Below are 56,931 nucleotides of genomic sequence, written 5' to 3'. Positions count from 1 at the left end.
CGCGTCGCCGCGTATGCGCCGGGCGATACGGTCAATCTGGCCGACAATCAATACGCTGCCCCGCGCTATCGCGGCCCCGGTGAATTGCAGGCCGGCGCCAATTGGGAAGACTGCTTGCCCCTGCCGCCGCTGCGTCCTGGATATCGCCCGCAAACCCTGGAGTTTCGCGCCGAGCGTTTACAGGGTAGTTTCTCCGACTGATCCCCTACTTCTTTTTGCACAAGGACCGCGCCATGCCCGTTGCGTTGATTACCGGTTGCTCCAGCGGCATTGGCCGCGCCCTCGCCGACGTGTTCAAAGGTGCCGGATACGAAGTCTGGGCCAGCGCCCGCAAGGCTGAAGACGTGGCTGCTCTGGCCGCCGCCGGTTTCACCGCCGTGCAACTGGACGTCAACGACGGCGTGGCCCTTGAACAGCTGAGCGAGCGCATCAATCAGCAACATGGCGGCCTCGATGTGCTGATCAACAACGCCGGTTATGGCGCCATGGGGCCGCTGCTCGACGGCGGTGTACCGGCGATGCAGCGGCAGTTCGAAACCAATGTGTTTGCGATTGTCGGTGTGACCCGCGCACTGTTTCCGGTGCTGCGTCGGGCCAAAGGGATCGTGGTGAACATCGGCAGCGTTTCCGGGGTATTGGTCACGCCGTTTGCCGGCGCGTACTGCGCCTCGAAAGCAGCGGTGCATGCGTTGAGCGATGCGTTGCGCATGGAGTTGGCGCCGTTTGGCGTCCGCGTGATGGAAGTGCAGCCGGGTGCGATCGAATCCAGTTTCGCCAAGAATGCCGGGCATGAGGCGGAGCAGTTGATCACTGAACAATCACCTTGGTTTCCGCTGCGTGAAGGCATTCGTGCGCGGGCCAAGGCCTCTCAGGACAAACCGACGCCGGCCAAGGAGTTTGCGATGGGTTTGCTCAAGGCTGTGCAGCAAAGCAAACCACCGCGACTGATTCGCCTGGGCAACGGCAGCCGGGCGTTGCCGTTGTTGGCGGGGTTGCTGCCTAAAGGGTTGTTGGAGGCGGGGTTGATGAAGCGGTTTGGGTTGCGCGGGCAACTCTGAGACCGTGTCGCCCCCTTCGCGAGCAAGCCCACAGGGAAATGCATTTCAAATGTGGGAGCGAGCCTGCTCGCGAAGTCGCCGGAACAGACGCTGCAAAATTTCAGGAATCAAACATGACCGACTACACCGAATACTTCGACGAAGTAATCCAGGCCCACATCGCCATCGAGCAATGGCTGGCCGAGGACCAGGACGAGTCCGCACTTGAATGCCTGCTCACGCGTTTTTCGCCACAGTTTTCCATGATCTCGCCATTGGGCCGGGTGCTGGATTTCGCTGCGTTGAACGAGTTGTTTCTGCTGGCGGGCGGAAGGAAGCTCGGCTTCAGGATTGAGCTCAGCGATTTACAGGGTATCGCGCTGTACGACGGTGGCGCGGTGGTGAGTTATCGCGAGCAGCAGACCGATGCGACGGGGCTGCACTCGGATCGGCGATCAACGGTGGTGTTTGAGAAACAGGCCGGTGGCAAGGTGGTTTGGTGGCATTTGCATGAGACGTTTTGCAAGGGCTGAGCCTTTGTCTTATGCCTGATGGACCGAGTCGCGGCCTTCGCGAGCAAGCCCGCTCCCACATTAGATCTCCAATGAACAAAGAATATGTGTATGACCGAGATCAATGTGGGAGCGGGCTTGCTCGCGAAGGCCGTGACTCGGTCTACCGGCTAGTTAACGACGACGGTACACGTAATCCCCGCCGCCAACAGCACCCCTTCCGGCACTTCATCAATGTGAATTCGCACCGGCACTCGCTGTGCCAGCCGCACCCAGTTGAACGTCGGGTTCACGTCCGCAATCAGCTCGCGACTCTCCGGGTTATCCCGGTCGTAGATGCCGCGAGAAATACTCTCCACATGCCCCTTCAGCACTTCGCCGCTCATCAACTGCATGTCGGCCTTATCGCCCACGCGCACGTGCGGCAACTTGGTTTCTTCGAAGAAGCCATACACCCAGAACGAGTTCATATCGACTACGGCCATTTTCGCTTCGCCGATGCGCGCGTAGTCGCCGCGGTGCACGTTGAGGTTGGTGACGTAGCCGTCCACCGCTGCGCGGACCTCGGTGCGTTTGAGGTTCAGTTCAGCCGCTTCCAGTTGTGCCTGGGCATGCTGGTAATCAGCCAGGGCCGAGTCGGCGATGTTGTTTGCGTCGTCGCGGTTTTCCCTGGAGATCACCAGCGCGTCCATGTCGGCGCGGCGATGGGCGTTGACCTTGCGCATCTCCCACGTCGACCTGCGTGAGGCCACCATCGACTGCGCCTGCTTGACCGCGATGCGGTAGTGCTCGGGGTCGATGCGCATCAGCAAATCGCCCTTCTTCACCTGTTGGTTGTCACGTACCGGCACCTCGACCACTTCCCCGGTAACGTCAGCGGCGACGTTGATGATGTCGGCGCGCACCCGACCGTCGCGGGTCCACGGCGTGTCCATGTAATGCACCCAGAGGGTCCGGCCGATCCATATCGCGAGGGCCAGCACCAGCAGGGTGGCGAGCAGGCTGAAAAGCTTTTTCATCAGGGCCTTCTTCAGAGATAGAGAGTCAGTGATAGAGAGTCAACGGTAGACAGTCAGCGCCAGGGCGCCGAACAGACAGGTAAACAGACTCAGGCGCAGCAGCGCCGGGTGCCAGAAAAAGCGGTACAGGTCGAACCCGGACAGAAACCGGTCCAGCACCCAGGCCAGCGCCGCGGCGATGAAAAACATCAGCGTCATGGTCGGCATGTACACGCCGTGGAAGGCGATTTCACGCGGCATGTTCAAGTCCTTGAGGCGAGGTGTTCGCATACGTGGCGAGCGGTGACTGCGGGTCGAGCAGAGAAGTACGAATGAAGTGCAAATAACTCTTCACCCGACGCAAAGCAGACGTGTCGAAGTGCGGCGCGAACGGTTCATCGGTGGCCTGCACACGACTGATTGCATGGTCGACCGCGATCAATCCGCGCTCCAGATTGCTCTGGCTCGGTTGCAGGAACAGCCGCACCAGCGAACGGCCCATCACGCGGATCGCCTGGCGCCATGGCTGGGATTCGGCGTAGGCCGGATGCACCGGCAGAATCGCCTGCTCCTTACGCAACTCGATGATCGCGTGGCCGACCTCCAGTACCACGAACATCCAGCACAGCAAGTCCCGCTGCACCTGCGGCTGACCCGCTGCGAGACCATAGGCCTGATGCAGCAAATCCCGGGTACGGCTTTCGAAACTCGAAGCCAGGCCCTTGAGTTTGCCGCTGATCGCGCACACCACTTGCCCACGCAAATCCTGCTCGAGCCGGCGCCACAACCAGCGGCTGTTCGGCGGCAGAATGATCGCCCCCGCCGCCGCGCACACCAGCATGCCGAGCACCATGGCGATGTAGTCGTTGATGAACGCGTAAGGGTTGTAGACGGTGAGGTTGTCCGGCACCGAACCGGTGCTGAAGAAGATCAGCAAGCCGAGGCCGACACCGGCGTATTGCGGCCGCGAAGTGAGGAACGAACCGAGCACGATTACCGGTGCGAGCATCACGCACAGCAATGGAAAACCGTCGATCCACGGGAAGATGAAAAACATCTCGACGAAGCCGACCAGTGCCCCGAGGAAGGTCCCGCAAGCCATCTGAAACGCCATGCGTTTAGGGTTTGGCGTCGCGGCGGAAAGGCCGACGGTGGCAGCGGCGATCAAGGTCATCGTCGCCCCGCTCGGCCATGCCGTGGCCACCCAGTAACTGCCCAGCACCACCAGAATGAATGCTGCACGAATCCCCGACGCGGCCGAGGCCATCCAGTTGGTTTGCGGGGTGAACGGCTCGTCCCATTGCTCCCGTGCATGGCTGTGATCGGCCAGCGAGGCGTGGGTCTGTGCATAACTGTGCAGCTCGTCGACGAAGCGATAGAGCAGTTCGTAAGCGGTGTGGAAATCGAGCTGCTCGGCATCGCTCGGATCGCTCTCCTGAAAGGTCGCCCGTAAGCTGCGAACCCGTGCGGGCAGGTTTTCCTTATAGGTGGACAACGCGCTGGTCAGGCGGGCGGCGTCGGGGCTGGTCAAGGCGCGACCGCTGAAGCCGTCGAGCAATTCCGCCAGGTCCTGCAACCCCGGTTTGTTCGCCGCCACCACGTGGTCAGCGCCGCTGCTGCGCAAGCGTTCGAGCAATTGGTGCAACGCGTTGAACCGTGTGGTGATGCCCATGAATTCGCTGTTCAAGCGACTCAGTCGTCCGTTGCGTCGACGCATGTGCGGGTCTTCGAACACGGTGACGCTGCGCAGCCCTTCCAGCCCGACGGCCTCGGCGATAAAGCGCACGTTACTGGCTTCGAACGCCTCCCGTTTGCTGCGACCGCGCAGGCCATCGGTGACGAACAACGCAAACACACCGAAGCGCTGATACAAGGCGTTGCGCATCGCCGCGCTGGCGGTTTGCGGCAGGATCGCGGCACTGACCACGGTGGCGCAGAGAATCCCCAGGGATATCTCCAACACCCGCCAGACCGCCGCCATGAACGCGCCGTCCGGATGGGCCAATGCGGGCAGACCGACCATCGCGGCGGTGTACCCGGCGAGCACGAAGCCGTAGGCGCGAAAGTTGCGATACCGCGCGGCGCCGGCCGAACAGATGCCGACCCAAATCGCCAGCGAACCGAGGAACAGTTCGGTGTTCTGGGCGAACAAGGCAATCAACGTCACCATCACCGCCGACCCGGCCAAAGTGCCCAGAAAGCGATAAAAACTCTTGGCGAACACCTGACCGCTTTGCGGTTGCATGACGATGAACACGGTGATCATCGCCGTGCGCGGTTGCGGCAACTCCAGGCGCATCGCCAGCCACAGGGTCAGGAACGCGGCGAACAGCACTTTGAAAATGTAGACCCAGGTCACGCCGTCGCTGCGTGCCCAGTCGAAGAAACCCCGGCGCCATTCGAGGGAATACAGCCAGCGCAGAGGTGCGGGCAAAGGAGTCATGGAATTCTGCTCACTGAAATTAAGTCCAGACTTAGAACCTGTGGGAGCGGGCTTGCTCGCGAAGGCGGTGTGTCAGTCAGCATTGATGTCGCCTGACACTCCGCCTTCGCGAGCAAGCCCGCTCCCACAGGTACGGTGTTCAATTCGAGAGGCTCTTAAGCAGGGCCGGGGTTTTCGGAACGGCGGTCTGGCTGTCTGTTGGCACATCGTCCCCCGCACCAAGCCCACCACCCAACGCCGTCACCAGCTCGGCATGAGCACTAAGGCGCGCCGCCTGAACCTGCTGCTGGACTTGCTGCTGCTTGAACAACAAGGTCTGGGCGTTGAGCACATTGAGGTAATCGGTGAGGCCGCGCTGGTAGGCGATCATCGCGATGTCGTAGGTTTTCTGTGCAGTGGCCACGGACTCGGCGGCGAAGGTTTGCTGCTTGTCCATGGACTCGCGACGGATCAACTGGTCGGAGATGTTCTTCAGCGCGTTGACCAGCGTCTGGTTGTACCTGGCTACGGCGATGTCATACCCGGCCGAAGCTTCGCCCAGTTCCGAACGCAAGCGCCCGCCGTCGAAGATCGGCAGCGAGATCGCCGGGCCGACGCTGTAATTGAGTTTCTTGCCGGTCAAAAACCCCAGCGCCCCACCGCCAGTGGCCATGTAGCCGAGGCTGCCGACCAGATCGACATTTGGGTAGAAACCGGCGTGGGCCACATCGATGCCCCGCGCCTGGGCCGCGACTTGCCAGCGACTGGCGACCACGTCCGGGCGTTGACCGAGTAATTGCGCGGGCAGCGCCGACGGCAGTTTCAGCGGCGCGGCCAACGACAGCGTGGGTCGTTGCAATTGCGCGCCCTCGCCCGGACCTTTCCCCGCGAGGGCAGTAAGCTGGTTACGGCTCAGGGCGATTTCTTCGTCCAGCGCGTCGATCTGGCGATGGGTTTCCGGCAGCGGCGTTTCAGCCTGGCTGACTTCGAAATGGGTGCCGATGCCGCCATTCAGACGCTTTTGCGCGAGGTCGAGAATCTGCTGCTGTTGGTTCAGGGTCGCCTCGACAATGTCCCGCTGCGCGTAATGCAACGACAGTTCGACGTAGGCGCGCACGATGTTGTTCTGCAATTCGAGCTGGGCCAGACGCGCTTCGGCGGCGCTCATGTGTGCCATGTCCACGGCGCGCTCGGTGGCGTTACTTTCGCGGCCCCAGAGGTCGAGGGCATAGCTGAAACCTAGCGCGGCGTTGTTGTCCCAGGTTGTCGTATTGGCCAGCTCGCCCGGCCCGTAGAACTGATCGGTGGGCCAGTTGTGGCGCTTGAGCGTGGATTTGCCATTGATCTGCAACGACTCGGCGGACTCGGCGATGCCGGCCATGGACTTGGCCTGTCGCACTCGCGCGGCGGCCATGGCCATGGTCGGGCTGCCTTGCACGGCAAGGTCGATCCAGCGGTTCAGTTGCGGGTCGCCATAGGCCTGCCACCATTGGGCGGTGGGCCAGTGAGCGTCCTGCGCGGCACTCTGAATAGCTTCGTCGGTGGCCAGTGAGTTGGCCTCCAGTGCCTTGCCCTGCGGGGCAATTCTTCCGGTGCCGATGCAGCCGCTGATTGCGAGGGATAAAGCCAAAACACTGAGCGTCTGAAGCGCTCTGCTGATGCGACGCGGCACTGCTGAAATTCCTGAAAGAAGGGGCGTGCGAGGTCCTGTAGGAGCGAGCGGGCGGCGTTCCGACTTGCCCGCGAAGGCGGCGTATCAGTCGACATCATTGGTGACTGTCAGACCGTCTTCGCGGGCAAGTCGGAACGCCGCCCGCTCGCGCCTACAAAGGATCGGCGCAATTCTAGGGGGCGCCCTGAATGGCGATAAGCTGGGAATCCTGTGAATCTTTGTTACCGTTAGCGCGATAATCCCTTGGTCCATCTTTAGTCGCCTGTAAAAAAACAGAAACTTCGTGTCACAATTTGCCATTCGCCAAGAGAGCACCCCATGGACACTTTGCAAAACATGCGCGCCTTCAGTTACGTGGCCGAGGCCGGCAGCTTCACCGCCGCCGCCGTGCAACTGGACACCACCACGGCCAACGTCTCGCGCGCGGTCTCCAACCTGGAAGCCCACCTGCAAACCCGCCTGCTCAATCGCACCACCCGCCGCATCGCCCTGACCGAGGCCGGCAAGCGCTATCTGTTGCGCTGCGAGCAGATCCTGGCCTACGTCGAAGAAGCCGAAGCCGAGGCCAGCGACGCCCACGCGCGCCCGGCCGGGCAGCTCAAAGTGCACACCATGACCGGCATCGGTCAGCACTTCGTGATTGACGCCATCGCCCGCTATCGCAAAACCCACCCCGACGTCACCTTCGACCTGACCATGGCCAACCGCGTGCCGGACCTGCTCAACGAGGGCTACGACGTGTCCATCGTGTTGGCCAGCGAACTGCCGGACTCGGGCTTTGTCTCCCAGCGTTTGGGCATCACCTACAGCATCGTCTGCGCCTCGCCGGCTTATGTGAAAGCCAACGGCTGCGCGCACAAGCCCAGCGACTTGCTCAACCACGCGTGCCTGCGCCTGGTGAGCCCGGTGATCCCGCTGGAGAAATGGACCTTCGACGGTCCCGAAGGCCAGGAAATGGTCACCATCAACAGCTCGCCGTTTTTGGTGAACTCGGCTGATGCAATGAAGACAGCAATCATCAGCGGCATGGGCGTCGGCGTGTTGCCGGTGTACGCGGCGATTGAAGGACTGCGCAACGGCACGCTGGTGCGGGTGATGCCGAACTACCGGTCGCAGGAATTGAATCTGTATGCGATCTATCCGTCGCGGCAGTATCTGGATGCGAAGATCAAGACGTGGGTCGAGTATTTGCGTGGGTCGTTGCCGGAGATATTGGCGGCGCATCAGGCGGAATTGGTGGCCTATGAATTGAGTGGGAGTTTGGGTGGGGTTAGGGTGGCGAACTGATTTCACGGTCCTACAGACGCGGCGATTTTGGGGAATGCTTCCGACGAGTTCTGTCGGTTGTTGGGTCGGACGGGAAATGGGTAGGCTTTGTGGGTCGCTGGCATTTCAGCGATCGGGTCTGGAAAACCCGAAGAAGGATCACAGCACATGACATAATGCGGCGCTTTTTCAGCACCGCGATCTAAGTTATGGCGGCTGTGCGTGGGAGACCTTCGGGTCTGCCGGGTTTGATCCTTTCTCGGTTTTTCCAGTCCGCGTACAGCTGCCACCCTTTCGTCTGGAAAACGAAAAGTGGCAGCTCCTCGACTCTAAGGATCTTTGCCAATGATTAAAGAAACTCCGAATCCCCCGGAAACCGACGACGTTTCCCCCTACGAATCCCTCGATTCCAAAAAACTCAACGACGCAGCCGAGCGCGCGTTGGATCACTACCTCAACCCCGCTGCTCTCAAATCCCCTGCTACCCGCAAACCCAGCACGATGTTTTTGATTGCGCCGGATATCAAAGACGAAGACCTGTTGGCCCATACCTGCGAGTCGTTGGCCCAGGCCAGTGTGATGGCGAGTGATTTCGCGGACTATCTGGAAGGCCCGCACCGGCACAAGGCGATGGCCATTCAACAGATCGTCATGCTGGCCGAACTGGCAGCAAACCGGATGCTGGACAACGTCGCCATACCAAAACCTTCGCCACACAGCTGATTACCTGTAGGAGCGAGCGGTGCGGCGATCCGACTTGCCCGCGAAGGCGGTGTGTCATTCAACATTAATGTCGTCTGACACCCCGCCATCACGAGCAGGCTCACTCCCACAGGGGAATGGGGTACATCAGCAAGTGACTGGTCGGCTGTCAGGCCGCCTTCGCAGGCAAGCCAGCGCCCACAATTGAATCTTGTACATCAGCAAGATATTGGTCGGCTGTCAGGCCGCCTTCGCGGGCAAGCCTCGCGCCTACAGGTACATCCGGCAATCCGCGGACTCGCACAACATCGGGGAAGAATGTTAGCGTGCTTGGCATTCACCAAGCCCCGACGAGCCCTCCTTCCATGAAAAAGACCGTCCTCGCCTTCAGCCGCGTCACCCCGGAAATGGTCGAACGCCTCAAGCAAGACTTCGACGTCATCGTCCCCAACCCGAAAAACGGCGACATCAACGCCCAATTCAACGAAGCCCTGCCCCACGCCCACGGCCTGATCGGTGTCGGTCGCAAACTCGGCCGCGCGCAGCTGGAAAACGCCGCCAGACTCGAAGTGGTCTCCAGCGTCTCGGTCGGCTACGACAACTACGACGTCGCTTACTTCAACGAACGCGGGATCATGCTGACCAACACGCCGGATGTCCTCACCGAAAGCACCGCCGACTTGGCCTTCGCCCTGCTCATGAGCAGCGCCCGCCGCGTCGCCGAACTCGATGCCTGGACCAAGGCCGGCCAATGGCAAGCCACCGTCGGCGCCCCGCTGTTCGGCTGCGATATACACGGCAAAACCCTGGGCATCGTCGGCATGGGCAACATCGGCGCGGCCATTGCCCGTCGCGGTCGCCTGGGCTTCAACATGCCAGTCATCTACAGCGGCAACAGCCGCAAGACCGGGCTGGAACAAGAACTCGGCGCTCAATTTCGCAGCCTTGACGAACTGCTGGCCGAAGCCGATTTCGTCTGCCTGGTCGTCCCGCTCAGCGAAAAAACCAGGCACCTGATCAGCCACCGCGAACTGGCACTGATGAAGCCAAGCGCCATCCTGGTCAACATCGCCCGAGGCCCGGTCGTCGATGAACCCGCGCTGATCGAAGCGCTGCAAAACAACCGCATTCGCGGCGCAGGCCTGGACGTCTACGAGAAAGAACCGCTGGCCGAGTCGCCGTTGTTCCAATTGAAAAACGCGGTGACATTGCCACACATCGGCTCCGCCACCCATGAAACCCGCGAGGCCATGGCCAACCGCGCGCTGGCTAACTTGCGCAGCGCACTGCTGGGCGAGCGGCCGCAAGATCTGGTCAACCCGCACGTCTGGAAAGGCTAACTAAAAACGGGCAGAAACTTATAAAGTTTCTGCCCGCTACTTACACAACTTGCAACCCAGTCAGCCAACTAAAAAAAATCAAGCGCTATACACTCCGCACTACTTATCCGACCTAAGGAAAACAGTGATGGAGCATTATTAACCTTGAACAGCCTAACCACCGACAACATCATCAGATACAGCAAAATTACACTGATGGCCTATATCAGTTTTTTTGGCCTGCTGGTGATGTACAGCAACTTCACCGATTATTCATCCAACTATGAATACGTTGGCCATGTTTTGAGCATGGACACCACCCGGGGAAACATTAATCTAAATTACCGGGCAATCACATCGCCCATGCTCCACCACAGGATCTACTGGTTTATTATCACCCTAGAAGTTATCTATACGGCTTTTTGCCTGGTAGGTGCCTATCACCTTTACCGAAACATAAACGCACCTGCCGAATTATTTCATGAGGCCAAAAAGTTTTCACTCATCGGACTGATGATCGCCATATTTGTCTATTACGTCTGCCTGCAAGTGATCGGTGTCGAGTGGTTCAACATGGATGAATCACAAGTGTGGAACGCCAAGGATTGGGCCCGGCATATTGTCGACTTCATATTTCCGTTGTTGATCTTCGTTGCCCTCAGAACCGAGCGCTGAAAGCGCTCGGCCTCAGCGCTTTCAAGCAAGCTTGCCATTGCCTTGCACCATCGGCGCCTTTGGCTTGCGGAACACCAACACGTTACCCAACATCACCAACACCAACCCCACCAATGCCGGCGCGGTCCATTGATAGCCTTCGGCAAATGCCGAGACATTGAGCGCCACGACCGGGAACAGCACGGTGCAATAGGCCGCACGTTCCGGGCCCATACGCCCAACGAGCGTCAAGTAAGCGGTGAATCCGATGACCGAACCCGGAATCACCAGGTACAGTAACGAGCCGATATAGCGCGTATTCCATTCCATGTCGAAGGGAATGCCTTTGACCATACACCACACCGACAACATCGCGGCGCCGTACGCCATGCCCCAGGCGTTGGTGGTCAGCGGCTTCAAACCGGCCTTTTGTTGCAGGCTCGAGAGCATGTTGCCGGCCGAGAAACACAAGGTGCCGAGCAACGCCAGGCCCAAGCCGAGCAAGGTTTCCGGGCTGGCGGTATGACCGGCCAGCTCTGGCCAGAACAACAGACCCAGTCCGAGCAAGCCCAACGCGCCGCCCATCAATACGTTACGGGCGATTTTCTGGCTGAAGAATACGCGTGCATTGAGCGCGTTCCACAGGGTGGCGGTGGAAAACACCACGGCGACCAGACCGCTGGGAATCCACTGACTGGCTGTCAGGAAACACATGAAGTTGACGCAGAACAGGCACAACCCTTGTGCCAGACAAATCAAATGCCCGCGACGGTTCATCACTTGCAGGCGTCGGCTGAGCAGCAACAGGACGAACAGCACCAGCGCAGCCAGGCCGAAGCGATAGACGATCGACACGGGAATGGCCACCACGCCCAGCTGCCATTTCAAGGCAATCCAGGTGGTGCCCCAGATCAGCACGGTCAGCAAGTACAGCGACAGGTTCATGGCTAGGCTCCTCAATAGGAGTTCAGTGTCCTGCGCCAATCCTTTTCGCACTTGCATAAACTTGCGCTTTTGTCGGCCGACGGGCTGGCAGGCCGATGTCTACGGAGTAGGATGCGAAGCGTTGGAGAGAAAACGATCATGCCCGCACTGGAAACCCTGCAAGTCTTTCAAGCCCTCAACCGCTCGCCCAATGCTCGCCTCGAGCACAGCGCCGAGCTCGGTGACGGCATGGCTGCAGCCTTGTGGAGCAACCATCACGACGCACAAGACTACGCGGCGCCTAGCCATCACACGTTGTCGTGCTACATCGCTGGCGGCACCGGCACCTTCCGTCGCGACCAGCCCGACACCAAGGGCGGTCCGGACAAGCTGTGCATTCTGCCCGCCGAGCATCAATCGGGCTGGGTGATCAACGGCGACATTCGCCTGGCCCATGTGTATTTCAGCCCCGAACAATTCGCCCTCGGCTGCGTCACGCTGCTGGACCGCGAACCTCGCGAACTGCAGTTACGCGAAGCCACCTTCCTTGACGATCCGGCACAAGCCCGACGCTTTCGACAGATGCTCACCCTCAACTGGGACGAACCCGGCGAACGCCTGCTCACCAGCAGCCTGGCCCATGAAATGCTCAACCACGTGTTGCTCGGCCAGGTCGGCATGCGCGAAGGGTTGAGGCTAAAAGGCGGTTTGGCGGCGCATCAGCGGCGGCAGTTGGTCGACTTCATCGATAATCAATTGGCCGAGGCCATCAGCCTTGGGCAATTGGCGGCGTTGTGTGCGCTGTCGGAATACCATTTTGCGCGGATGTTTCGTGAGAGCTTTGGCTTGCCGCCGCATCAGTATGTGTTGGCGCGGCGATTGAGTCGGGCGCGGGAGTTGCTGCGTACGACGTCGCAGCCGCTGGGGGAGATTGCGCTGGCGTGTGGGTTTGCCAGTGCGAGTCATTTCACCAATCGGTTTCGGCAGGTTTTGGGGGGGACGCCTGGGGAGTATCGGCAGGCATTTCGCTAGAGTTCACTTGAGCCATAAATAGTTTTGTTATTACAAGATGTTATTAACGCCCACTCAAACCTGTCAGATCTGACAGTAGATAAACAACGACCAAAGGCAGATCATTTTTAACTCTATCTATGGAGTGATAAAAATGTCTTCAGTCGAACTTACCCAAATTGACACCCAACTTCTAGAAAAAGGCCCTTCTGCATCCGGCACCGTGGAAGCGAAGATAGATCATCGTCCGGACTTCGCAAGTACCCGCGTTATCTTCAGGCGCATTGAAAAAGATTACATTCAAATCATAGGATTAATGGGTAGCAGCAGACACTGGGAATTTATCGTCAAGGACAACGTCACCCTCGGGGAATATGATATTAAGGATCCGAAAATCAACAATGTCGTGTACGTTCAACAAATTGCACATGACCCCGAGTTCGACCACGTCTTTTTGTCCGAAAGTGGAAAAGTGACAATCACCGAGCTTGATTTTCCGAAGGGAATTCTTAAATTCAACTTTGACGTCATTTTATGGCAAGCAAATTATCCCGGCCCGAGGACTCAAGCGAGCGGTACGGTTGATGTTTCGGGCATGCAACAAACATCACCTGCATCCCGCTCCTAAGTAGTGATAGACACCCTTGTCGCTAAGCGACAAGGGTTATACGAGTTTTCAAATTACCCGCACCAGACATCAGAACTCCAACGTACTCGACAACGAAATCTGCCGCGAATCCCCCATCGACACAAAGAACCGGCTCGCCGCCGAGGTGTAGTAGGTACGGTCAAACAGGTTCTTCACGTTGAGCTGAAACTTGACCTTCTGTCCTTCGACCTTGGTGTCGTAAGTCGCGAAGGCATCGCCCACGGTGTAGCTCGGCAGGTCGAAATCATTCACGGCGTTACCCGCCCGCTCGCCGACATAACGTGCCCCCGCGCCGACGCGCAATTGATCGCCGCCGATGATGGTGCCGAAGTCGTAGACCGCCGACAGCGAGCCACTGTTCTTCGCGACGTTTTGCAGTTTTTTGCCTTTGTAGTCCGGGTCTTCGGTGACTTCGGCGTCGGTGTAGGCATAGCTGCCGATCATGCTCCAACGGTCGCTGAGCTGGCCGGTCAAATCCACTTCCAGACCCCGGGAGCGCACTTCGCCGGCGGCGCTGTAAATCGTCACCGGGCCTTCGGAATTGGCCACCAGCACGTTGCGTTTCTTGATGTCGAATAGGGCGACGTTACCGGTCACGCGCCCCGGCATATCGAGCTTGGCCCCGATTTCCCAGGACTTGGCCTCTTCCGGCGCGACGCTGCCATCGAGCACGGTGCTGCTGCCGCTTAGCGGTGCGATGGTCGAGTTGGGTTTGAACGATTCGGTGTAGCTGCCGTAGAACGACAGCTCATCGGTGAAGCGATAGACCAGACCGGCGCGCGGCACCCACTTCTGGCCGTTGCTGTCGGTGTTGGCCTTGAACGGCACGCCTTTGCCGGCGTATTGGTCGTATTCCTGGAAGCGTGCGCCCGCGACGAAAATCCATTGATCGGTGAGGTGGATCGAGTCCTGCAGGAAGATCGAATCGCTGCGCAGCTCATCGGTCTGCGCGCTGTCTGCCGGGCTGACGGTGGTGCCGGCGACTTCGCGGCCATAGACCGGGTTGACGTAGCTGAAGGTGCTCAGGCTTTTCTGGCGGATCAGGTCTTCGCGGTAGATCTTGCGGTATTCGTCATCGACGCCGAACACCAGGTCATGTTGCAGGCCCAGCAGGTTGACGTTACCTTCGAGGCTGGCGGTGGTGAATCGGTCGGTGCTGATGGCGTTCTGGGTGCCGTCCATGCTGCGGGTCAGCGTGCCCCGTCGGGTGTCGATGGCGGTGACGCGCACTTGACTGGCGTCATAGGTTTCACGGTTCCAGCTGTAACCGAAGTGGGCGTTCCAGTTGTCGTTGAGCTCGTGATCGGCCTCGAAGTGGTACAGGTCCGAGCGGCCTTCCATGTTGTTGAACGGCTCGTCCAGGCGTTCATTGCGCGAGATGTCCAACGGGTGGTTGGAGCGCGGATCGATGATCGTGCCACGGTCGAACGGGGTCAGGAATTCGCGGTGTTCATAGGAGAACAACAGCTTGGTGCTTTCGCCGAACCAGGCCAGCGACGGCGCCACCAGCGTCTCGCGGTGGGTGCCGAAATTGCGCCAGTAATCTTCATCTTCGTGGTCCAGCACCATGCGGTAAGCGAGGCCGGAAGTACCGAGCGCGCCGGTGCTGTCGAGGCCGACGCCGCTGCCGTTTTTACCGTCGCCGTAGGTCGAACCGCGCAGCGTCAGGGCGTTGTATTGCTCAAGTTCGGGTTTCTTGCTGACCATGTTGACCACGCCGCCCGGGTCCTGGATGCCGTAAAGCAGCGAGGCCGGGCCCTTGAGCACTTCGACTCGGTCCACGGTCGCATTCATCCCTCGGCCCTGCACGATCGGCATGCCGTCGCGCATGATCGAGCCGTTACGGTTGTCGCCGAAACCGCGGGTCATCACCGAATCCTGAGTGCTCGCCAGCGTGTTGCCCTGGGTGATGCCGCTGACGTTGGCCAGCGCGTCATCCAGATTGCGCGGTGCCTGATCGCGAATGACCTGGGCCGGGATGACGTTGACGGTCTGCGGGATTTCCTGGAGCAAGGCCGACGAGCGCATCACCGAACTGGAGGGTGGCGGCTGATAGCTCATGGATTGATCGGCCACCGAGTTGATGGTGGTCGTGCCAAGATTTAACGTGCCGGCGGTGGGCACCGGCTCAAGCACCAGGGTGTGGGCGTCGCTACGGCGGAAGGTGAAACCCGAACCGCTGAGCAAACGCTGCAGGGCTTGCTCGGCGCTCAACTGGCCATTGATCGCCGGGGCGGTGAGACCGTACGGCGCTTCATCGGTGTAGACCACGCTGATGCCAGTGACCCGACTGAAGTCGCTCAAGGCCTGGGGCAGCGGCTTGGCAGCGATGGCGAAGCTGAACTGCGTAAGCTGCTGCGTGCCGGCAGCCTCAGCGGCCGATGCGACGTTTGATGGCAGCAACGATAACGCCGACATGCTCAGTGCAGAAGCACCCAACCACTGTTTGACCGAACCCGACTTTGCCCTGGATTTCATTGCTCAATGACCTGTGTAGAACCTACGGGATGCGAATGACTCGCAGTTTCAGTCACTACACGGATGGGGGTCGGGTTTACCTCACCATAATTTTGAAAATAATTTTTTTGCGGAAGGGATGTGGTGGTTGGACTGACGCCTTCGCGGGCAAGCCTCGCTCCTACGGGTTTTGCGCGATCCTTGTAGGAGCGAGGCTTGCCCGCGAAGAGGCTGGTAGCCTCACCGCAAAATAATCAGATGCCCCAAAACGCTGGTCTGCTCAAACCCCAACACCCCCTGCAACGAACTCAACACCGCCTCTGGATCCTTGCTCGGAAAACTGCCACTCACTCGCCGCGCCGCCAGTTCATCGTTGAGCAGCACAATCCGCCCCGGGTAATAACGCCCCAAGTCCTGCACCACATCGGCCAGCGTGGCTTTGTAGTAATTGAGCCACCCTTGACGCCAGGCCAACTGCGCTTCGCTGTCGACCGCATGCAGCTTTTGCGCCGAGCCTTCGCCATACGCCACTTGTTGGCCGGCGGTCAGAATCTGCTGCTCGGCGTGCTTGTCCGCAGTCACGCCGACCCGCCCAGACAGCACCGTAACCTGCGCGCCATGGGGTTGCAGGCGCACTTCGAACTGCGTGCCCAGCACCCGCGCCTGGCCCATTTCAGCGTCGACCACAAACGGATCGCCCGTGTGGGTCACGCTGAAAAACCCGGCACCGCGACGCAGCTGAACATGACGCTCACCGCGACTGAAATCCACGGCGATGGCGCTGTCGGCATCCAGCGTGACTTGCGACTGATCGGCCAGCGTCACGGTGCGAATTTCCCCCGGCGCAGACACATAGTCCGCCCCCAGATCATCGACCCAGCGCGTCGGCTGCCAACCCGCGCCGAGGCCGATCATCAGCACCAGACACGCGGCCATGGCCAGCGCACCCGACCAGCGCCGCACACTGGAGCGTCGGGATTGGTTCATGGCATTGAGGTAACCCTGCAAGGCGAACGCATCTTCATCGGCCAACGTTCGCGCTGGCGCTTCGCTCAATTCCCACAGCACTTGCGCCTGGGCGTAAGCCTCGGCATGGGCGGGATCGGCCTGCAACCAGCGACTGAAGGTGAGTTGATCGCCGTTGCTGGGCTGGTCGTGCAACAAGCTCAGCCAGGCGAGCGCGGCCTGCTCCTGAGCGGGCGTCGGGGTGACGCGGTCGAGTTGATTCACAGTGCTTTCCCTGGCGTGCGCGTTGGCGATTCCCGCAGGCTGGCCTTGCAGGCATCGAGGGCGCGCATCATATGTTTTTCCACGGCGCTTTGGGACAGGCCCATGGCTTTGGCGATCTCAGCGTATTTGCGGCCGTGGATGCGGTTGAGCAGAAAGATTTGCCGGGTGCGTTCAGGCAACGCGCGCAACGCCGCTTCGACGTGACGCAGATCATTACCCGCCTCCAGCGCGGCTTGTGGTTCGCTGCCCTGGCTGTCCGGTTGATCCGGCATCCAGCCTTCGTGGACCCGCACCCGCGTGCCTTCACTGCGCAAATGGTCGATGGCGATGTTGCCGGCGCAACGCAGCAGGTAAGTGCTCAGTTCTTCGACTTGCACCAGTGGCCGCCGCCAGAATCGCAGGAACAAATCCTGCACCAGATCGGCGGCGGTTGCTCGGCAGCCGACACGCCGGCTCACCAGCGCTTCCATCTGCGAACGCTGGGACAGGAACACCTGAAGGAAATGCGCACGGGCGCCGCGATGTTCGTCGTCGTGTGATTCCGGCGGACTGGTGATCATCTGATCAGCACTGCGCAAACGCGGCGACGGGGCTGACCAGCAGACCCAATCCGGCAAGTGATAGCGCCAGGCGCGGGCGATACGGCATCATCAACACCAGCAGCAAAGCGCTGAGCATCAACACCGCAAACCATTCCACCAACCCGAGGCCCCAACCGGTTTTCGACACTGCCGCCCATAAAGAAACCGCCAGCAACAACCAGCCGCTCAGCTTGAACGTTTTGCGCCGCCGGGCCGACGATTTGCACCCCAGCAAATCGGCATGATGCCGATCCATCGATAAACACAGCGCGGTGAAACCGCCGTAACACAGCAGCAAGGCCAACAACATTCAGTTCACCTTCTGCTCAAGCGTGATCGGTCGAGCACGTTCTTTAGCAACGCGAACGGTCTGCCCGGCGCACTGCATTTTCCACGCAGCCCAGGCCAGGAACACGCCACTGCCCAGGCACGTCAAATCGAACCCGGCGAGCGTCCAGTCACCCTGCGCCAACGTCACGCCCAAGTGGTTCGGCGTGGTCAGTGCGTTCAATAGCGGCACGCCGCAGAACAGCACCGCGGCCAACGCCAACTGCTCTACCCACGCCGCGCGGCCACGACGCACCACCGCATGAATCACGCTCAAGCCCCAGACGATGAAGAAGCTGTTCACTTCCCAATCCGCCCTTGTGGACATCTCGACTGGCAGCAACCGATTGGCCCAGAAGAACGCCGCCACCGCGACCACCAGCCCGGACATGCTGGCAATGTTCAGCACTTCCACCAGCCGCAGCTCGAAGGGCATCACCGCTCTTTTCGCATGTTTGAGCTGGCGTTTGCCGAGCCAGATCACCAGCCCGGTGCCGATCATCGCCGTGCTCGCCAAACCGCAAATGAAGTACAGCCAGCGCAGCACGGGGCTCGCAAAATGTCCCATATGCAAGCCGTAGAAACTGCCGGCGATGGCCATCGGCACCGGTTGCTGCGGCGTGGCGCTGAGTTGTTGGCCGGTCACGCCGTTGAAGGTCACCGCGCTGCTGGCGTCATAAATCACGCGGTCCGCATCGTCCCTTGAGACGACAATCGAGGCATTCGCATCCCCCGGATTGTTCACTGTCAGACGTTCTGCCCGACCGCCCGACCACTGCGCGCGCGCCCGCTCCAACAGCGGCGCCATCGGGGCGAGTTCAGCCGGTTTGCCGGCCAGTTCGGGCGTGCCGGAGGCCGGGAACACCTCCGCGTAAAACGTGCGGGCATCGCCCTTGTACGAGGCCAGGATGCTCGCCGGCATCACCATCGCCATGAAAATCACCAGGCTGCTGTAAGTGATCATCAGGTGAAACGGCAACACCAGAACGCCCACCGCGTTGTGCCCGTCCAGCCAGGAACGCTGGCCTTTGCGGGGGCGGAAGGTGAAGAAGTCCTTGAAGATTTTCTTGTGGGTGATGATCCCGGTGATCAGGCCGATGAACATCACCATGGCCGCGATGGTGGACAACCAGCGACCCCACGGATAAGGCATTTGCAGCTGGAAGTGGAAGCGATAGAAGAAGTCGCCACCCATGGATTCACGGCCCTGCACTTCGCTGCCGGTTTGTGCGTCGAGGCGTTTTTCGGTGAATTGCCCGCGCTCGCCGGGTTTGGCCGGCGACTGCTGCCAGCGCACCGACAGGCCCGGCTCTCGGGCACTCGGCAAATCGATCAGCCAGCGCGAGGCACCCGCTGCGTGTTGTTGAAGGTAGTTTTGCGCCAGGGTCAAACTAACTTCGGAGGTCACTGAACGCGCCGGTATCTCGGGCTGCATCCAGTGACTGATCTCGTCCTTGAAATAGGCAAGCGTGCCCGTCAGGAAAATCGCGAACAACAACCAGCCAAAGGTCAACCCGGCCCAGGTGTGCAACCAGGCCATCGCCTGACGAAAACCCTCTTTCATGCGTGGCCCATCCAATACGCCAGGCCGGACGCCGCTGCCAGCACTAGGCCCGGCACGATCAACCCGAACCAGGCCTGCCACGCACTGCGACAGGCAAAACACCAGAGCACCGCGACCAGATAGACCAGAAACGAGGTCATCATCCCGGTCACCACCGCTTCGGCGCGGGCCATCGGCAACCATAAGCTCAGGCTGACACTGGCCAGCGCCGCAACGATATAGCCGCCCAACACCGCGGCCAGCACGCGAGAAGTGACGGCCAATCGATAAGAAACGGGGAGCGTGCTGATTTTGCCTTTCATGTTTCGACCTTGAAACCGGGTGAGGCCGCGTGAAGGTCACGGGGCCAGCAAGCGCGCAATATTAATGATAAATATTCTCATACGCAAAACAGATCCGATTGCCGGGGGCATTACACACCCTTACAATGCGAACAATTCTTGTTCTCTAACGTATCCGTTTGTGTCGGAGTGGTTCTGTTGCAGCCCGCCAATCCCGTCGAAGTCCTCTATCACGCCCACCACTACTGGCTCACCGGCTGGTTGCGGCGCAGGCTTGGCTGCCCGGATAGCGCGGCAGACCTGGCCCAGGACACGTTCATTCGCGTGCTCACCGCGCGGGAAACCCCGCAGATCATCGAGCCGCGAGCGTTCCTGACGACGATCGCCAAACGCGTGCTGTTCAACCATTACCGTCGTCAGGATCTGGAACGTGCCTACGCTGAAGCATTGGCGCAAATGCCTGAGGTGTACGCGCCCTCCGAGGAAGAACGGGCAATCATCCTGCAAACACTGATGGAGCTGGATCAGTTGCTGGACGGTTTGCCGCGACGGGTCAAACGCGCCTTTTTGCTCGCACAGGTCGATGGCCTGACTTATCCACAGATCGCCGCCGAACTGGGGATTTCCATCGCCACGGTCAAACGCCATCTGAGTAAAGCAGCCATGCGCTGCTACTTCGCACTATGAACGGCACTTCGGACTTTTCTTCACAGGTCGCCGAGCAGGCGGTGCACTGGCTGATGGAAATGCAGCAAGGCCCGCTGAGCCCGCGCCAGCAACAAGCCTGGCAGCAATGGCACGATGCGCACAGCGAGCATCAACGGGCGTGGGAACACATCCAGCGGGTCAATCAGCGACTTCGCGGTTTGTCTTCACCGCTGGCCCACGCGGCGCTCAATGCACCGAAGTCCGGCAGCCGACGTCAGGCGCTGAAACTGCTGCTGATTCTTGGCGCCGGTTCTGCGCTCACCTGGGGCCTGCGCGAACGCAACGTGCTGCCGCCGTTGCTTGCTGATTACCGCAGCCCCATCGGCCAGCGGTGCAAGGTGTCGCTCGGCGCAGGCAATCAGTTGCAGCTCAACACCGCGAGTTCGGCGGATGTGCGGGTGGACGGTCAGCAACGGCTGATCCGTTTGCTGGAGGGTGAACTGCTGCTGACCGTCACGCAAGCGTTTCAGGTGCAGACCGCGCAGGGTGTTTTGACCACGCAAGGTGGGCGATTGAACGTCCGGCAGTTTGCTGATCGCACGCAGGTGGCGGTGTTCGAGGGCAGCGTCGAATTGACGCCGGACGGTGGAACTCCAGTGGTTTTGCCAGCCGCCCGGCAATTGGGTTTCGGCCTGCAAGGCGTGGGCAAACCGCTGCCGCTGGACGCCAACAGCGGCGCCTGGGCCGACGGCATGCTGGTGGCCGCGCACATGCGCCTCGGGGATTTTCTCGACGAGCTCGGGCGTTATCGTCGCGGGCAGCTTAAGTGCGATGCGAAGGTGGCGGATTTGTTGATCTCCGGGACGTATCCACTGGACGACAGCGAGCGGATTCTAGATCTGCTGGAAATCAGTTTGCCGGTGAGGGTGAAGCGGTTTACCCGGTACTGGGTGACCGTTGAAGCGAAGGCGTAAACCAAGGCGAAACACAATCCCCTCGCCACAAAATCAATCCACGCAAAAAAATTTTCACCCAACGTGAGCCGTTTTTCAGATCTGGCGTGACAGAGAAGGAAAGCCCCCTTGATTCCACCTTCTCAGGATCGTCGTCCATGCACCCCACCCGCCTCACTCCGCTGGCCCGCACCCTGCGCCAACTCTTGCTGGGCGCCAGCCTGAGCTTCGGCGTGCTGCCGCTCGCACTCGCCGCCGATGCCAAGCCGTACCACATCGCACCGTCCTCGCTGGAAAACGCCCTCAACCAGTTCGGCCGTGAAGCCGGCGTGTTGATTACCTTTGGTTCGCAAGTCACCAGCGGTGTGCAGAGTCGTGGCCTGGAAGGCAACTTCACCCCTTCGCAGGGTTTGAACGTTTTGCTCGAAGGCACCGGCCTGCAAGCTCGCGCCGAGGGCGACAATGCCTTCAGCCTGCAACTGGCGGGCGACACCGCGCTAGAACTGGACACCTCGAAAGTGGTCGGCGACTGGCTTGGCGATGCGGCGCAAATCAACGTCTTCGAGCACCCCGGTGCACGTGATGTGATCCGTCGCGAGGAGTTCGAGCGCCAGGGCGCGACCCAGGCCAAGGACGTGCTCAACCGCATCCCCGGCGTGAACGCGCCGGACAACAACGGCACCGGCAGCCATGACATGGCGCTGAACTTCGGCATCCGTGGCCTCAATCCGCGCCTGGCTTCCCGCTCGACCGTGTTGATGGACGGCATCCCGGTGCCCTTCGCCCCTTATGGCCAGCCGCAGCTGTCATTCGCCCCGGTGAGCATCGGCAACATGGACGCGGTGGATGTGGTGCGCGGCGGCGGTGCCGTTCGCTACGGCCCGCAGAACGTCGGCGGCGTGGTCAATTTCGTGACCCGTGCGATTCCCGATGAGCCGACCGTGAAAGGAGGTTTCCAGACCGAAACCAGCCCCTCCTCCAGCCACGACGGTTTTAAAACCACCGGCAACTTGCTGGCCGGCGGCACCGCAGAAAACGGCCTGGGCGGTGCGCTGTTGTACTCCGGGACCCGCGGCGGCGACTGGCGTGAACACAGCGACACCGAAATCGACGACTTGATTCTCAAGGGCAAGTATCAGCTCGATGACGCCAACAGCTTCAACGCGATGGCTCAGTATTACGAAGGCAAGGCCGACATGCCCGGCGGTCTGAACGTCGCCGATTACGACGCTGACCCGTACCAGTCGACCCGCCCGAAAGACCAGTTCTGGGGCCGCCGGACAATGTTCAACTTCGGCTATCGCTATCAGGAAGATCGTCGCGAATTCACTGCCAACACCTTCTTCACCAAGACCTTGCGCAGTGGTTATCTGAATCAGGGCACGTTCCTGTCGCTGTCGCCGCGCGAGTATTGGGTGCGCGGCCTGGAAACCCGTTTTGCCCAAGGCTTTGACCTCGGCCCGACCAGCCATGAAGTCGGCATCGGCTATCGCTACATCAACGAAGCCGGCCACGAACTGCGCTACCGCGAGCCGATCGCCAACAATACCTTCCCGACCACCAACAGCCGCAATGACCGCGACACCCGTGGCGGCACCGAGGCCAATGCATTCTTCGTCGACGACCGGATCGACATCGGCAAATGGACGATCACGCCGGGCATTCGCTACGAGATGATCGATTCGCAGCAGACCAACAACCTGACGAACGTGAAGTACAAGGGCGACTACAACACCGCGCTGCCGGCATTGAACGTGCTCTATCACGTGACGGACACCTGGAACCTCTACGCCAACACCGAAGGCTCGTTCGGCAGCGTGCAGTACAGCCAGATGCCAAACCGGGTGACCAGCGGCGAAGTCAAACCGGAGAAGGCGCGGACCTGGGAGTTGGGCACCCGTTACGACAACGGTGCGCTGAGAGCGGAAATCGGCGCGTTCCTGATCAACTTCGACAACCAGTACGAAAGCAATCAGACCAACGATTCGGTGATCGCCCGGGGTGAGACGCGCCATCAAGGCATTGAAAGCAGCATCAATTATTCGCTGGATGATTTGAGCCCATCGCTGGCTGGCTTCGATGTGTACGCCACTTACGCCTATGTGGACGCGACTATCCGAGAGGATGGACCGAACAAAGGCAATCGTGTGCCGTTCTCCTCGAAACACAAAGGCACTCTCGGGGTGGGCTACACCGAAGGCGCGTGGAAGCTGAACCTGGACAGCAGTTACCAGAGCAACCAGTTTGCCGACAACGCCAACACCTCGGCCGAAAGCGCTGATGGCAGCACGGGCAAGATTCCCGGGTACATGCTGTTCAGCAGCCGCGCGGCATATGACTTCGGGCCGAAATTGCAGGATTTGAATGTGGCGGTGGGGGTGAAGAATATTTTCAATCACCAGTACTTCACCCGGTCGTTCGATGACAACAACAAGGGCAAGTATGTGGGGGAACCGCGGACGGTTTATGTGCAAACGTCGGTGGCGTTCTGATCTGAAGCCGCACACCCTCTTCGCGACCGAACTCGCCCTCCTTTGTAGGAGCGAGGCTTGCCCGCGAAGGCGATTGAATGAGCGACATATGCGCTGGATTTCCGGGCCTCTTCGCGGGCAAGCCTCGCTCCTACAAGGAATTGCGGCGCTGCCATAATCGGCGCAAACAAGAACGGGCCTGCATAAGCAGGCCCGTTGTCATTGGAAAGGTAAAAAGTGAATCAGGCTTCAGCCGTTTTGTGCAGCCTGTTCGTTCTCGAGAAACTCGTCTTCCAGCAGCGCATCGGCAGCGACTCTTTCGAACGGCACCACAGCGGCACGTGGTTTGCCCCGCAGTTTGCCGAACAGATGCTCAAGCGCGTGTTCAAGTTTTTCCGCCGCACCGTCGATTGCTTGCTCCAGGGTGTCGGCTTTATGAGTGACAGAAATCGGTTGGTGGCCTTTTGGCCGCGCTTCCAGCTGGCAGCGCATGTCATGGGGACCTGGCTTGTCGCCGTTCTCGTCCCGCAGATGAACCTCGACGCGTGTCAGGTCCTCTTCATAACGTTCAAGCGTGCTCTCAATGGTAGTACGTACCCACTCCTCCAGTCGGATGCTGCTTTGAATATGGTTATCGCTGTTGACTTGGATTTGCATAGTTCATCCCTTATTTCAGCTAGCTTGCGAGAGGCGCATCGGCTGGCCCTTGGGCGTCATCACCGTGACCTCTTACTTACACAATCGGTCTGCGCGCAGAACATTTCAACCCCTAAAAAAAGATAAATATGGATTCGCAAAAAAAGTCGGACAACGGCAAAAAGCGCTGTTAAGGTCGGGAGTTGGGTCGACTCGCTTCTTTGTCACAAATGCTCACATCTGCCGCTCCGCCAGTGGGTGCAGACTCCGGAAAATCCCCGCCTCCTCTACCAGCCAGTCATGCACCGCCCGCACGCCCGGATGGCTCAGTGCGCCGGGCGCATAGAGCAGCACGTAACGCTTGTGATTGGGCACCGCCAAACCGAACGGCACGATCAACGTCCCCCGCTCCAGCTCATCGTTGAGCAACGTTCGCCGCGCAATCGCTACACCCATGCCGGCAATCGCCGCTTCTATGGTCAGGTGATTGCGATTGAAGGTATGCCCGCGCCGCACGTCGGCCCCCTCGAAGCCAATGGCATTGAGGTAAAACTCCCATTCCGCGTACTCGTAACTGCCGCGCCAGGCGGTGATGTCGTGCAGCAGTGGAAAGTGCACCAGGTCCGCCGGACCGTGCAGCGGTGGTCGGCCGCGCAGCAGGCTCGGGGCGCAGACCGGGAAGATCTGCTCGTCGAGCAAGGCGGTGGATAACAATCCGGGATAACTGCCGTCATTCAGGTCGATCGCCAGGTCGAAATCACCCTCGTGCAACGGCACGCTGCTGTCCTCGGCCACTAGGCGCAATTGAATGTCCGGAAAGCGCTGCTGCAATCGCGGCAGACGTGGGGTCAGCCACTTGCTCAGGAACGATGGAATCGAACGCACCCGCAGAATCCCGCTGATCATTCCCGCGTCCAGTCGTCGCAATTCCGCATCGATGCTGCCGTAAGCCTCGTTGACCGTAATGGCCAGTCGCTGGCCTTCGGCGCTCAATTCCACGCCGCGAGCACGGCGGTGAAACAAGCGAAAGCCCAGTCGCTCTTCCAGTTGGCGGATTTGCTGACTGACCGCACCCGGCGTGATGTGCAGCTCTTCGGCGCAACGGGTGAACGACAAGTGCCGCGCGGCACAGGAAAACACGTGCAGCCAGACGTAAGTCTGGGCATGCAATTGGCGACTCATTGTTTAGTCCTGCTAAAGGCTGTCTTAGGAAGTTTCGTTGGTCACGTAGGACCGAGGTAGGCAGTATCGCCGACATTGCGCTTGTCCTACAAAAATGGCAGCGATTTCTCTTCCATTGCTTGTATAGGCTTTAGCATGGCTATCAGTGTTTTCGATCTCTTCAAAGTCGGCATCGGTCCGTCCAGTTCCCACACCGTCGGCCCGATGCGCGCCGCGGCGACCTTTGCCCAGGCACTGATTGACCAGGGTTTGCTCGATGCCGTACGTCGGGTAGAAATCCGCCTCTACGGTTCCCTCTCGGCCACCGGCGTCGGCCACGCCACCGATCGAGCTTGCGTCATGGGCCTGATGGGCGAATGGCCGGACAGCATTGATCCGACCACCATCGACAGCCGCATCCAGACCCTGCGCGAAAACGGCGAATTGTCTCTGGCCGGCAAAAAGACCATCGCCTTCAACTGGCAAAGCGATCTCCTGCTGCTCGACGAGAGTTTGCCTTACCACCCTAATGCCATGTCCCTGACAGCCTTCGGTGAAACCGGTGAACTGTCGGAGCAAACGTACTACTCGATTGGCGGCGGTTTCATCATCGAAGCGGCGCAAGCCGAGTCCGGCATCGCGCCGACCAGCGATGTGGTGCTGCCCTACGATTTTTCCAGTGCCGCCGAACTGCTCAAGCTCTGCAACCAGCACGGCCTGCGCGTTTCCGAGTTGATGATGGCCAACGAATTGGCCTGGCGCAGCGAAGCCGAAATCCGTCAGGGTCTGTTGCACATCTGGTCGGTGATGCGCGAGTGCGTCGAGCAAGGCCTGCGTCACGAGGGCATCCTGCCCGGCGGGCTGAATGTTCCGCGGCGTGCGGCGAAACTGCACCGCAGCCTGTTGGAAATCGGCAAGCCGAATGTCATCACGTCCACCTTGTCGGCCATGGAGTGGGTCAACCTGTTTGCCCTCGCCGTGAACGAAGAAAACGCAGCGGGCGGGCGCATGGTGACGGCGCCGACCAACGGTGCGGCAGGAATCATTCCGGCGGTGCTGCACTACTACATGAAATTCAACCCGGACGCGTCGGACGATGACGTTGTCGCGTTCTTTTTGGGCGCCGCGGCCGTAGGCATTCTCTGCAAGAAAAACGCGTCTATCTCCGGCGCCGAAGTCGGCTGCCAGGGTGAAGTCGGCTCCGCCTGCGCCATGGCCGCTGCCGGTCTGGCCGACATCCTCGGCGCCACGCCCGAGCAACTGGAAAACGCTGCCGAAATCGGCCTGGAACACAACCTCGGCCTGACCTGCGACCCGGTCGGCGGCCTGGTGCAAGTGCCGTGCATCGAACGTAATGCGATTGCTGCCGTGAAGGCGATCAACGCCACGCAAATGGCCCTGCGCGGCGACGGCAATCACTTCATTTCCCTGGACCGGGTGATCCGCACCATGCGCGATACCGGCGCCGACATGCACGACAAATACAAAGAGACTTCACGGGGCGGCTTGGCGGTGAGCTGGGTGGAGTGCTGAGGAGCGCTCCTTGACCGTCTGTAACACGTGAGCCCGAGCAAGAACAATAACGAGGCCAAACGATGACCGATGTACGTACACCTGCTGCCGATAATCCTGCTGTAGAACTCAAACGCGACACAGCAACAGTCACCAAGGGCTGGAGCAACACGACACCACCTGGATGCTCGGCCTCTACGGCACGGCGATTGGCGCCGGCACGCTGTTCCTGCCAATCAACGCCGGCGTGGGCGGTTTCTGGCCGCTGCTGATCCTGACACCTTGAGCAGCTTCATGGAGCATCAATTGCACATCGCCCCGCCACCGCGAGCGATTCTGTCGCTGGTGCTGATCCTCGGTCTGATGGCAATCGTACGTTGTGGCCAGGGCGTCATCGTCAAATGCATGAGCGTGCTGGTTTACCCGTTCGTCGCAGCGTTGCTGCTGCTCGGTTTCAGTCTGATCCCGAACTGGAACGGTGCGTTCTTCGCCACCGCCAGCGAAGGCATGCCGTTACCGCTGTTCTTCAAGACGTTGTGGCTGGCAATCCCGGTCATGGTGTTCTCGTTCAACCATTCGCCGATCATTTCCGCCTTCGCCGTTGACCAGAAACAGCGCTACGGCGAGCACGCCGAGCGCAAAAGCAGCGGCATTTTCGCCATCGCCCACGCCATGATGGTGGTGACGGTAATGTTCTTCTGCATCAGCTGCGTACTGGCCTTGTCCCCGGCCGATCTGGCGTCGGCGAAGGCACAGAACATCTCGATCCTGTCGTACCTGGCCAACCACTTCCAGACCCCGGTCATCGCCTACGCCGCGCCGCTGATTGCACTGGTGGCGATCACCAAATCCTTCCTCGGCCATTACATCGGCGCCAGTGAAGGCTTTCAGGGCCTGATCGTGAAAAGCCTGCGCGGTCGTGGCCGAGTGATGTCGGCGGGCTGGCTAAACCGCCTCACCGCGCTGTTCATGATCCTCAGCTGCTGGGCCGTGGCGACTTTCAATCCGAGCATCCTGCGCATGATCGAAACCCTCGGCGGGCCGATCATTGCGTGCCTGTTGTTCCTGATGCCGATGTACGCCATCCGCCGCGTGCCGGCCTTGCGCCAGTACTCGGGCCAGGCGTCGAACGTGTTCGTGGTGCTGATCGGTTTGATTGCACTGTCTGCGATCATCTACTCATTCATGCCCTGAATCGGGCAGGCAAAAAGAAGGCGAGCCATAGGGTCCGCCTCTTTTTTGCCACGATCATTGTTCGACCATTTTTTCGGCACGTCCCTTGCTACATCACCGGCGAGGCAAAAGGACTTTTGAAAACCTCAGCGAGCGGCTTGCCGATGGTCTGGTCATGCGAACCAACCCGATCATGGCCGGTCAACAACTGCACGTTCAATCAGGCGGTGACGCATCATGGACAACCCTTTTCAGCTCATTACCGATGCCTTTGCAGCGGACTATCAGATCAACCTGAGCATTCAAGGTCTGGACGGCAGCATCATGCTGACCCTCTCCAACAGCGGCCATGTGGTTGCCAAGCGGATGATCAGCGCCGAACAGCGCAATGACCCCAAGCGCCTCAAACGCCTGGTCCAAAGCATTCAGTTCGGCATCGCCATCGAACAGGGCCACAGCGCCGTGGCCATCCTCGAAGCCATGACCGATGGCGACAATCGCAATCCGCCGCCACCCCAAGTCAAAGCCCGGCCCCGCCCGACCATGGGGCTTTAAATCTCGCCCTTCTCCACTTCGGGATGTTCACCGGAACCCGCACCGATCTTGCGTTGCGGGTTCTCGATCTTCACCGAAGGAAATTGCGACGAAGCGTAACGCACCACCAGAATCGCAAACGCCAGCAGCAGAATCCCGCCGCACAGGTAGATGATGCCGAGGTCCGGCGGATTGTGGTGCGAGACGTTGGAAATCAGCAGCCGCGTCAGCGCCGTGATCGCCACGTAGATCAGAAAGCGCACCGGCATGTGGTTGGTCTTGAAGTAAATCCCGACCATCGCCCCCAGTTCCAGGTAGATGAACAGCAGCAAGATGTCATCGATCTTGATGTCCCCTTCTTCGATCATCCCCAAAAATTCCATCACCGCCGCCCAGGCGGTTACCGCACCGATGGCGAACAGCGCCAGGTAATGGAAGGTCTCGACGAACAGGTTGCCCAGGGACTCGGCCAGTTGGTGCACGTTCTGCCGCAGGTTCTCGGCCCAGTTGATTTTCACGATGATTCTTCCTTAGCTCGGTACGAGCGGATGATGCGGGTTTGACGTGACGGTTGTTCTGCATGCAGAAAAAAGGCCAGTAGCTGTTTGGTGAGATGGCGATGGGCTGCTATTGGACACTTTATAGTGTTTGGACGGACGCCTTCGCGGGCAAGCCTCGCTCCTACAGATCACGCCATCCCGTAGGAGCGAGGCTTGCCCGCGAATGGAGCGACACGGTTTAACTGACAAACCCTGATTTCGGTCTACATTGAAAAGCCACTACCCAAAGCGCAGGGATTCGCTTATCCTTTTCGCTGTATATAAATACAGTGGTCGAAACAGACAACTATCGTGAAGGCATGTGAGGTGGTGAATGGCCGTCGAAGTGGTATACCGCAGCAGCCGAGATCTGGAGCGCTTGTTCATGGATAAAGCCGAAGCTGACCGTCATGACAAAATGCTCGAACTGGCTGAATTGCTGGCTGAAGTGTTGCAAAAAGCCGTTCCGTCCCTGACCGAACAGCAAGTGGAAGAAGCCGGGATCTACATGGCGAAGAATCGCGATGTATTTGCCAAGGCATTCAAGAGCCAGCCGGATGCTTTGTCCGAACTGCTGAATGCGCCGGCTGAGGTGGTTGAAAAGGCTGAACCGGTAGAAGTGGCTGAAGCCGCTGAGCCGACCAAGCCAGCCAAAGCTGCCAAGACGCCGAAGTAAGTAGTGCCCGAATTGAATAGGCCCTGAGTCGAATGGCTCAGGGCCTTTTTCATGTTTGGAGTAAAGGTATGTCTCAGCGGTAAAGCACTTTCTCCGCCAACTCGTCCGCCACCCGTGCAGGGGAACGTTTTTCCGCCTGGGCATGGGCGAAGACTTCGGTCAGCCGCGAGGCGATTTTCGACAGATGTGCGGTGATGGTCGTGAGTTCTTCGCCACGGTGTTTGAGTGAAACGTAGATCAGCCCGCCGGAATTGATCACGTAATCCGGCGCATACAGAATCCCGCGCCGCTCCAGTTGATCGGCGACTTCCAAGTGGGTCAGCTGATTGTTCGCAGAACCTGCCACCGCCGAGCAGCGCAGTTGCGTCACGCTGTGGCTGTTGAGTACACCACCGAGGCCGCAGGGCGCGAGAATGTCGCACGGCGTACTGAGCAGCGCGTCGTTGGCAATCGGGTGAGCGCCCAGTTGTTCCATCGCCAATTGCACCTTGCCATGATCGATGTCGCTGACCAGCAGTTCGGCGCCGGCGGCGTGCAGCTGTTCGGCCAAGGCATAACCGACGTTGCCCAGACCCTGGATGGCCACTCGCAGGCCTTCGAGGTTATCACTGCCCAGACGGGCCATGGCGGTGGCGCGAATGCCGGTGAACACACCCATCGCTGCGTGAGGTGCAGGGTCGCCCGCTGAAGTGGTGCTGGTGACGTGTTGGGTCTCTTGGGCGATGCAATCCATGTCTGCCACCGAAGTGCCGCTGTCGATCGCGGTGATGTAGCGCCCGTCGAGCTGGTTGATGCAGCGTCCAAAGGCTTCGAACAGCGCGGCGCGGTTTTCCACATGGACCGGTCGCACAATCACAGCAACCCCGCCGCCCTGGGCCAGGCCGGCCAGCGCGGCCTTGTAACTCATGCCTTGAGCCAGGCGAATGGCATCCTCGACGGCGGACTCGTCGCTGGGATAGGCAAGGTAACGACATCCCCCCAGGGCAGGCCCCAGACGGCTGTTATGGATGGCAATGACCGCCTTCAACCCAGTGACCGAGTCGACGCTCAGATGCAGCGATTCAAGGCGAGTGCTTTGCATGAGAGCGAACATCGTCGGGCTCCCGAATCACTTCTTGGTAGTCGCCAGTATAGGCTTGCGCCCAAAATTTGCAGAAGCGCGCCGGAATAAGCAGCGCAGCCAAGCAGGCTTTCGGACATAACCTGAAACCGCATGTGTGCAGCACTGGACGAACGCCGCAGACGAGGCTAAAACGAGGCATTGCCGGGAGATTTTGATGACGCCGCGCCAACATTTTTTTGACTGCCTGCAACGATCACCGCCCGCGCTGTTCGAGGCGGCGCTGTGGATGGCGGCCGAGCACGACAAGGAGGTGGATCCCGAAAAGGTATTGGCAGACTTCCAAGACCTGCAACAACGGGTCAGCTATGGCTTGCCGATGCTGCCGGTGAGCGAATTGGCCCAGCCGCTGTTGCGGCGGATGAATGACCTGGGGTTCGCCCAGGACGACTTCACACCCCTGCGTCCGCAAGTGGCACTGCTCAATAAGGTGCTGGAACTCAGGCGCGGCCAGCCGCTGTCCCTTGGGCTGATAGCGCTGGAATTGGCCAAACGCCTGGAGATCCCCATGGTCGGAGTCAATTTCCCCGGGCACTTCCTGCTGCGGGTACCGGGCGCCGATCATCTGCTGGACCCTTGCGGCGGGCGCCGCTTGTACCCCAACGATTACCGTGAATTGCTGCAACGCCAGTACGGCCCGAACATGAAACTCAACGCCGAGCATTTGCTGACCGCCGAACCAGCGCAGATGCTGCAACGGCTGTCACGCAACCTGCGCCAGTTGCACGTTTCCCACGATGACTACATCGGCGCCTTGATCGACGCCGAACGCGTGCTGGAACTGGGCAACGCCAACGCCGCCGATTACCTCGCCCGGGCCAGCCTCTATCAACGGCTGGACTGCCCGAACGCCGAACGCTTCGACCTGGAGCATGCGCTGCTGCTCAGCGACGACCCGATCCAGCGGATTCGCCTGACTGAACGGCTGGGGCATCTCCCGCCAAACTCCATCGTCCATTGATCACTGCTCCTTGTAGGAGCGAGCGATGCGGCGACCCGACTTGCCCGCGAACCAGGCGCCTCGGTCTATCAGAAATACCGCGTTATCGTTCTTCGCGGGCAAGTCGGGTCGCCGCATCGCTCGCTCCTACAGGGTTGAGTGTGGGCCGTTAAGGGGTATCTGGCTGGTTGGCCGGGTGGGCCTTGATGAAGGCTGAATGCGTAGCCGCCAACGCTGCCACTCGACGAATCCGTGGAAACGGCTCCAGTGAAATGTTGAAACGCTCGGCTGCGTACAGTTGGGGTATCAGATAGACATCCGCCAGGCCTGGCTGTGGCCCAAAGCAATAACCCTCATCCCCAATCAACTGCTCAATCGTCGCCAGCCCCTGGCTGATCCAGTGGCCGATCCACTCCACCACCTGCGGTTCATCGTGGCCCAATTGCCGCAGCTTGTTGAGCACGCTGACGTTGTGCAGCGGATGCACGTCGCAGCCAATCACCGCCGCAACGCCACGCTCATGAGCGCGCGCGGTAAGGTCCTTGGACAGCAGCGGCACCTGTGGATAACGTTCCTCCAGGTACTCGATGATGGCCGGTGACTGAATCAGCAACTCGCCTTCATCGGTGCGCAAGGCCGGCACCCGGCCTTGCGGGTTGATGGCCAGATACGGCGCTTGCCGATGCTCGCCACCTTGCGGTGCGATCAGGTTGACCGGCAGCGCCTGATAATCCAGGCCCTTCAGCGCCAACGCGATGCGCACCCGGTAAGAGGACGTCGAACGGTAGTAGGTATAGAGCTCCATGACCCAATCCTCTTAGCGCGCCGCGATCACTTTGCCACGGCATTCGCCGAAACCGATGGAGGCAAAACCGTCGCGGCTGCAACGGGCGCGCAGGATGATTTCGTCGCCGTCTTCAAGGAATTTACGCACCTCGCCCGACGCCAGCTCAATCGGCTTTTTCCCGCCCTCGGTGATTTCCAGCAAGCTGCCGAACTGACCGTTTTCCGGCCCCGACAACGTCCCCGAACCGAACAGATCACCGGCCTGCAACTGGCAGCCGTTGACGCTGTGGTGCGCGACCATTTGCGCCACGGTCCAGTACATGTGTTTGGTGTTGCTGAGGGTCAGACGATGGGCCGGCAGTTTTTGCTCGCGCAGGCCTTCGGTTAGCAACAGTACTTCCAGCTCGATATCGAACGCACCAGCGGCTTGATCACGCTTGTCGAACAGGTACGGCAGCGGCTGTGGGTCGCCTTCGGGGCGCGACGGTTGAGCACGACGGAACGGCTCCAGCGCTTCGGCTGTCACGACCCATGGCGAGATGCTGGTGATAAAACTCTTCGACAGGAACGGCCCCAGCGGCTGGTATTCCCAGGCCTGGATGTCGCGCGCCGACCAGTCGTTGAGCAGGCAGAAACCGGCGATGTGATCGGCAGCGTCGCCAATGGCGATCGAGTCGCCCATCTCGTTGCCCTGACCGATCCAGATGCCCAGTTCCAGTTCGTAATCCAGACGTGCGCACGGGCCAAACGTCGGCTCGGTCTGACCGGCCGGCAAGGTCTGGCCTTTCGGGCGGCGAACGTCAGTGCCGGACGGGCGAATGGTCGAGGCACGGCCGTGGTAGCCGATCGGTACGTATTTGTAGTTCGGCAGCAATGGGTTGTCCGGGCGGAACAGCTTACCGACGTTCTGCGCGTGCTCGATGCCGACGTAGAAGTCGGTGTAATCGTTGATTTTCGCCGGCAGGTGCATTTCGCAATTCGTCGCCAATGGCAGCAGTTTTGCGCCTTGGGCTTCGATCTTGCCGTGCAGGGTGCTGCCTTCAGCGAACAGTTCCAGCAGACGTTCGCGCAGTGCAACGCGAGCCTCGCGGCCCAGCTCGAAGAACGCATTCAGCTGACCGCCACGGGTGGCTTCAACTGCGGTTTTTGCGACGCCGTCGAACAGGCCCGCGTCCAGTGCGGCTTCCAGATCAAAAATGTGTTCGCCGATGGCCACACCGCTGCGCGGGGCCGAGCCATTGACGCTGAACACGCCCAGCGGCAGGTTTTGCAGCGGGAAATCAGCATGGCCGTTGGCGGAAGAAACCCAGCTGCGAGTGATGGAAGTCTGAGTCATGGGTTATCTCCGGGTCGGGTCGAAAGTGGCGGGCAGAGTGGCCCAGCAGGCATCGTAATTGTTTTGCAGTTGCGGGCAATCCAGTGCGAAACGGCTCGGGCGCAGCACTTGGCTGGTCTCGAACATGAACGCCATGGTGTTGTCGATTTTCGCTGGCGCGAGTTCGGCGTTGATCGCCTTGGTGCAGGTTTCGCCGTCCGGGCCATGCGCGCTCATGCAGCTGTGCAACGACGCGCCGCCAGGTACGAAGCCTTCGGCCTTGGCGTCGTACTCGCCCTTGATCAGGCCCATGAATTCGTTCATCAGGTTGCGGTGGAACCATGGCGGACGGAAGGTTCTCTCGGCCACCATCCAGCGCGGTGGGAAGATCACGAAGTCCAGATTGGCCAGACCGTGGACGCTGGTCGGCGACGTCAGGACGGTGAAAATCGACGGATCCGGATGGTCGAAACTGACCGTGCCGATGGTGTTGAAACGGCGCAGGTCATATTTGTACGGCACGTTATTGCCGTGCCAGGCGACCACGTTCAGCGGCGAATGGTCGAGCTCGCAGCCCCACAACTGGCCAAGGAATTTCTGCACCAGGGTGGTCGGTTGCTTGAGGTTTTCGTAATGCGCAACGGGCGTCAGGAAATCCCGGGCATTGGCCAGACCGTTACTGCCGATCGGCCCCAGGTCTGGCAGGCGCAGCGGCGCGCCGTGGTTTTCGGCGATGTAACCGCGAGCTTGCGGGTCGAGCAATTCGACACGGAATTTCAGACCGCGCGGCAGCACGGCGATTTCCAGCGGTTCCAGTTCCAGCACACCCAGTTCGGTGGCGATGCGCAGGCGACCCTGCTCAGGCACCAGCAACAGTTCACCGTCGGCATTGAAGAACACGCGCTCCATGGAACGGTTGGCGCGGTAGCTGTAGATGCTGATCCCGGCCGGTTTGTCTGCGCCCGAGTTGGCGGCCATGCTCACCAGCCCATCGATGAAATCGGTCGGCTCGGTCGGAATGTCCAACGGGTTCCAACGCAGGCGATTGGGGGTCACTTCACCCAACGGACCACCGGCCAGTTGCCGATCCAGTTTGACGAACGCCGGGTGATTGGCCGACGGCTGAATCCGGTACATCCAGGTGCGCCGCGCTTCGCTGCGGGCCATGGTGAACGCGGTGCCGGAGAACAGTTCGGTGTACAGGCCGTAAGGGGCTTTTTGCGGGGAGTTCTGGCCGACAGGCAGTGCGCCGGGCAACGCTTCGCTGCTGAATTCGTTGCCGAAGCCTGACTGATAAGCCAGCGCTGGCGCCGTTGAATCGAGGTTCATGGAGCCTCCTGAACAGGGAGTAGGCAATGGCCTTTCGCTCTGCTGCAGAGGTCTCGGCACGCCGGGGTTATTTTTATCGTAATTCGATTACGCATAACGTAATTTGATTGGTATTGACCGTCAAGCTATAAAGACGCCCATTCGTCCCGGGATCAGACCGCCTTCATGGAAACGCCGCGCAACAACGATAAACAGAAAGTCCGCTCGGCCGAGGTCGGTACTGACATCCTCAAGGCCTTGGCCGAGTTGTCGCCTTCGACCTCGTTGTCGCGCCTGGCCGAACACGTGCAAATGCCGGCGAGCAAGGTTCATCGTTATTTGCAGGCGCTGATCGCCAGTGGTTTTGCCGAGCAGAACACGGCCACCAACCACTACGGCCTGGGCCGTGAAGCCTTGCGCGTCGGCCTTGCCGCACTCAACAGTATGGACGTGCTGAAAGTAGCCGCCCTGCCCTTGGCCGAGTTGCGCGATGAACTGAACGAAACCTGCTTTTTGGCGGTATGGGGCAATCAGGGCGCGACCGTGGTGCATATCGAACCGGCCGTGCGCGCGGTGACGGTGGTGACGCAGTTGGGTTCGGTGCTGCCGTTGCTTAGCTCGTCCACCGGCCTGGTGTTTGGCGCATTTCTACCGAAGCGGGAAACCGTGGACTTGCGCGATCAGGAGCTGCAAAACGCTACCGACCACGTTCTGGCGAACGATCAAGCTTATATGGCCTTATGCGAACAGATCCGCGAACGCGGTCTGCATCATGTGCATGGGTTGCTGATGCCCGGGGTAGACGCCTTGTCGGCACCGGTGTTCAACGCCGTGGGGAATGTAGCGGCGGTCTTGACCATCGTCGGCCCGACCTCATTGTTTCACGCCGACGAAAACGGCCCGGCGGCGCAGCGGTTAATGGCTGCGACGCGGGCCGTCAGTTGGCGGATGGGGTATCAGGCCGCCGAAGTCAGTCGTTGAACCAGGCGCGATACCTGCGTTTAGCCATTGCCCTTACCTGATAGTGGTTTTGCTCGTGATGCTCTCTGGGTTGTCGAGAACCTCCTGAATGACTTCCAGCGCCCGCTCATGCAATCGAGGCTGCCCGGATATATAGGCAAACAGTTTTTCCACGGTATACACATCCCCAAGCAAACCGATCACGTCTTTCTGCAATTTGGTGACCTTCGACAGTCCATAAGTTGCCTTGCTCAGTGAGGCCAACTCAATCACCGCCTTGACGTAATGCTGCCGGGCCTTGGTCCTATTGCCCTCGGTATAAGCATGCACACCTTGCACCAGATTCTGAGTAAACAAGGTGACGCTCAATGCGATACCGACGGGGGCATAGACAATGGCGATAATACTCACCGCCGAAACGACGGCGTTGTACACCAGGCCGGTGATGATCTCTTCAAGGCTTTGCGTTTTCTCGTCGACGTCAGAGATGACCTTGGTCACCACGTCGTAGTAGCCCCCGTACAAATCCGTGACCCGACTGTTACGCTCCAGTGTTGGCGCCTTGGTAAAGTTGGCGACCTGTTCGAGATCTGTCAGGTAAGTACCGACCTCCGGCTGGTATTTCGCAAATGACCGATCATAGAAGTAATCACCGAGGCCGCGGGTTTTCACCGCACTCACGAAGTCTTTGAAAGGCCGCAGCTCGCATCCGTCCGGTGCATCCGGGGTGTACAGATATTCTTCGATCTTACCCGCAACGTGCAGCCTGAACACGAACGCCCCGACTATCAGACGCCCCTTGAGATGGAGTTTGAACAAGGCACTGTGTCGCACATCATCAGGCGATTCGCCCACGGGCCAGTCCGGTTGTGGAGAGTCAAACGCCGCGAAAACTTTCATCAACTCATCGAAGTGTTCCCGAACCAAACGCCCTGTGAATAGCGCCTGCAGGATTGCCACGCGCATCTGGCGTTGCATGATCGCGCCGTATAGCTGCTGCTTGAAAAAACCTTTAGATCGGTCGATGTGCGTTGAACGCAACATGTCGATGTACTTTTCACCTGGGCGCAGCGTTCGCGACCAAGCGGCAACTTCGTGAATGGAGAGTTTGGTGATAGGGGGATGGTCAGTCGCCTCTGTGAAACGCGGGACACCGTCTCGGACGGCATTGTCAGAGTAAAAATGCACCTCGTCAGCAATCAGTCGGGTCAGTGTTACCTGCTGACCCTGTGCGTATTCCACGAAAATCCGGTCAGGATTGATATCGACTTTTTCGCCTCTGGACAGGAGAACTTCTTCAATCTGCTGTTTTATCAACTGATGGCAAAAACGTTCATAACTGATAAACCCGCCTTCACGCACTTCAATGGTTTTCAATGCCCGGAGTTCACAATTCATCCGGGTGAAGTACTGACGCTCCTGCTGTGTAGCGGTCCGATAGCCATAGGGAGTGTGGCCTTCTTCCTGAGCCACGAGCCAGGCGCGATGGTTGTAAACAACGGTATTCAGAACTTCATTCCCTGTGTAAGGGGTAGGCACGAGCGAAACGCCACGCCAAACATTAGGCAGTTTGAAAACCTGTTTCATATAACCGCTGACGACCTCACGATCCAGCGCGTGGGAGCGCCATAGCAGATAGTCGCTTCCCTCTGAGTTTGCCGTCCAACCACCGATTTCCAAGCTCAATTGCCTAAGGGAAGGCAATTGGTACCAGTCCTTACCGCCAGGCGAATCGGGAGCATATAGCAGCCAGTCGTCCTGGCTCGGGCTGCGGCTACCAATAGCGACCAGCTCCAGGAGTGGGCGAGTGTCGTCACGCAGCTGCAATGGCGCGATCATCAGCTTGGCATCCCCGTCCACAGCACGTTGAACCCGTTGGAGACTGGTGTCGTCGAGATGCCCCTGGAGCTTCGCGCCAAAGGCACTCAGCAGCAATTGATCCCGGGTGATGCGGGCCATGGTGGCGACCACCTCACTGCGCTGGAACAGGGACCGGTATGAGGCGCCGTAGGCGGCCCGTACGTCCTCGGTCAACGCGTCCTCCAACCATTGCTGGTGTAGTCCGGAAGGAAGGCCTTCACCTTCAAACGTGATCCATCCCCGACGACCATGCTCGTGCAGGCCGCACAGCAGCAAATCCGTCAGAGAACGCTTGTCTTCCTGTGTGACTCGGCTCCCGGCCACATCAAAGATGTAACGGCTGGTGGTCATCAAGTTGTCGGGATCCAGCGTGCTGCCAAATTCCAACTGCAACATCTGGCTGGCCACGCTTTTTGCATAAGTCTGCACGCTGGAGTGATTTCCCAGTTGTATGTCCAGATCGGTTTGACTTGCGATCAACTGTTGTTCCAATTCGCCAAAGTGCAGTTGTTCGTTAACGCCGGCACGCTCAAGCCACTCCGGACGACTGCCAATATCAATGGGTAGATACTTGTTCATCATATTCATATTGTTGCCCTTTGAAATTTGGAATAACGTAGCGAGAACTCACCCCCACAAATTAGCCCAGGACAACAACGCACCATAGCCGCCAAGCAATACCAACTATTTACAACTTAAACCGCATGTAACACCGACGCATTTAAATCAAGCCCAATGACCGCCTTATCTACATAATCAATCCCACAAACCTAAAAGCTTGGCCTTTGCCACCGCTTGCGTCCTGCGTTCGACCTGCAATTTTCCGTGTATGCGCCGAGTGTGGGTTTTCACAGTATGTAACGAGATATACAGTGAATCGGCAATTTCTTGATTGGAATGACCGAGCGCAATCAGCTTCAGCACTTGCAGCTCACGCTGACTTAATGTTTCTGTCGCATCCGCACGATTGCAAAGTTGATGGCAAGACAGTAAAGAAGCTTGTTCGCCCTGTAACAGTAACGGCTGACGCTGGCGCAACTCGCTTAACGCTTGGAGTGTCTGATACCGCGCAACGTTGCGTAGGCCCTCCTGCAACATATCAATGGCCTTCGTGGTATGACCGTCACACCACAGTACTTCGGCCAAGGCCAGTTGTAATTCTGTGGCGAGCGCGAACATTCCACGCGCCTGCGCCAGTTTTATCAATGACTCAAGTTGTGGTGCAGCGTCGACTGAATCTGGCTCTGACCGATCCCTGGCGATGATCAACAAATATTCAATGCGCGGAATCAGCTCAAGAGTGGCCGGGGGGGCCTGTCGCGCCTGCGGCCCACGATAGTGATTGAGCACACGCTTCAAGGCCTCGCACGCCAGTTCGGCGCGTCCCTGCTGCAACCAGAAATGACTGCTGACTTGTAATAACACGCCACGGTAAACCGTGTCCGGGATCTGCCGCTGCTGCATCAGTCGCTCGGCATCGCGCAATCGTATAAAGGCCTGAGTGTAATCGCCCCGGTTGGCCGCCAACTGTGCCTGTCCGAGATACCCATACAACACTCGCTTGTCATGACTGCGCAGACAGTCATCCAGACCGCGTTGAAAAAACTCGGCGGCCTGTTCTTCCTGCCCCATGCTCAATGCCAATCGCCCCCGACGCAGAGCGATACGCCCGAGCAACGGCGTCGGCCGCTGCGCCTGCTGGCAAAGTAAATCATGCATGTTTGCCAACAGGCTTTGCGCACGGGCCGGGGATCCGCGTTGCTCCAGCAGTTGCGCGTGATCAAGCTCAAGCAAACCTTCAAACAGTAAAGCGCCCTGGGCACGAGTCAGACACAGGGCCTCACGATTGATCGCTTGGGCCAATTCCAGCTCACCGCACAACAGGGCCTGCTGGGTCTGTCCGGACAGGCACAACAAACGTGCCTGCCAGGCGTCAGCCCCCAGCTCGGCCAATGCTTGCCGAAAATGCTCACTCGCCGCCTCCATCCGCCCCTGCAAATGCAGCAGCCAACCCTGCTGAGCCTGCCACCGTGCAATCAGTTGCCGCTGCAGAGTCGCCGACGGCTGAGGGGTGAACCGTGACAACCGCTCGATGCAATCGCCGGCTTGCTCGAATCGCCCGGCAAACAACAACGCCGCCGTGATCAGCCCGACCAATTGCGGCGAGCCGAACATCAGCGCTTCGCCTTGTTGCTCGTACAACCGCAACAACAGCACGACCGTCTGCTCCTCGAACAAATGCTCGAAACTGAAATGCTGCAACAGGCTGACGGCGACCTCAAACTCCTCAGCCAGCAAGGCCTGTTCGAACGCGGCTTTCCAGTCCAGCTCAGCGGCAAACCACTGGCAGGCGCGGCGATGCCAGGAACGTCCGGCCGGCCATTGCTCATCGCGCATCAATTGCGTGAGTGGTGGGAAGATCTGCAGCCAGTCGGCCGAGTCATGCCAGGGCTCGATAAAGCACCCCAGGTCCTGCAACGTCTTCAGACATTGCGCGCCCTCCCCCGCGCCAAACAGGTGATCGCACAGCCGTGCATTGAACCGCGGCAAATGCGCGAGCACCCGCCAGACTTCCGTCAGCTCCGGGGTCAGGCTGGTGAACAGTTCGTGTTCGAGGTAATCGAGCAACGTGTCCGGTCGGCTGTGATGCGGGTCGTTGCGCGACCAGTCGCATTTTTGCAGCAGCGCAACGCGCACACCGGCGCACCAGCCGCCACTGCGCTGGATGATTTTGCTGGCGGCAGTGCCGGCGTCGGCCGGTGTCAGGTGACGCAATAGCGAGGCGATTTCAGTTTGATTGAAGGCCAGCGTGGCGCGCTCGCATTCGTACAGTTCGTCATCGAGCAATAACCGTGGCCAATTGCATTGTGGGCGACGGCGGGCACCCAGCCACCAGGTCAGCATCGGACTGCTGACGGCCAGCATGCGATCGAGCAGGTGATCGAGTTCCGGGTTCGGAACGCGGCAATAATCATCGAGAAATAGCCAGGTCGGCGCCTGCAATCGAGCCAACGCACCGAGCATTGCCGACTCTTCTGACGACGCCAGCCCCAGCGCTTCTGCCACACGCTGACGAAAATCCGCCGCACTCATCACCACGCCGGACAACGGTAACCAGCACACCCGGCACTGCGACGGCGCCTGCAACAGGCAGTCGGCGAGCAGCGCGGTCTTGCCGCTGCCAGCCGGTGCGCACAGTAATTTCACTCGTGACGTGGAAGCCAGCAAGGGCTCGGTCAATCGATCACGCGACAGGTGATGAGAGGACAGACGGGGCAGGAATCCAGAACGGTCAAGACACGGGGTCATGGCGGTCATTGCGGCGTGCCTTTTTATAATTGTCCGGCAACCCTAGCCCTCTCTAACCCGCTTGTTGAGAAGTATTCAGGACGCTGATTGGCAGCCATAAAAAAGGCGACCCACTGGTCGCCTTTTGCGTTGCGAATGTATCTAGTCCCTTACCGAACGCCCTCCGCGCGCAACGCCGATGGTGTGTAGTCCGCGGCCTTGGCTTCGAAGCCGAATTCAAAGCTGTGCTTCTCTTCGTTCTTCATCCCCAGCGCAATGTACCGACCGGCAATGATGTCGTAGAGCGCTTCCAGTGTGTACGCCTGGGCCTGGTGATCGTAGTAGTACTGGGCGTGACCCTCGGCCACTCGCCACAGTTGACCGCGACCGTCGTAGTGGTCCACCAGCGCCACTTGCCAGCTGTCTTCGTCGATGTACATATGGCGTTTGGCGTAGATGTGCCGCTCACTTGGCTTGACCGTGCCGATCACTTCCCAGACGCGATGCAGTTCATAGCGGGTCAGGTCCTGGTTGATGTGGCCGGCCTTGACGATGTCGTCGTACTTGAGGCTCGGGGAGTCGAGTTTGTAGCTGTTGTAGGGGATGTACATTTCCTTCTTGCCGACCAGTTTCCAGTCGTAGCGATCCGGCGCACCGGAAAACATGTCGAAGTTATCGGAAGTACGCAAACCATCGGCGGCGGTGCCCGGCCCGTCGTAAGCCACTTGCGGCGCACGACGCACTCGACGTTGGCCGGCGTTGTAGATCCACGCCAGGCGCGGCTCTTTCACTTGGTCGAGGGTTTCGTGCACCAGCAGCACGTTACCCGCCAGACGCGCCGGCGCGGTTACCGACTGCTTGAAAAAGGTCAGCACGTTGGCGGCTTTTTCCGGGTCCAGGTCCTTCATCAATTGCGGGACGGCGATCTCTTCCTCGAAGCGGATCGACGTGTAGCTGCCGTTGGTTTGCGGCGTCACCTGAGTGATGATGCGTCGCAGGTTGCCCCCGTGATAACGGGTGATGTGGTTCCACAACACCTCCACGCCGGTTTTCGGAATCGGGAACGCGTAGTAGCGGTTGCCGGTGAAGTTGGCCAGGCCGTTACCCTCGTTGATGCTGTTCACGTTCAGCGCGCTGCGCTTGGCCGACTCGTAGATTTCCGGTGGCACGGCCACGGTGCGGTGAGTCGGGTAGACCGGGATCTTGTAGGTTTCCGGGTAGCGCTTGAACATCGCCACCTGGCCTTCCGAAAGTTTGTCCTTGTACTTGTCGACGTTGGCCGGGGTAATGACGAACAGTGGTTTTTCGCTGGCGAACGGGTCTGCCAGGAAGCCCTTGCTGTCCACCGCTCCAGCGTTTTTCGGGATGCCACCGGTCCACGCCGGGATCGAGCCATCAGCGTTACCGGCCTTCTCGGCGCCGAGCGGCGTGAGGGTGGTGCCAAGTTTGTTGGCTTCGTCCGGAGACACCGCCGCCATCACGTTGGCAGCCAGCAGGCTCAAGGCCAGGGCGCCGCATTGCAGAATCATCTTGCGCATCAAATTCATCCTTCTCAGCCAGATCAGAAGTTCACGCCGAAGCTCAGTGCCAGGAAGTCGCGGTCTTCCAGGGTGTTGTAGTCACCGCCGAAGAAATCGGTGTAACTGAGGCTCGCGGTATAGGTGTTGCGGTAGTCGGCATCGACGCCGACGCTGACGGCCTTGGCGCCTTCGTTGAACAGCCCGTTGGGACCGTAGCCGGCGACATCATGGGACCAGGACAGGTTGGGTTTGAGGTTGATCCCGCCGATCACGTTGGCGTAATCGAGGATCGCCCGGGCGCGGTAGCCCCAGGAGGTCGAGGTGACGAAGCCTTCGGTATCGCCGCCGAAACCGTACTGGCCGTAGACCGAGTCGCGGCCGTAACGCAGATTGCTGCGCGACTCCAGACCTCCGACGTGAACCACCGCCGCTTCGCCGACCAGGGTCAAGCGCTGGGCGCCCCACACCTGATCGAAGAACTGCGTGAGGGTGCTCTGGATCTGCGTGATTTCCTTGCGACGATAGCCTTTGTTGTCGGCGCCGGGAGTGGTGGCGATCGGAGATGCGGCGCCGCCGGCAATCGGGTTGACCATTGCCAGGGTCAGGTCGTTGGTGCTGACTTGCACCGGAGCATTAGGGCGATAACTGATCTCGCCGCTCCACGCGGTGCCGGTCGGCAAGGTGGTGGAGAAACTCGCACCGTAGAGACGAATGTCTTCCGGGTATTCGAGGTAATACTGACCGCGTCCGAGCATCACACTTTGCGCCAGGCCTGCCCCGCTGCCTGGTGCCAGACGGTTGGCAACACTCACCATCCCCGGCAGGCTGGCCAGCGTCGACAGACCGGCGGTGGTGGTGCCGACAGTCGGTGTGCGGCTGTGGTAATTCATGAAATACAGGCCGTACTCGGTGTCGTCACCGAGCCAGCGCAATGCGGTGCCCCACTGCCCGGAATCCCGCGCATCGCGGTCACCACCACGGGGGACGACCACGCCCTCGCGGGTTACCTGGATCGGTTGGCCGAAGGCAGCCGCCAATGGCGCCAATGGGGCAATCGCGGGGCTGCCGACGGTGTAGTTGTTGTTGCAACCATCCGCCACCACGTCGTTGCCGAAGAAGGTGCCGCAGTTGTCGACGACGGTCTGGTCCCACTCCAGTTGATAGAAACCTTCCACCGAGAGCTGATCGGTCAAGCCCTGAGAGGCGAACAGCATGTTTACCGGAATCAGACCCTCCTTGATCTCGGCCCCCGGACGACGGAACGCCGAGACGTCGATCGGGTTGATGCTGTTGATCGAGTTGCCGATGAAGGTACTTTCGCCCCAGCTGACCACCTGCTTGCCGGCGCGCACGGAGCCTGGCAAATCGGCGATCGAATAGTTGTGATAGACGAAGGCATCGAGAATCTGCGCACCGGAGGACTTGGCGCCTTCTTTGCGCCCACTGTCGCTGATCGGCTTGAACTCGCGAGTTTCGTCCTTGAGCTCGAAGTCGTACCAGTACTTGCCACGGACGAACACGCCGGTGTCGCCGTATTTCAATTCAAGATCGTGCAGCCCTTTGAAGATCTTGGAGAAGGTTTCGCCCTTCTTGAAGTTCAGCCGGCCGTCATCACCGGTCGAAGACTGACCGGTCCCGCCGTTGACAGTGCCCACCAAAGACTTATCGGCATCGCGCATGCCCCAACTCGCGCCGACGGACAGCGAGGAGTCGAACGTCCCCTCGATTTCGCCGATGTTGAATGCAACCGCTTGCGCCTGGGCACAGCAGCCCAAGGCAACCGCAGCGGCCAGCGCTTGCGGTGTGAAGATGGCGCGCATTGTTGTTTTTGTCATGCGTCTTCCCCGGTGAGTGACAGAAGGCCCCACCCTACTGCCGCACGTTGGGAGCGATAAGCGCACCAAGGAGGTATTCGTGGTGTACCTCTAAAGGATGAATGGCCTGATGGGGCGGGGGTTTGCGCCGGGTATGGATGGGCTGGATGGCGGGTTATCAGTCAGATGCATGGCGGGAGGCTGGCACCGCCCCTGTAGCAGCTGCCGAGCAGCGCGAGGCTGGCACCGCCCCCCCGTAGCAGCTGTCGAGCAGCGCGAGGCTGGCACCGTCCCCCCGTAGCAGCTGCCGAGCAGCGCGAGGCTGCGTTCGGTTCAGGCCGCGGTCGAAGGAACTAGTCGTAATTTCAGGCAATGCGGTACATCAGGGAGACCGCAGGCGCAGGTTTTACGACGACTTCGTCGCCGAACGCAGCCTCGCGCTGCTCGGCAGCTGCTACAGGGGACGTGGCGCCGCGCACTGTTACTCATGCTGCAACAGAGCATGTCGCGAATCGCTGTTTTTCCTTTGGGCTCAACGCCTTATTCTTGCCGGGCTTTCACGGTGAACAGCCTGGAAGCGCGAAGCGATGGTGGTGATGAGCCCGCGCCATTGGCGACAGAATCCAGATGAATCGATGCTTTTCGATTGATCGCCCCGAGTTCACTGACGTTGATTTGTAGCTCCTTGATCCAACGTCTTACTTTGGCCGCTGCGTTTGCAGCGGCCTTTTTTATGGGCGATGGTTTTGTGGCGGGGGAACAATCGGGGGAATGGCAGGGCTCAGATAAGCCCTGCGGAAGGCATCAGGGTCACAACGAATACTTCTGCAAATTCCCCATCATTTCCTTCAACGCCTCAATATTGTCCTTCGGATGCGCCGCCCCTTCGAAATCACAAATCCGCTCCCACTGCGCCGCCACATCTTCCGGCGAGAAACCCACCCGCGGATCAAACCCGGCGCCCAGGCTGCGTTCCCAACGCACTTTGCCCATCCAGCCGCCGCCGACTTCAAACAACCCGGAAGTCTCCTGGCAATTCTCACTCGCCAAATACACCACCAACGGGCTCACCAGTTCCGGCTTGAGTTGCTCGAACACTTGCGGCGGGATCAGGCCTTCGGTCATGCGAGTGCCGCCGGTGGGCGCGATGGCGTTGACCAGGATGTTGTTCTTGCGGCCTTCGATGGCGAGTGTGCGGGTCAGGCCGTAGAGGCCGAGTTTGGCCATGCCGTAGTTGGACTGGCCGAAGTTGCCGTAGATGCCCGAGGTCGAGGCGGTGAAGATCACGCGGCCATAGTTTTGCTCGCGCATGTGCGGCCAGGCGGCGCGGGTGACTTTGTAGGCGCCTTCGACGTGGACGCGGTAAACCAGGTCCCAATCGGCGTCGTCCATTTTGTGGAAGGTCTTGTCGCGCAGGATCCCGGCGTTGTTGACCACGACGTCGATGCGACCGAACGCGTCGAGGGCGTGCTGGACGATTTTGTCGCCGTCGGTGACGGAGTCGTGGTTGGCTTCGGCGATGCCACCCGCCTCGCGAATTTCCGCCACTACGCGGTCTGCTGCCGACGCGTTGGCGCCTTCCCCTTGAGCCGAGCCGCCGAGATCATTGACCAGCACTTTGGCACCCTGCTTTGCGAACAGCAGCGCGTGCGCCCGGCCCAGGCCGCCGCCTGCACCCGTGACGATCACTACTTTATCTTCGAAGCGCACAGACTCATTCATGGGGAACTCCAGCAGACCAGGGACAATAAGTCCGAGTGTCAGGCACCAGGCTGCTGGTCACAATAAACACGGGTAGAGCTGAATGGTGCTCGATAAGGCTGGGGGATAGTCAGGAACAGGCCGCCTTGCGTGGCGGTGAAACCAGCCGATCCCGAAACTCCTGGTAATGCTTGAGCACCTGCGCCGGTGCTTCAGTCTGTGGGTAATGGCCAATATCAGGCAGCAAAACCGTGTCCGGTTCGGGGATCAGCTCCCGATAGCGCTTGACCATGTGAGCGCCGGAAATCGGATCGACCTCTCCATCGATAACCCGCAACGGGACTTCACCGCGCTGCATGGCGCTGACCCAACGCTCGCGCTGGACACGCCGCTCAGGGATATAAGCAATGAGTTTGTGCATGATCCGCGGCCCATGATTGCTGTCGATCAGGCCCCAAAAATCATCCATCTCGCTTTCGCTGGGCCGCGTTTGCGGACCGAAGATCTGCCGGAAACTTTTCACCAGTCCGTCGCGGGTAAAGGCTCGACCAATCATCCAGCCCAAGGGGCTGAGCAGCAGTTTTTGCATCAACACCGGGCGATGGGTTTCAGGAAACAGGCCGCCGTTGAGGAACACACAACTGGCGAGATCAATACGTGTTTCGTAATGCCGGGCCAACAGTTCCTGCGCCACGCTGTCGCCATAATCGTGGGCCAGCACATGCACCGGTTGCTCGACGTTGAGGTGCGCGAGCAAGGCCTGTTGCAGATCGGCCTGCTCCAACAGGCTGTATTCATGGTTGACCGGTTTGGCTGAGTCGCCGAAACCGAGCATGTCGCACGCAATCACCCGATAGCGCTGCGCCAGCGGTTGCCACAGGTAATGCCAGTCCCAACTGGCGGTCGGGAAGCCATGGATGAGCAGCAGCGGCTCACCCTGCCCCGCCGTCCAGTAACGGATGGTCTGGCCTCGGAATACGAACGTCTGGCCGCGTTTGCGCCAGACACACAGGGGGATCTCGGCGAGTGCCATTAGAGTTTATAACCCGGGTCTTGTTGATCGAGTTTGCGCAGTAACGCCGGCCAGGCCAACGCGCCGCCCATCCCTTGAGCACTTTTGGTCACGCCGGCGATCATTGCCTTGGCACCCGCCAGTATCTGCGGCTCGATGGCAATCAGCTCGGCACCACCGTTCTGCGCCAGCACCTGGATATCGCAGGCACGCTGGAAGGTAAACATCATCAGGAACGTGTCGGCGATGGTGCTGCCACAGGTCAGCAAGCCGTGGTTGTGCAGCATCAGGAAATTGTTTTCACCCAGGTCGGCTTGCAGGCGAGCCTTCTCTTCATGGTTCAGGGCAACGCCTTCGTAAGCGTGGTAAGCCAGGCTGGACAGCACAAACAATGACTGCTGACTGATCGGCAGAATGCCCTGTTTTTGCGCCGACACCGCCACACCCGCAGCGGTGTGGGTGTGCAGCACGCAGACCACATCGTGACGCACTTCATGCACAGCGCTGTGAATGGTGTAACCCGCCGGGTTGATCTCGTAAGGGCTGTCCATCAGCTTTTTGCCGGTCTGATCGACCTTGACCAGGCTCGACGCGGTGATCTCGTGAAACATCAGCCCGAACGGGTTGATCAGGAAATCTTCAGTGCCCGGCACCTTAGCCGAGATGTGCGTAAAGATCAGATCGTCCCAGCCATGCGAGGCGACCAGACGATAACAGGCTGCCAGGTCGACGCGGGTCTGCCACTCGGCAGCACTGACTTGGTCTCTGACACTGTGGGGGGATTGGACGGGAGCAACGTTCACGGCAAGGACCTCCTGTTCTTATTGTTTTACTGTCGTTAAAGCAGTCTAGTCAGCCCTCGGATTTCGTGTAGTTGCATTCGCAGCCAGCTTGATGGCCTAACGAGTCAGTTCAAAAGAGAGCCTGGATCCATGTCAAAGGACCGCCGCCAATAAGGGGGCGGCAAACAGATTCAAAAGCCCCGTCAGAACCATGACAAGCCCCGCGACCGAGCCCTCTTCACCGCCCACTTCATGGGCCCGACTGACGCCGGCACCGTGCGCGCCAACGCCAAATAACGCGCCGCGCGCAAGGGCGCTGCGCAACGGCAGCCACTTCAGCAGAATGCCGCCGAGCATCGCCCCGAACACCCCGGTAAACATCACGAACACCGCCGTCAGTTCCGGAACACCGCCGAGGTCGTGAGCCAGTGGCATGGCAAAGGGCGTGGTGATGGAACGTGGCACCAGCGACATCGTCACCGAACTGTCCAGCGCCAGCGCCTTGGCCAAACCGAACGAGGTGCCGATGGACGCCGCACTGCCCGCCAGCATTCCGAGCAGCAATGCCGACCAATGCCGCATCAACATCTGCCGCTGTTGCCAGATCGGCACCGCGAAGGCGACGGTCACCGGCCCCAACACCCACATCAGCCAATGGGTGTTGCTCGAATACTCCGAATACGCGGTGTGCAGCGGAACAGCGAGGGCCAGCAGCAAGGCCGGAACCAGAATCAGCGGCGACAGCAGATAACGCCCCGTTCGCCGGTAGGTCCATCGACTGAATAAATAGGCCGACAGCGTGAAGACCAGCCAGAACATCGGCATCAGCTCAAGCTTCATGGGACCTCCTCAACCGCACCATCCATTCCACGGTAAACGCGGTCACCAGCATCACCATCAGCGTACTGACGCCGATCACCAGCAGAATCCGCCAGCCGTCGTCGCGCATCAAGCGGCCGTAATCGAGCAGGCTCATCAGCGCCGGAATAAAAAACAGCAACATCTCGGCCATCAATAGACCTGCGCCCATTTGCAACGCCGCCGGTTTGATCCAGCCAACGGCGAAAGCCAGCAGCAGCAACGCCATACCGACCACACCACCCGGGATCGGCCAGGCAAACCATACGGCGATTTCACAGCCGAGCAGGTAGATGCCGAGCAGCACGGCCAGTTCCGCGGTTAATCGAGCCAGGCGTTTGAAGGATGATGCATTCATGATTTCGGTCCTCACAGATGCTCATTTTACGGAGCGGGCTGCCATCCCCGAAACGAATTGTTAGACTCGACGCTATTCCAATCTGGAATCAGACGCATGGAATTCAAGCAGCTACGCAGCTTCGTCGAAGTGATGCACCAAGGGGGTTTCACCCAAGCCGCCAAGACCCTGCACATCAGCCAATCGGCGGTCAGCAAGCAAGTCGCCCAACTGGAACAGAGCCTGGGCACACCGCTGCTCGAACGCCTGGGTTCGCAACTTCGCCTGACTGCCGCCGGCAGCGTGGTGCTGCAACGGGCCGAAGGCATGCTGCGGCTGCGCAACGAATTGCTCAGCGAGCTGGACGATTTGAGCCAACTGGCTCGTGGGGAATTGCGCCTGGGCCTGCCACTGTTGGGCAGTGATGCGCTGTTCGCCGGGCTGTTTGCCGAGTACCGGCGGCGTTACCCGAATATCAGTATTCAACTACTTGAGGGCGGTAGCCTGAACATCGAGCAGTCGGTATTGAGCGGTGAGCTCGAACTGGGTGGCAGTCTGTTGCCGAAGGATCCGCAGTTCGCCTTCCAACCATTCTGCGATGAGCCGCTGGATGCGCTGCTGCCGGCCGATCATCCGCTGGCGACCAAGACGGTGATTGGATTGGAAGAATTGGCCGATACGCCGTTTCTGCTGTATCAGCGCAGCTTCGTGCTCAATGACCGTTTGCTGCAAGCCTGCCATCAGCTGGGATTTTCGCCCAAGGAAGGTGGGCGCAGTGGCCAGGCGGATTTTCTCGCGGCACTGGTGGCCGCCGGCCAGGGCGTGGTGCTGTTGCCCAGCGTGGTGGCGCGCGGATTGGTGCGGCCAGGGGTGGTGCGCCTGACCTTGAATGCCCCGAGCTACTTGCGCTGGGACATCGCCTTTATCTGGCGTCAGGGCGCGTACTTGTCGAAGGCTGCGCAAGCCTGGCTCGCACTGCTGCGCGAGCGGCCGGTCAACCCCGCAGCGCGGTAATCAACTCCGCCAGCCAAGGTTCGGCGTCGGTTTCCGGGGTCACGCTTTCGCTGGCGTCCAGGCGCAGCATCGGCAGCACTTCGCGCAGGCCCAGCTCGCCGAACAATTCACGCATCTGCTCACCGCCACCGCAGAACGTATCGCCGTAACTGGCATCTCCGAGGCCGATTACGGCACCCGGCAAACCACGCCAGGCGGCGGGCAACAGATCGCGAATCGTCGAATACAACGTTTGCAGGTTATCCGGCAACTCACCCATGCCGGTGGTTGAAGTCACCGCCAGCAACGCTTCCGGGCCGAATGCCTGGATATCGACAAGTGTTGCGCGCGGGTTGTGCCAGGTTTCGAAACCTGCGGTGTTTAAAATCTTCGCGGCGTGGCGGGCAACTTCTTCAGCCGTGCCGTACACCGAGCCGGAAATGATGGCGACTTTCATCAAACTGATCCTGAAGCTGAGAAAAATGACTGAGATATTAACAGCACAGCCTTATTTGATCTTTTAGAATGCTGCCCTCAACCCACTCGGAAAGGATTCTCCGATGATCAACGCTCAACTGTTGCAAATGGTGATAAACGCTTCCAACGACGGCATCGTGATTGCCGAAAAGGAAGGCGAGCAGGACAACATCCTGATTTACGTGAATCCGGCGTTCGAGCGTCTGACGGGTTACACCAGCGAAGAAATCCTCTACCAGGATTGCCGTTTCCTGCAGTCCGGTGACCGGGATCAAGAAAAGGCCCTCAAAGCGATTCGCGAGTCGTTGAGCAGTGGCGGCTCCTGCCGGGAAATCCTGAGAAATTACCGCAAGGACGGCACGCCGTTCTGGAATGAGCTGTCCCTTTCTACAGTGAAAAATCCGGCTGACGGACAGACTTATTTTGTTGGCGTACAGAAAGACGTAACGGTTCAAGTCAAGGCACTGCAGCGCGTTGCGCAACTGGAAGCGCAGTTGGCTGAGATGCAAGCCGAGCTTGATGCGTTGAAAACGACGAACGGCCAAAACAAAACAGCGAATTAATTGTCATTAACTACAATCACCGATGACTTTGTAACTTTTTCTTTCGAGTTAGCCATGCAACGCGACGCACTCCTGACACAGGATGAACTGGATTTTATCCAGACCATGCAACACAACCCGCAACTCAATGTGCGGGATGCGACGTCGAGTCTGCTCGTCAATGGTGGATCGCAAATCCGTGATCTGCTCACACGCCTGGCGGCACATGAGCAAGTGACCATTCAGGCCAACTTCGAAAACCAGCAAATGACCTTTCCGCTGCACCTGGTGGAAGACGAATTTCATGCGCTGCATTTGCGCCTGGGCGTGCCGAGTATTTATGAAGACGGGCCGATGGTACGGCCATGGCGCCTGACAGTTGAAGAGCCGGTGGCGCTGGAAAATGCCAAAGGTCAACCCGGCACGATGTGGGTGCACGAAATATCGTTCAAAGGGGTTTTGCTGGAAGTCCGCAACAAGACCAAACCGCCCAAGCATTTCGCGTTGTGGTTCAGTCCGTCAGGCTATGAGCGGATTGCGCTGCGCGGCACTTTTGAGCGTGAAACCGAACAAGGTTTCTACGCCTACGAATTGAGCCAGACCGACAAGGACGAGACCGAGCGTCTGCGCCAGTACATCCTTCAGCAGCATCGTCTGACACATCCCGCACTGCACAACTGAATTCAGGTATCCAGGTTTCCTGCCAGGAACTGTTTCAGGCGCTGACGCATCACCATTCCCTCATTTCCCAGGCACCCGATCGACGTTCCGGCCAGGCTGTCCTGTGCCAGGTCCGACGCATCACCGGCCAGCAACAACTGACAATCCAGGCTCAGGGCCAGGCGATTCAAACGTCGAGGCAACTCAACGGCTGGCGCGTGATTGGACACCAGCACCAGCGCCGTGGGCTTGATCCGCTCGCAAACCAGGGTCAGCTCATCGAATGGCTGACCGATAGCCAGCAACTGAATCGCCGAATCGACACTGCTCAGGTACAGCGCCGTGACCAGCACTTCCAGCTCATGAGCCTGATCGGCCAAGGCGCAGACAATCACGCGTCGTGGTTGCATGACGCGCACCAGCAGCATGCGTTGCAGTACGCGAGAACGCAGAAAACCATCCAGAAATAGCCATTCGCTGGTCTGACCGAACGCCTCATGGCGCTGCAGCATCAGCTTCCAGATTGGCAACAGGATGTCCTGGAACACCGCGGTCAGGGGGTAACTGGAAAAAATCTGTCCATAGACTTGCTCCAGTTGCACCTCGTCAAACGCCGTCACCGCCATCTGAACCTGCTGCTGCCACTGGGCGTAGTCGACCTGAACGAGTTCGTCGGGAATAATCTTTGCCAGTGCTTTGAGGGGTTCGGTCTTGGCCAGTATCTTGCCGACCTTGCTGACTGCGACGCCGCGGTCGATCCAGCCGAGAATGCTGCGAACCTTTTCGATATCGGCCATCGAGTACAGCCGATGCCCGCTTTCGGTGCGTGTGGGCTGGATCAGGCCATACCGCCGCTCCCACGCCCGCAACGTGACGGGGTTGATACCCGTCAGGCGGGCAACCTCACGGATAGGGAACAGATCTTCTTGCGCAATGGAAGGATCCGTCCGTGAGGCAGGGGCACTTTCAGTCAGGAAAGGCATGAGGCGGTCGACATCCATGTGCGAAATTGGATCCCATTCTACTCCTCATGCCCCATGACTATTCAAGGCATTGATAAACGACGAATGCCGCTGGTGTATTTATCATAATCAGGAATAATCCTTGCTTGTCTCAAGGCGCAGCCCATCACCCCGGCGTTGCGCCTGGCGAAACTCCCACCCGGAGTAAGGCGTCTGTCATACGGAGATACACAATGTCTACCTCACCCGTCACGCTGATGGTTTCACGACGCGTCGCCGATGGGCGTTATCAGGACCTGATGGTCTGGTTGCGCGAAGGCGAACAACTGGCCACCGACTTTCCCGGTTATCTCGGCTCAGGTGTGCTCGCTCCGCCGCCCGCAGATAACGAATTCCAGATTATTTTCCGATTTGCCGACGAGCAAACCATGCACGCTTGGGAGCATTCGGCTTCGCGTACCGCATGGCTGGCCCGCGGCAGCGATCTGTTTGCGCATAAAACGGAACATCGCGTCAGCGGGATCGAAGGCTGGTTCGGCGCTGCCGGCCAGCGTCCACCCCGCTGGAAACAGGCCGTGGCGATCTGGCTGGCGTTCTTTCCGGTTTCCTTGCTGTTCAACTTAGTATTGGGGCCGTTGCTCGGCGAAATGAGCCTGCTGCCTCGCGTGTTCATCAGCACTCTGTGCCTGACTCCGTTGATGGTCTACTTCTTCATTCCGCTGTCGACCCGCATGCTTGCCGGCTGGCTGAACAGCGCACCAGCACGTCCGTTGCCCGCCGGGCCCTCCACCCAAAACCACTGATCCTTGTAGGAGCGAGGCTTGCCCGCGAAGAAGACTACTCGGTTCAACAGACAGATCGAGTTATCGTTCTTCGCGGGCAAGTCGGATCGCCGCATCGCTCGCTCCTACAATAGCCACCTCACGACCCGTCGCTGGTATAGTTTTGCTCTTACCACGACGCGAGCCGTTCATGACCTCTTCTGCAGCTCCGATCCTCATCACCGGTGCCGGCCAGCGTGTCGGCCTGCACTGTGCACAGCGTTTGCTCGAAGACGGCCATCCGGTGATCTTCAGCTACCGCAGCGATCGTCCCGGCGTGCAGACATTGCGCGACTTGGGCGCCATCGCGGTGTTTGCGGACTTCTCCACTGAAGCAGGAATCCTCGCGTTCATCACCGAACTCAAAACCCACACCGATAGCCTGCGCGCCATTGTCCATAACGCCTCCGAATGGCTGGCCGAAACACCCGACACCGACGCCGAGGCCTTCACCCGCATGTTCAGCGTGCACATGCTGGCGCCGTACCTGATCAACCTGCACTGCGCCGACTTGCTCGAACGCTCAAGGCCCGCTGACATCGTGCACATCAGCGATGACGTGACCCGCAAGGGCAGCAGCAGGCACATAGGCTACTGCGCCAGCAAAGCCGGGCTCGACAGCCTCACCCTGTCCTTTGCCGCGAAATACGCGCCGACAATCAAGGTGAACGGTATCGCGCCAGCCCTGCTAATGTTCAATCCCGACGACGACGCCGCGTACCGCGCCAAAGCCCTGGCAAAATCCGCGCTGGGCATCGAACCCGGCAGCGAAGTGATCTACCAGAGCCTGCGTTATTTGCTCGACAACCCTTATGTCACCGGCACGACCCTGACCGTCAACGGCGGACGGCACATCAAATAAGCGGCCCCCGCGAGGATGTTCCATGACGTTATCCCTGCCCCAGAATTCTCTGCCCCAGAGCTATCGCGAGATCCTCATTGGCCTCGGTGAAAACCCCGACCGCGAAGGACTGCAAGACACCCCTGTTCGCGCGGCCAAGGCCATGCAGTACCTCTGCCATGGCTACGACCAGAGTGTCGAAGAGATCGTCAACGGCGCACTGTTTGCGTCAGACACCGACGAGATGATCATCGTCGCCGACATCGAGCTCTATTCATTGTGCGAACATCACCTGCTGCCCTTCATTGGCAAGGCCCATGTGGCTTATATTCCCACGGGCAAGGTGCTGGGCCTGTCGAAGATCGCGCGGCTGGTGGACATGTTCGCCCGTCGCCTGCAAATTCAGGAAAACCTCACCCGGCAAATCGCCGAGGCGGTGCAACAGGTGACCGACGCGGCCGGTGTCGCGGTGGTCATCGAAGCCAAGCATATGTGCATGATGATGCGCGGCGTCGAGAAACAGAATTCGACCATGAACACTTCGGTGATGCTCGGCGCCTTCCGCGAGTCGAGCAACACCCGCCAGGAGTTCCTGCAATTGATTGGACGGAGCAAGTAGCAATGCCACAACTTCAACCAGGAATGGCACGCATCCGGGTCAAAGACCTGTGCCTGCGCACCTTCATCGGGATCAACGAGGATGAAATCCTCAACAAGCAGGATGTGCTGATCAACCTGACCATCCTGTATGCCGCTCAGGAAGCGGTGCGTGACAACGACATCGATCACGCGCTGAATTACCGAACCATCACCAAGACGATCATCGCTCACGTGGAGGGCAATCGTTTCGCGTTGCTCGAACGCCTGACCCAGGAAATTCTCGATCTGGTCATGGCCAACGCGTCGGTGCTGTACGCCGAGGTTGAAGTCGACAAGCCGCACGCCCTGCGATTCGCCGAGTCGGTGTCGATTACCCTGGCCGCGAGCCGCTGACCGCGTCTGGCGCATTGTCCGTCAGACTTTTATCATCCGCGCCACGATTGGATTGCACAGAGCCCGCCATGAACGATCAACAACGCCTGGAACTTGAAGCCGCCGCCTTTCGCCGGCTGGTCGCCCACTTGGACAGCCGCAAGGATGTGCAGAACATCGACCTGATGAACCTCTCCGGTTTCTGCCGCAACTGCCTGTCCAAGTGGTACAAGGCCGCCGCCGACGAACGCCAGATAGAGGTCAGCCTCGATGACGCCCGCGAAGTGGTTTACGGCATGCCGTACGCCGAATGGAAAGCCCAATACCAGCAAGAAGCCAGCGCCGAACAACAAGCGGCGTTCGCCAAAGGAAAACCCAATGATTAGGCGCTTGCTAAGTGTTAGCAACAGGCTAGGTTTACAAACAAGGAGTTAAATAGCTTCAGACGCTATGGTTTAAGCCTCTGACTCTGAGTCCTTTCGATAAGAATTTTCGATTCATCAGGGTGGGGGCTGGCTGATGGAGCTTGTTTGGGCGACCGAAGATTTGGTGATTGCCGGGCGTTCGTACACCGGCTTTCCGATTCTACTTTGGGACACGATGGAGAGTTTCGATAAAATCGTACCGCGTGATCTTACACCGTATATCCCTATACGCCCCCTCTCTCATTTCCCGTGAAAAAGGTAATCAAAACTGTTACTCCCCTTAAATAAGGAACAGACTGTCATGTAACTCATCCTTAGCTCATTCTGATTCTGTAGGCTCTTCCACCTGCCCCTCCCTCAATTCAAATGGCTATAAGCAAGTATTTGACCACTGGCTTACGTTCAGACGTTTACAATTCAATGACATTGTTACACTCAGCTCCTACATCCGCCCAGTATAGTAGGCGAAATTTTAATTCATTTAATTTTAAAATATTTGATCCTGAATACTTAAAAATTTTTAATAGATGCTTGGTGTTTAATGACCTCTCGATGGATCGTTCTCGTAATTGTCTCTAGCGCACTGTTCTTAGTCAGCATTGACGTAACTGTACTGCACACGGCCCTGCCGGGTATTGTCTATGACCTCGGCGCGACCAGTTCTCAAAAGTTGTGGATCGTAAATACCTATTCCCTGGTCGTGGCGGGGCTGTTGCCCGGCTTTGGTG

General features: G+C 59.4%; 54 protein-coding genes and 2 pseudogenes (2 of these 56 only partly in view). 27 read left to right on the top strand and 29 right to left on the bottom strand.

Annotated elements, in window-relative coordinates:
* From ACYZTM_RS20505 to ACYZTM_RS20495, 3 genes are all read left to right on the top strand, one after another.
* A protein-coding gene (locus ACYZTM_RS20505) for a multidrug transporter (protein WP_131063464.1) crosses the window boundary here: on the top strand, positions 1-201 show its 3' end. The gene continues 264 nt to the left of window position 1, outside the view; 201 of the gene's 465 nt are visible here — the last part of the coding sequence; its start codon lies off the left edge, out of view; the stop codon is at positions 199-201.
* A gap of 32 nt (positions 202-233) precedes the next feature.
* Entirely contained in the window at positions 234-1,058 is an 825-nt protein-coding gene (locus ACYZTM_RS20500) for an SDR family oxidoreductase (RefSeq protein WP_461984358.1), read from the top strand.
* Between the two features lie 113 nt (positions 1,059-1,171).
* Positions 1,172-1,570 carry a DUF4440 domain-containing protein gene (locus ACYZTM_RS20495; protein ID WP_461984356.1) on the top strand — a complete coding sequence of 133 codons (399 nt, stop codon included), beginning with the start codon at positions 1,172-1,174 and terminating at the stop codon, positions 1,568-1,570.
* A gap of 149 nt (positions 1,571-1,719) precedes the next feature.
* On the opposite strand, the gene ACYZTM_RS20490 is transcribed toward ACYZTM_RS20495, so the two are convergent.
* The 4 genes from ACYZTM_RS20490 to ACYZTM_RS20475 form a co-directional block, all read right to left on the bottom strand.
* A complete protein-coding gene (locus ACYZTM_RS20490; protein WP_461984354.1) occupies positions 1,720-2,568 on the bottom strand; it encodes an efflux RND transporter periplasmic adaptor subunit in 849 nt (282 codons plus the stop codon).
* A gap of 39 nt (positions 2,569-2,607) precedes the next feature.
* A complete protein-coding gene (locus ACYZTM_RS20485; protein WP_131063469.1) occupies positions 2,608-2,808 on the bottom strand; it encodes a DUF1656 domain-containing protein in 201 nt (66 codons plus the stop codon).
* Entirely contained in the window at positions 2,798-4,990 is a 2,193-nt protein-coding gene (locus ACYZTM_RS20480; protein WP_461984352.1) for an FUSC family protein, read from the bottom strand. The genes ACYZTM_RS20485 and ACYZTM_RS20480 overlap by 11 nt, the downstream gene beginning before the upstream one ends.
* A gap of 139 nt (positions 4,991-5,129) precedes the next feature.
* Positions 5,130-6,641, bottom strand: a complete 1,512-nt coding sequence (locus ACYZTM_RS20475; RefSeq protein WP_461984350.1) for an efflux transporter outer membrane subunit — start codon at positions 6,639-6,641, stop codon at positions 5,130-5,132.
* 318 nt (positions 6,642-6,959) lie between these two features.
* On the opposite strand from ACYZTM_RS20475, the gene ACYZTM_RS20470 reads away from it, so the two are divergent.
* From ACYZTM_RS20470 to ACYZTM_RS20455, 4 genes are all read left to right on the top strand, one after another.
* Entirely contained in the window at positions 6,960-7,928 is a 969-nt protein-coding gene (locus ACYZTM_RS20470; protein WP_131063472.1) for a LysR family transcriptional regulator, read from the top strand.
* Positions 7,929-8,252: 324 nt separating this feature from the next.
* Positions 8,253-8,630: a DUF6124 family protein gene (locus tag ACYZTM_RS20465; RefSeq protein WP_461984347.1), complete on the top strand. Its 378-nt coding sequence runs from the start codon at positions 8,253-8,255 to the stop codon at positions 8,628-8,630.
* A 344-nt stretch (positions 8,631-8,974) separates the two neighbouring features.
* Positions 8,975-9,949 carry a 2-hydroxyacid dehydrogenase gene (locus ACYZTM_RS20460; RefSeq protein ID WP_461984345.1) on the top strand — a complete coding sequence of 325 codons (975 nt, stop codon included), beginning with the start codon at positions 8,975-8,977 and terminating at the stop codon, positions 9,947-9,949.
* Between the two features lie 144 nt (positions 9,950-10,093).
* Positions 10,094-10,603: a DUF2165 family protein gene (locus ACYZTM_RS20455; protein WP_461984343.1), complete on the top strand. Its 510-nt coding sequence runs from the start codon at positions 10,094-10,096 to the stop codon at positions 10,601-10,603.
* A 21-nt stretch (positions 10,604-10,624) separates the two neighbouring features.
* Here the strand turns inward: ACYZTM_RS20455 and ACYZTM_RS20450 are convergent, their stop codons facing one another.
* Positions 10,625-11,527, bottom strand: coding sequence for a DMT family transporter (locus ACYZTM_RS20450; RefSeq protein WP_461984341.1), 903 nt, complete (start codon positions 11,525-11,527; stop codon positions 10,625-10,627).
* Between the two features lie 138 nt (positions 11,528-11,665).
* Between ACYZTM_RS20450 and ACYZTM_RS20445 the strand changes: the two genes are divergently transcribed.
* Both ACYZTM_RS20445 and ACYZTM_RS20440 read left to right on the top strand, forming a co-directional pair.
* A complete protein-coding gene (locus ACYZTM_RS20445) occupies positions 11,666-12,538 on the top strand; it encodes a helix-turn-helix domain-containing protein (RefSeq protein WP_461984339.1) in 873 nt (290 codons plus the stop codon).
* 133 nt (positions 12,539-12,671) lie between these two features.
* The gene (locus ACYZTM_RS20440; protein ID WP_461984337.1) at positions 12,672-13,145 is read left to right on the top strand and encodes a hypothetical protein; all 474 of its coding nucleotides are present in this window, start codon (positions 12,672-12,674) and stop codon (positions 13,143-13,145) included.
* Positions 13,146-13,214: 69 nt separating this feature from the next.
* Here ACYZTM_RS20440 and ACYZTM_RS20435 read toward each other — a convergent pair whose 3' ends face one another.
* From ACYZTM_RS20435 to ACYZTM_RS20410, 6 genes are all read right to left on the bottom strand, one after another.
* Positions 13,215-15,644: a TonB-dependent siderophore receptor gene (locus ACYZTM_RS20435; protein WP_461984335.1), complete on the bottom strand. Its 2,430-nt coding sequence runs from the start codon at positions 15,642-15,644 to the stop codon at positions 13,215-13,217.
* Between the two features lie 219 nt (positions 15,645-15,863).
* A complete protein-coding gene (locus ACYZTM_RS20430; RefSeq protein WP_461984333.1) occupies positions 15,864-16,853 on the bottom strand; it encodes a FecR family protein in 990 nt (329 codons plus the stop codon).
* The gene (locus ACYZTM_RS20425; protein ID WP_131061140.1) at positions 16,850-17,413 is read right to left on the bottom strand and encodes an RNA polymerase sigma factor; all 564 of its coding nucleotides are present in this window, start codon (positions 17,411-17,413) and stop codon (positions 16,850-16,852) included. The genes ACYZTM_RS20430 and ACYZTM_RS20425 overlap by 4 nt, the downstream gene beginning before the upstream one ends.
* 4 nt (positions 17,414-17,417) lie before the next feature.
* Positions 17,418-17,744, bottom strand: coding sequence for a DUF3325 domain-containing protein (locus tag ACYZTM_RS20420; RefSeq protein ID WP_461984331.1), 327 nt, complete (start codon positions 17,742-17,744; stop codon positions 17,418-17,420).
* Entirely contained in the window at positions 17,745-19,325 is a 1,581-nt protein-coding gene (locus ACYZTM_RS20415; protein WP_461984329.1) for a PepSY-associated TM helix domain-containing protein, read from the bottom strand.
* Positions 19,322-19,627, bottom strand: coding sequence for a DUF3649 domain-containing protein (locus ACYZTM_RS20410; protein WP_131061143.1), 306 nt, complete (start codon positions 19,625-19,627; stop codon positions 19,322-19,324). Before ACYZTM_RS20410 ends, ACYZTM_RS20415 begins: the two co-directional genes overlap by 4 nt.
* A 177-nt stretch (positions 19,628-19,804) precedes the next feature.
* Between ACYZTM_RS20410 and ACYZTM_RS20405 the strand changes: the two genes are divergently transcribed.
* The 3 genes from ACYZTM_RS20405 (at position 19,805) to fecA (ending at position 23,699) form a co-directional block, all read left to right on the top strand.
* Complete coding sequence (locus ACYZTM_RS20405; RefSeq protein ID WP_131061144.1) at positions 19,805-20,293, top strand: sigma-70 family RNA polymerase sigma factor; 489 nt, start codon at positions 19,805-19,807, stop codon at positions 20,291-20,293.
* Positions 20,290-21,228: a FecR domain-containing protein gene (locus ACYZTM_RS20400; protein WP_461984326.1), complete on the top strand. Its 939-nt coding sequence runs from the start codon at positions 20,290-20,292 to the stop codon at positions 21,226-21,228. Before ACYZTM_RS20405 ends, ACYZTM_RS20400 begins: the two co-directional genes overlap by 4 nt.
* 137 nt (positions 21,229-21,365) lie before the next feature.
* Positions 21,366-23,699, top strand: a complete 2,334-nt coding sequence (fecA, locus tag ACYZTM_RS20395; protein ID WP_461984324.1) for a TonB-dependent Fe(3+) dicitrate receptor FecA — start codon at positions 21,366-21,368, stop codon at positions 23,697-23,699.
* 228 nt (positions 23,700-23,927) lie between these two features.
* Here fecA and ACYZTM_RS20390 read toward each other — a convergent pair whose 3' ends face one another.
* Both ACYZTM_RS20390 and ACYZTM_RS20385 read right to left on the bottom strand, forming a co-directional pair.
* A complete protein-coding gene (locus ACYZTM_RS20390; protein ID WP_054049780.1) occupies positions 23,928-24,335 on the bottom strand; it encodes an HPF/RaiA family ribosome-associated protein in 408 nt (135 codons plus the stop codon).
* A gap of 213 nt (positions 24,336-24,548) precedes the next feature.
* Positions 24,549-25,496 (bottom strand): LysR substrate-binding domain-containing protein, encoded by a 948-nt coding sequence (locus ACYZTM_RS20385; RefSeq protein WP_131061147.1) that lies wholly within the window; start codon positions 25,494-25,496, stop codon positions 24,549-24,551.
* A 135-nt stretch (positions 25,497-25,631) separates the two neighbouring features.
* Here ACYZTM_RS20385 and ACYZTM_RS20380 point away from each other — a divergent pair, with 135 nt between their 5' ends.
* The 3 genes and pseudogenes from ACYZTM_RS20380 to ACYZTM_RS20370 all read left to right on the top strand — a co-directional run bounded on the left by ACYZTM_RS20380 (position 25,632) and on the right by ACYZTM_RS20370 (position 28,715).
* The gene (locus ACYZTM_RS20380) at positions 25,632-27,008 is read left to right on the top strand and encodes an L-serine ammonia-lyase (protein WP_461984321.1); all 1,377 of its coding nucleotides are present in this window, start codon (positions 25,632-25,634) and stop codon (positions 27,006-27,008) included.
* A 62-nt stretch (positions 27,009-27,070) separates the two neighbouring features.
* A pseudogene (locus tag ACYZTM_RS20375) lies at positions 27,071-28,181 on the top strand (SLC5/6 family protein).
* A gap of 216 nt (positions 28,182-28,397) precedes the next feature.
* Complete coding sequence (locus ACYZTM_RS20370; protein ID WP_461957283.1) at positions 28,398-28,715, top strand: DUF3509 domain-containing protein; 318 nt, start codon at positions 28,398-28,400, stop codon at positions 28,713-28,715.
* On the opposite strand, the gene ACYZTM_RS20365 is transcribed toward ACYZTM_RS20370, so the two are convergent.
* The gene (locus tag ACYZTM_RS20365; protein ID WP_131061150.1) at positions 28,712-29,212 is read right to left on the bottom strand and encodes a phosphate-starvation-inducible protein PsiE; all 501 of its coding nucleotides are present in this window, start codon (positions 29,210-29,212) and stop codon (positions 28,712-28,714) included. The genes ACYZTM_RS20370 and ACYZTM_RS20365 overlap by 4 nt on opposite strands.
* A 355-nt stretch (positions 29,213-29,567) precedes the next feature.
* Here ACYZTM_RS20365 and ACYZTM_RS20360 point away from each other — a divergent pair.
* A pseudogene (locus ACYZTM_RS20360) lies at positions 29,568-29,822 on the top strand (YebG family protein); the annotation flags it as partial.
* Between the two features lie 160 nt (positions 29,823-29,982).
* Here ACYZTM_RS20360 and ACYZTM_RS20355 read toward each other — a convergent pair.
* Positions 29,983-31,002 (bottom strand): Glu/Leu/Phe/Val dehydrogenase family protein, encoded by a 1,020-nt coding sequence (locus ACYZTM_RS20355; RefSeq protein ID WP_131061152.1) that lies wholly within the window; start codon positions 31,000-31,002, stop codon positions 29,983-29,985.
* A 184-nt stretch (positions 31,003-31,186) separates the two neighbouring features.
* Here ACYZTM_RS20355 and ACYZTM_RS20350 point away from each other — a divergent pair, with 184 nt between their 5' ends.
* Complete coding sequence (locus ACYZTM_RS20350) at positions 31,187-31,990, top strand: SirB1 family protein (protein ID WP_131061153.1); 804 nt, start codon at positions 31,187-31,189, stop codon at positions 31,988-31,990.
* Between the two features lie 148 nt (positions 31,991-32,138).
* Here the strand turns inward: ACYZTM_RS20350 and maiA are convergent, their stop codons facing one another.
* Genes maiA through hmgA form a run of 3 tightly spaced genes read right to left on the bottom strand, consistent with a single transcriptional unit; the run spans position 32,139 to position 35,399 of the window.
* Entirely contained in the window at positions 32,139-32,774 is a 636-nt protein-coding gene (gene maiA / locus ACYZTM_RS20345) for a maleylacetoacetate isomerase (RefSeq protein WP_131061154.1), read from the bottom strand.
* Positions 32,775-32,786: 12 nt separating this feature from the next.
* Positions 32,787-34,091, bottom strand: a complete 1,305-nt coding sequence (gene fahA / locus ACYZTM_RS20340; RefSeq protein ID WP_131061155.1) for a fumarylacetoacetase — start codon at positions 34,089-34,091, stop codon at positions 32,787-32,789.
* Positions 34,092-34,094: 3 nt separating this feature from the next.
* The gene (hmgA, locus tag ACYZTM_RS20335; RefSeq protein ID WP_461984319.1) at positions 34,095-35,399 is read right to left on the bottom strand and encodes a homogentisate 1,2-dioxygenase; all 1,305 of its coding nucleotides are present in this window, start codon (positions 35,397-35,399) and stop codon (positions 34,095-34,097) included.
* Positions 35,400-35,564: 165 nt separating this feature from the next.
* Between hmgA and ACYZTM_RS20330 the strand changes: the two genes are divergently transcribed.
* Positions 35,565-36,359, top strand: coding sequence for an IclR family transcriptional regulator (locus ACYZTM_RS20330; RefSeq protein ID WP_461984317.1), 795 nt, complete (start codon positions 35,565-35,567; stop codon positions 36,357-36,359).
* Between the two features lie 33 nt (positions 36,360-36,392).
* Here ACYZTM_RS20330 and ACYZTM_RS20325 read toward each other — a convergent pair whose 3' ends face one another.
* The 9 genes from ACYZTM_RS20325 to ACYZTM_RS20285 all read right to left on the bottom strand — a co-directional run bounded on the left by ACYZTM_RS20325 (position 36,393) and on the right by ACYZTM_RS20285 (position 49,531).
* Positions 36,393-38,786, bottom strand: coding sequence for a dermonecrotic toxin domain-containing protein (locus ACYZTM_RS20325; RefSeq protein WP_461984315.1), 2,394 nt, complete (start codon positions 38,784-38,786; stop codon positions 36,393-36,395).
* 168 nt (positions 38,787-38,954) lie between these two features.
* Positions 38,955-41,516 carry a LuxR C-terminal-related transcriptional regulator gene (locus ACYZTM_RS20320; RefSeq protein WP_461984313.1) on the bottom strand — a complete coding sequence of 854 codons (2,562 nt, stop codon included), beginning with the start codon at positions 41,514-41,516 and terminating at the stop codon, positions 38,955-38,957.
* 140 nt (positions 41,517-41,656) lie between these two features.
* Entirely contained in the window at positions 41,657-43,024 is a 1,368-nt protein-coding gene (locus ACYZTM_RS20315) for a DUF1329 domain-containing protein (protein WP_461984311.1), read from the bottom strand.
* Between the two features lie 23 nt (positions 43,025-43,047).
* Positions 43,048-44,841 carry a DUF1302 domain-containing protein gene (locus tag ACYZTM_RS20310; RefSeq protein ID WP_131061161.1) on the bottom strand — a complete coding sequence of 598 codons (1,794 nt, stop codon included), beginning with the start codon at positions 44,839-44,841 and terminating at the stop codon, positions 43,048-43,050.
* A gap of 789 nt (positions 44,842-45,630) precedes the next feature.
* The gene (locus tag ACYZTM_RS20305; RefSeq protein ID WP_131061162.1) at positions 45,631-46,542 is read right to left on the bottom strand and encodes an SDR family oxidoreductase; all 912 of its coding nucleotides are present in this window, start codon (positions 46,540-46,542) and stop codon (positions 45,631-45,633) included.
* A 109-nt stretch (positions 46,543-46,651) separates the two neighbouring features.
* Positions 46,652-47,554, bottom strand: a complete 903-nt coding sequence (locus ACYZTM_RS20300; RefSeq protein WP_131061163.1) for an alpha/beta fold hydrolase — start codon at positions 47,552-47,554, stop codon at positions 46,652-46,654.
* Positions 47,554-48,336, bottom strand: a complete 783-nt coding sequence (locus ACYZTM_RS20295; RefSeq protein WP_461984308.1) for a class II aldolase/adducin family protein — start codon at positions 48,334-48,336, stop codon at positions 47,554-47,556. Before ACYZTM_RS20295 ends, ACYZTM_RS20300 begins: the two co-directional genes overlap by 1 nt.
* Positions 48,337-48,468: 132 nt before the next feature.
* On the bottom strand, positions 48,469-49,155 hold the full coding sequence (locus ACYZTM_RS20290; protein ID WP_131061165.1) for an LrgB family protein: 687 nt from the start codon (positions 49,153-49,155) through the stop codon (positions 48,469-48,471).
* A complete protein-coding gene (locus ACYZTM_RS20285) occupies positions 49,145-49,531 on the bottom strand; it encodes a CidA/LrgA family protein (RefSeq protein WP_131061166.1) in 387 nt (128 codons plus the stop codon). Before ACYZTM_RS20285 ends, ACYZTM_RS20290 begins: the two co-directional genes overlap by 11 nt.
* A 96-nt stretch (positions 49,532-49,627) precedes the next feature.
* Here ACYZTM_RS20285 and ACYZTM_RS20280 point away from each other — a divergent pair, with 96 nt between their 5' ends.
* Positions 49,628-50,524: a LysR family transcriptional regulator gene (locus tag ACYZTM_RS20280; RefSeq protein WP_131061167.1), complete on the top strand. Its 897-nt coding sequence runs from the start codon at positions 49,628-49,630 to the stop codon at positions 50,522-50,524.
* Here ACYZTM_RS20280 and ACYZTM_RS20275 read toward each other — a convergent pair.
* The gene (locus ACYZTM_RS20275; RefSeq protein WP_131061168.1) at positions 50,505-50,960 is read right to left on the bottom strand and encodes a flavodoxin; all 456 of its coding nucleotides are present in this window, start codon (positions 50,958-50,960) and stop codon (positions 50,505-50,507) included. The two genes, ACYZTM_RS20280 and ACYZTM_RS20275, sit on opposite strands and share 20 nt — an antisense overlap.
* Positions 50,961-51,063: 103 nt before the next feature.
* Between ACYZTM_RS20275 and ACYZTM_RS20270 the strand changes: the two genes are divergently transcribed.
* Both ACYZTM_RS20270 and ACYZTM_RS20265 read left to right on the top strand, forming a co-directional pair.
* Positions 51,064-51,543, top strand: a complete 480-nt coding sequence (locus tag ACYZTM_RS20270) for a PAS domain-containing protein (RefSeq protein WP_131061169.1) — start codon at positions 51,064-51,066, stop codon at positions 51,541-51,543.
* 54 nt (positions 51,544-51,597) lie between these two features.
* Positions 51,598-52,203: a hypothetical protein gene (locus ACYZTM_RS20265; RefSeq protein WP_131061170.1), complete on the top strand. Its 606-nt coding sequence runs from the start codon at positions 51,598-51,600 to the stop codon at positions 52,201-52,203.
* Between the two features lie 2 nt (positions 52,204-52,205).
* Here the strand turns inward: ACYZTM_RS20265 and ACYZTM_RS20260 are convergent, their stop codons facing one another.
* The gene (locus ACYZTM_RS20260) at positions 52,206-53,165 is read right to left on the bottom strand and encodes a MerR family transcriptional regulator (RefSeq protein ID WP_461984305.1); all 960 of its coding nucleotides are present in this window, start codon (positions 53,163-53,165) and stop codon (positions 52,206-52,208) included.
* Positions 53,166-53,377: 212 nt separating this feature from the next.
* Between ACYZTM_RS20260 and ACYZTM_RS20255 the strand changes: the two genes are divergently transcribed.
* The 6 genes from ACYZTM_RS20255 to ACYZTM_RS20230 all read left to right on the top strand — a co-directional run.
* Complete coding sequence (locus ACYZTM_RS20255; RefSeq protein WP_461984302.1) at positions 53,378-53,947, top strand: antibiotic biosynthesis monooxygenase; 570 nt, start codon at positions 53,378-53,380, stop codon at positions 53,945-53,947.
* 169 nt (positions 53,948-54,116) lie between these two features.
* Positions 54,117-54,827, top strand: coding sequence for a dihydromonapterin reductase (gene folM / locus ACYZTM_RS20250; RefSeq protein ID WP_461984300.1), 711 nt, complete (start codon positions 54,117-54,119; stop codon positions 54,825-54,827).
* 22 nt (positions 54,828-54,849) lie between these two features.
* On the top strand, positions 54,850-55,425 hold the full coding sequence (folE, locus tag ACYZTM_RS20245) for a GTP cyclohydrolase I FolE (protein ID WP_131061174.1): 576 nt from the start codon (positions 54,850-54,852) through the stop codon (positions 55,423-55,425).
* Positions 55,426-55,427: 2 nt separating this feature from the next.
* On the top strand, positions 55,428-55,799 hold the full coding sequence (gene folX / locus ACYZTM_RS20240; RefSeq protein WP_461984296.1) for a dihydroneopterin triphosphate 2'-epimerase: 372 nt from the start codon (positions 55,428-55,430) through the stop codon (positions 55,797-55,799).
* 68 nt (positions 55,800-55,867) lie between these two features.
* A complete protein-coding gene (locus ACYZTM_RS20235; RefSeq protein ID WP_461984293.1) occupies positions 55,868-56,164 on the top strand; it encodes a DUF1244 domain-containing protein in 297 nt (98 codons plus the stop codon).
* A 580-nt stretch (positions 56,165-56,744) separates the two neighbouring features.
* A protein-coding gene (locus tag ACYZTM_RS20230; RefSeq protein WP_131061176.1) for an MFS transporter crosses the window boundary here: on the top strand, positions 56,745-56,931 show its start. It continues 1,313 nt past the right edge of the window; only the first 187 of its 1,500 coding nucleotides appear in the window; the start codon lies at positions 56,745-56,747; its stop codon lies off the right edge, out of view.

The organism is Pseudomonas sp. MDT2-39-1, assembly GCF_054898085.1.
This window is presented reverse-complemented; position numbering and strand designations above follow the sequence as displayed.

Coding starts and splice junctions, on each gene's coding strand:
- ACYZTM_RS20500 (WP_461984358.1), top strand. CDS start 234: ATGCCCGTTGCGTTGATTACCGGTTGCTCCAGCGGCATTGGCCGCGCC.
- ACYZTM_RS20495 (WP_461984356.1), top strand. CDS start 1,172: ATGACCGACTACACCGAATACTTCGACGAAGTAATCCAGGCCCACATC.
- ACYZTM_RS20490 (WP_461984354.1), bottom strand. CDS start 2,568: ATGAAAAAGCTTTTCAGCCTGCTCGCCACCCTGCTGGTGCTGGCCCTC.
- ACYZTM_RS20485 (WP_131063469.1), bottom strand. CDS start 2,808: ATGCCGCGTGAAATCGCCTTCCACGGCGTGTACATGCCGACCATGACG.
- ACYZTM_RS20480 (WP_461984352.1), bottom strand. CDS start 4,990: ATGACTCCTTTGCCCGCACCTCTGCGCTGGCTGTATTCCCTCGAATGG.
- ACYZTM_RS20470 (WP_131063472.1), top strand. CDS start 6,960: ATGGACACTTTGCAAAACATGCGCGCCTTCAGTTACGTGGCCGAGGCC.
- ACYZTM_RS20465 (WP_461984347.1), top strand. CDS start 8,253: ATGATTAAAGAAACTCCGAATCCCCCGGAAACCGACGACGTTTCCCCC.
- ACYZTM_RS20460 (WP_461984345.1), top strand. CDS start 8,975: ATGAAAAAGACCGTCCTCGCCTTCAGCCGCGTCACCCCGGAAATGGTC.
- ACYZTM_RS20450 (WP_461984341.1), bottom strand. CDS start 11,527: ATGAACCTGTCGCTGTACTTGCTGACCGTGCTGATCTGGGGCACCACC.
- ACYZTM_RS20445 (WP_461984339.1), top strand. CDS start 11,666: ATGCCCGCACTGGAAACCCTGCAAGTCTTTCAAGCCCTCAACCGCTCG.
- ACYZTM_RS20440 (WP_461984337.1), top strand. CDS start 12,672: ATGTCTTCAGTCGAACTTACCCAAATTGACACCCAACTTCTAGAAAAA.
- ACYZTM_RS20435 (WP_461984335.1), bottom strand. CDS start 15,644: ATGAAATCCAGGGCAAAGTCGGGTTCGGTCAAACAGTGGTTGGGTGCT.
- ACYZTM_RS20425 (WP_131061140.1), bottom strand. CDS start 17,413: ATGATCACCAGTCCGCCGGAATCACACGACGACGAACATCGCGGCGCC.
- ACYZTM_RS20420 (WP_461984331.1), bottom strand. CDS start 17,744: ATGTTGTTGGCCTTGCTGCTGTGTTACGGCGGTTTCACCGCGCTGTGT.
- ACYZTM_RS20415 (WP_461984329.1), bottom strand. CDS start 19,325: ATGAAAGAGGGTTTTCGTCAGGCGATGGCCTGGTTGCACACCTGGGCC.
- ACYZTM_RS20410 (WP_131061143.1), bottom strand. CDS start 19,627: ATGAAAGGCAAAATCAGCACGCTCCCCGTTTCTTATCGATTGGCCGTC.
- ACYZTM_RS20400 (WP_461984326.1), top strand. CDS start 20,290: ATGAACGGCACTTCGGACTTTTCTTCACAGGTCGCCGAGCAGGCGGTG.
- fecA (WP_461984324.1), top strand. CDS start 21,366: ATGCACCCCACCCGCCTCACTCCGCTGGCCCGCACCCTGCGCCAACTC.
- ACYZTM_RS20390 (WP_054049780.1), bottom strand. CDS start 24,335: ATGCAAATCCAAGTCAACAGCGATAACCATATTCAAAGCAGCATCCGA.
- ACYZTM_RS20385 (WP_131061147.1), bottom strand. CDS start 25,496: ATGAGTCGCCAATTGCATGCCCAGACTTACGTCTGGCTGCACGTGTTT.
- ACYZTM_RS20380 (WP_461984321.1), top strand. CDS start 25,632: ATGGCTATCAGTGTTTTCGATCTCTTCAAAGTCGGCATCGGTCCGTCC.
- ACYZTM_RS20370 (WP_461957283.1), top strand. CDS start 28,398: ATGGACAACCCTTTTCAGCTCATTACCGATGCCTTTGCAGCGGACTAT.
- ACYZTM_RS20355 (WP_131061152.1), bottom strand. CDS start 31,002: ATGTTCGCTCTCATGCAAAGCACTCGCCTTGAATCGCTGCATCTGAGC.
- ACYZTM_RS20350 (WP_131061153.1), top strand. CDS start 31,187: ATGACGCCGCGCCAACATTTTTTTGACTGCCTGCAACGATCACCGCCC.
- maiA (WP_131061154.1), bottom strand. CDS start 32,774: ATGGAGCTCTATACCTACTACCGTTCGACGTCCTCTTACCGGGTGCGC.
- fahA (WP_131061155.1), bottom strand. CDS start 34,091: ATGACTCAGACTTCCATCACTCGCAGCTGGGTTTCTTCCGCCAACGGC.
- hmgA (WP_461984319.1), bottom strand. CDS start 35,399: ATGAACCTCGATTCAACGGCGCCAGCGCTGGCTTATCAGTCAGGCTTC.
- ACYZTM_RS20330 (WP_461984317.1), top strand. CDS start 35,565: ATGGAAACGCCGCGCAACAACGATAAACAGAAAGTCCGCTCGGCCGAG.
- ACYZTM_RS20325 (WP_461984315.1), bottom strand. CDS start 38,786: ATGAATATGATGAACAAGTATCTACCCATTGATATTGGCAGTCGTCCG.
- ACYZTM_RS20320 (WP_461984313.1), bottom strand. CDS start 41,516: ATGACCGCCATGACCCCGTGTCTTGACCGTTCTGGATTCCTGCCCCGT.
- ACYZTM_RS20315 (WP_461984311.1), bottom strand. CDS start 43,024: ATGCGCAAGATGATTCTGCAATGCGGCGCCCTGGCCTTGAGCCTGCTG.
- ACYZTM_RS20310 (WP_131061161.1), bottom strand. CDS start 44,841: ATGACAAAAACAACAATGCGCGCCATCTTCACACCGCAAGCGCTGGCC.
- ACYZTM_RS20305 (WP_131061162.1), bottom strand. CDS start 46,542: ATGAATGAGTCTGTGCGCTTCGAAGATAAAGTAGTGATCGTCACGGGT.
- ACYZTM_RS20300 (WP_131061163.1), bottom strand. CDS start 47,554: ATGGCACTCGCCGAGATCCCCCTGTGTGTCTGGCGCAAACGCGGCCAG.
- ACYZTM_RS20290 (WP_131061165.1), bottom strand. CDS start 49,155: ATGAAGCTTGAGCTGATGCCGATGTTCTGGCTGGTCTTCACGCTGTCG.
- ACYZTM_RS20285 (WP_131061166.1), bottom strand. CDS start 49,531: ATGAATGCATCATCCTTCAAACGCCTGGCTCGATTAACCGCGGAACTG.
- ACYZTM_RS20280 (WP_131061167.1), top strand. CDS start 49,628: ATGGAATTCAAGCAGCTACGCAGCTTCGTCGAAGTGATGCACCAAGGG.
- ACYZTM_RS20275 (WP_131061168.1), bottom strand. CDS start 50,960: ATGAAAGTCGCCATCATTTCCGGCTCGGTGTACGGCACGGCTGAAGAA.
- ACYZTM_RS20270 (WP_131061169.1), top strand. CDS start 51,064: ATGATCAACGCTCAACTGTTGCAAATGGTGATAAACGCTTCCAACGAC.
- ACYZTM_RS20265 (WP_131061170.1), top strand. CDS start 51,598: ATGCAACGCGACGCACTCCTGACACAGGATGAACTGGATTTTATCCAG.
- ACYZTM_RS20260 (WP_461984305.1), bottom strand. CDS start 53,165: ATGCCTTTCCTGACTGAAAGTGCCCCTGCCTCACGGACGGATCCTTCC.
- ACYZTM_RS20255 (WP_461984302.1), top strand. CDS start 53,378: ATGTCTACCTCACCCGTCACGCTGATGGTTTCACGACGCGTCGCCGAT.
- folM (WP_461984300.1), top strand. CDS start 54,117: ATGACCTCTTCTGCAGCTCCGATCCTCATCACCGGTGCCGGCCAGCGT.
- folE (WP_131061174.1), top strand. CDS start 54,850: ATGACGTTATCCCTGCCCCAGAATTCTCTGCCCCAGAGCTATCGCGAG.
- folX (WP_461984296.1), top strand. CDS start 55,428: ATGCCACAACTTCAACCAGGAATGGCACGCATCCGGGTCAAAGACCTG.
- ACYZTM_RS20235 (WP_461984293.1), top strand. CDS start 55,868: ATGAACGATCAACAACGCCTGGAACTTGAAGCCGCCGCCTTTCGCCGG.